Raw genomic sequence first — 55,020 nt, forward strand, 5'->3', positions numbered from 1 at the left:
CACTGCCGGCTGCTCGGCCGCCCCGGCCGCTTCCGCGCGCTGCAGCGCTTCCTCGACTACGTGCAGGGCCATGACAAGGTGTGGATCTGCCGCCGTGTCGACATCGCGCGGCACTGGGCACAGGTGCATCCGTTCCGCCCCGCGACGGCTGCCTCTGCGGTTGCCGGCGCGACGAGGGAGCCTGCCACGGCCTGAGGAGCGACGCCCTCGTCGCCATATTTGTGTACGATATAGCCGTATTTCGTCGCCACTTCCGGCGACATCCCGACTGTCCGTACCCCGATATGGCAACCACATCGAAGAAGGCGGCGCCCGGCGCGGCGGCGAAAGCGCCGCGCCGGCCCGCACCCAAAGCCGCACCGCCAGCCAGCAATCCGGAGGAACCTGCCGGCAACGAGTCCGCCGCCGGCGAGGCCTCCGCCACCGAGGCGATCTACCTTGGTTTGCTCACCGCGATCATGGAGCATCGCCTGCTCGCCGGCACCAAGCTGGTCGAAGAACGCCTGTGCGAAGTCACCGGCGCCAGCCGCGCCCGCATCCGGCAAGTGTTTGCCCGCCTCGCGCATGAAAAGCTGGTGACGCTGGTGCCCAACCGCGGCGCCTTCGTGTCGAGTCCCACGGTCGACGAGGCGCGCGAGGTCTTCCAGGCCCGCCGCGTGGTCGAGCCCGCGCTGGCCGCGGAACTGGCGCTGGGCGCCACGTCGGCCAAGGTCCGCAGCCTGCGCCGCCATGCCATGGAAGAAGACAACGCTCGCGCCCGCGGCGACCGCGCCGCGATGATCCGGCTGTCAGGCGAATTCCATATCCTGCTGGCCGAGATGGCCGGCAATGCGATCCTGGAAAAGCTGATCCGCGAGATGGTTTCGCTGACCTGCCTGATCATCACGCTGTACGATCGGCCCGGCGCGCCCGCGTGCGCCGAGCACGAGCACCGCCAGCTGATCGATGCCATCGAGCAGCGCGACGCCGCGCGCGCGAGCGCACTGATGGCCGAGCACCTCGAGCATATCGAAGGCTCGCTCGACCTGAGCATGCCAGACAGCGGCGCGCCGGACTTCTACAGCATCTTCAGCAAGGGCTGATTGAAGCACCGGCTGCGCCGGCCTGGTATTGCACTCGGCGCATGGCAGCCTAGACTGCCTGGATAACAACCCGCGCTTGCAATGCGCCGCAGGGGGTGCCATGGCCGCCACTGCCGAAACCTCCCGCCGAATCCGCTACGCCACCGGCCCCCGTGCCGCCGGTGGTGCCCAGCGGCTACCGCCAGGGCATCATCACCGCCATCACGGTGTTGCTGGGATTCTCGCTGGCGTTCTGGCGCTTCTGGGGCTTCGAAAGCCCGGGCCACTGGAACGTGCGCGCGGTGTTCGCCGCGATCTCGCTGCTGGCAGCGGTCTCGCTGCAGATCGTCGCGCTGTTCCGCGCGCTGCGCATCGAGGACGATGCGGTGGAGGAATACCGCAGGACAGTGCGGTGGTTTATCGCTTCCGCACTGGCGTTGCTGACCGGACTCGCCGTGGCAATGATCGACGCGGCGCTGTCACCCTGACTGCGCCGGCACATTCAATCTCCGATGCCGCCGATATCGATGCTGTCGACGCGATCCGGGTAGAAGGCCACGTGCGAGGCAATCGCGGCGACCGCATCGTAAGGCGTCTCGTAGCTCCACACCGCATTGCGCCCGCGCTCGCCGGCGGCCGGGATGGAGAAGTAGCTGCAGTCGCCCTTGTACGGGCAGTAGGTGGCGTGATCGCTGCGCGCGAGCTGCGCCATGTCGACATCGGCGCGCGGTATGTACTGCACCGGGGTGTAGCTGGCTTCCTGCAGCGTCAGCGCCGCGGTGCTGTCGGCGACAACGCGGCCCGCCGCCTTGACCACCACGCGTCCTTGTGTCGGCGTGATGGTGATGGGGTGGTCGGGGCCTGGGATCCTGACGGGCTTGCCTGACATCGTCGTGCTCCTGCATGGCGGGATGCAGGACATTCTAGGCGCTTGCCGGACAACCTGCCGGCGCGGCCCCCGGACGGGCCGTGGCGTTGGCTGCTCAGCCGACCTTCTCCAACGCCGTGCGGTAGTGCGCGGCGCGGCGTGCATAGTCCTCCGCGTTGGCGCGCAGGTTCTTCACTTCGTCATCGGTCAGCTCGCGCACCGCCTTGGCGGGCGAGCCCAGGATCAGCGAGCGCGGCGGGAACTGCTTGCCCTCGGTCACCAGCGCCCCGGCGGCAACCAGCGATTCGGCGCCGATCGTGGCGTTGTTCAGGATCACGGCCTGGATGCCGATCAGCGCGCCGTCGCCCACGGTGCAGCCGTGCAGCATGGCCTGGTGCCCCACGGTCACGCCGGCACCGAGCGCGAGCGGGCAGCCGGGATCGGTGTGCAGCACGGCGCCTTCCTGCACGTTGCTGCCGATGCCGATGGTGACCGGCTCGTTGTCGGCCCGGATCACGGCGCCGGGCCAGACCGACACGTGTTCGGCCAGTTCCGCGCGGCCGATGATGGTGGCTTCGGCCGCGACAAAGGCGCTGCCGGCGATGGCGGGCGCGAGCTCGCCAAGCTTGTAGAGAGTCATGATGGATCTGGTGAGGACAGAAGGCCACCATCGCGGCCGCCCCGGATAAGGCGCGGGCCACGCTGGCAGCAGGAAGCAGGAAGCAGGAAAATCCTTTGGCTTATTCGACCTTGACGTTGGCCTTCTTCACCAGCGCGGCGTAGCGCGCGGCTTCGCTGCGGAAGAACGCTGCGGCGGCCTCCGGCGTGCCGGGCTCGACCACCGTGCCCTGCTTCTTCATCGCTTCCAGCACTTCGGGCGACGTGAAGGCCCTGGCAAAGGCATCGTGCACGCGTTTGACTTCCGGCGCCGGCATGCCGGCCGGGCCGATGACAGCGAACCAGCCCGCGACGTTGTAGCGCGGCAAACCCTGTTCGGCGATGGTGGCAATGTCCGGCGCGGCGGCCGTGCGCTTGTCGCCGCACAGGCCGATCGCGCGCAGCGTGCCCGCCTTCAGGTGCGGCGCCACCGCATTGAGCGCGACCACGCCCATTTCCACCTGCCCGGCAAGCAGGTCGTTGACCATCGGACCGGTGCCCTTGTACGGCACATGGCGTGCCGTCACGCCCGCCTCGTCCAGGAACATCTCGCCGGCGAGGTGGATGATGGTTCCATTGCCCGACGACGCGTAGTTGTAGCCATCGGGCCTGGCCTTGAGCAGCGCCACCAGCTCTTTCACGTTCTTCGCCGGCACCTTGGGGTTGACCACCAGCACCAGCGGCGTGGTGCCGATCACGCTGATCGGCGTAATGTCCTTGATCGCGTCGAACGGCATCGCGCGGAATACGCTGGGGTTGATCACGTGGTTGTTCGATACCAGCCCCAGCGTGCTGCCGTCCGGCTGCGCCTTGACCACGGCGGCGGCGCCGGTGATGCCGCCGGCGCCAGGCAGGTTCTCGATCACCACCGGCTGGCCGAATGCCCTGCCCAGCGCGGGGCCCGCGGCACGGGCGATGGTGTCGACGCCGGAGCCGGCGCTGATCGGCAGGATCAGGCGCACGGGCTTGCCCGATCCGCCCTGTGCGAGCGCTTCGGAGCCGGGGGCGGCGAGTGCGGCGGCAAGCGTGGCGGAAAGTGCCAGCGCGGACTTGAGCAGGGTGCGACGTTGCATGCTTTGTCTCCGTTTCGTTATCGCTGGGCTTTGCTGGCGCCGCTGTAGCGCGGCTTGCCCGTCAGGCGCCTCAGCCGCGGCCTTTGCCGAGCTGCGCCAGGATCTCTTCGTTGTGCTCGCCGGCGCGGGGCAGCGGGCTGCGCACGCCGGGGCGGCGGCCGCCCATCAGCAGCGGCAGCAGCACCGTGGGCGTGGTCGAGCCGTCGTCCGCCTGCATCGGCACCAGTCCGCCGCTGGCGAGCAGGTGCGGATCGTCGAGCAGCTGGTCCGGGCGCACGATCGGCGCATAGGGAATGCCGGCCGCTTCGAGCTTTGGCGCGAGTTCCGCGGAATGATGGTGGCGCAGGATCGCGCCCAGCTCTTCCAGCAGTTGCGGCCGCACGGCGACGCGCGAGGTGTTGCTGGCGTACTCCGGCTTGTCGATCAGCTCCGGATGTTCCAGCACGTGGCACAGCGTGACGAACTGCTTGTCGCTGACCGCGCCGATAAAGAGCTGCTCGTCCTGCGCCAGCGTGAACACGTCATACACGCTCCACGCCGACACGCGCGACGGCATCGGCGGCGGGGGTTCGCCGGTCATCGCGTACTGCTGCATATGCTGCGACGCCAGGAACACGCAGTTCTCGAACAACGCGCTCTGGATTTCCTGCCCCTTGCCCGTGCGGTCGCGCTCGCGCAGCGCGGCCAGCACGCCGATCGCGCCGAACATGCCGCCCATGATGTCGTTGACCGAGGTGCCGGCACGCAGCGGCCGGCCGCTCGGGCCGGTCATGTAGGACAGGCCGCCCATCATCTGCACGACTTCATCCAGCGCCAGCCGGTTCTCGTACGGGCCGGGCAGGAAGCCCTTGTGCGACACGTAGATCAGGTGCGGGTAATCGCGCGACAGCGTGGCGTAGTCCAGCCCCAGCTTCTGCATCAGGCCGGGACGGAAGTTCTCCAGCAGGATGTCGCTCTGGCCCGCCAGTTCGGCCGCGGCGGCGCGGCCATCGTCGGTGGTGATGTCGAGCACCACGCTTTTCTTGTTGCGGTTGAAGGCGCGGAAGAAGCCGATGCCCAGGCCCGGCAGGTTGCGCGTCTTGTCGCCGCCGGGCGGCTCGACCTTGATCACCTCGGCGCCGAGGTCGGCCAGGATCATGCCGCAGGTGGGACCCATCACCATGTGCGTGAATTCCACCACGCGGACGCCGGCGAGCGGCAGGGAATTGCTGTTGCTGTCTTGGGGCATGTTCGTTCTCAGGCGGTAGCGGCGGCGGCGTTGGCGCGCTGGGCCGCGAAGGTCTTGGGCAGGCCGGCGCGCCATAGCGTGCCGTGCAGGGTTTCGTCGCGCAGCCAGCCGGCCACGTCTTCACGCAGCGCCAGCAGGCGGCCGATATCAATGCCGGTATCGATGCCCATGCTGCCGAGCAGGTAGGCAAGATCCTCGGTGGCAACGTTGCCGCTGGCGCCGGGCGCATGCGGGCAGCCGCCGATGCCGGCCAGGCAGGCGTCGAAGCGGGTCACGCCGGCTTCGAGCGCGGCATAGACATTGGCGAGGCCGAGTCCGCGCGTGTCGTGGAAATGGCCGCACCAGAAGCGCTCGCCGGCGATGGCGATGGCACGCGCAAACAGCTCGCGCACCATGGCCGGATCGGCATAGCCGACGGTATCGGCCAGGCTGACGCGGTCGGCGCCGGCATCGAGCAGCGCCTGCATCAGCCGCAGCACTTCATCGGCATCGACATGGCCCTGCAGCGTGCAGCCGAATGCCGTGCCGACGCCGCCTTCGATCAGCGTTTTCGCGCCGCTGGCATCGCGCGCGGCGCGGATGCGCGCCACGTCGGCAACGACTTCATCGGGCGTCTTGCGCAGGTTGGCGAGGCTGTGCGCGTGGCTGGCCGACAGCGGCACGATCATCAGGTCGGCGCCACACGCCAGCGCGTCCTGCGCGCCGCGCAGGTTGGGCACCAGCACCGACGTGAACATGCCGGGCAGCGTGCGCGCGAACGCGACCAGTTCGGCAGTGTCGGCCAGTTGTGGCAACAGGCGCGCGGGGACGAACGAACCGACTTCCAGTTCGCGCAGTCCGGCGGCATGCGCGCCGCGGATCCACGCCAGCTTGCTGGCGGTGGGCAGGATGGTGCGGATGCTTTGCAGGCCGTCGCGCAGACCGACTTCGCGGATCACGGCTTGGCTGGGGAAGGAGTGCGTCATGGTTCTCGGGGACTGGTGAGGCGTCCCGACGGGGGGCGATGGAAGAACTCTATGAGTTTCTGCGGGCAAGCTGAAGCGATGATTTACGCATCCAGACATGCCGAAACGGAAAGTCATAAGGTGCCTCGCGCTACGCTACGGGATTTCCCGGATGCGATGTCATGGATCTTTCAACGGGCGTAGCATTCCAATCCGGAAACATTGCCCCCCCGCCATGCGAGACCTCGACCTCACCACGCTGCGCCTGTTCGTCGCCGTCTGCGAAACCCGCAACATGGCGCGCGCGGGCGAACAGGAACACATCGTCGCTTCCGCCATCAGCAAGCGCCTGGCGCAACTGGAAGAGACCGTCGGCGCGACGCTGCTGGAACGACGCCGCCGCGGCGTCATTCCGACGCCTGCCGGGGAGATCGTGCTGGCTCATGCGCGCGCGATGCTCGCCGCGGCCGATCGCGTAACGCGCGACATGGCCGACTACGGCTCCGGCGTGCGCGGGCAGGTGCGCCTGCTCGCCACGGTGTCGACCATGGCGGAATCGCTGCCGGACGACATCGCCGCCTTCATGCAGATGCCGGCGCACCGCGACGTGCGCGTCACCATCGAAGAGAGCCTGAGCAGCGAAGTGGTGCGCGCGCTGCGCGACGGCACGGCTCCGCTGGGCATTTGCTGGGACGCGGCAGACCTGGAAGGCTTCCAGACCCGCCCCTACCGCACCGACCACCTCGCGGCCGTGGTGCATGCGGGGCATCCGCTGGCGCGGGCGGATACCTGCCTGTTCGAAGACACGCTGGACTACGATCAGATCGCCATGCCGGCGCAGACCGCGGTGCAGATCATGCTGGCGCGCTATGCCGCGATCCTGGGCCGCCGCATGGCGCATCGCGCGGTGGTGTCGACTTTCGACGCCGCGCTGCGCTGCGTGCGCGCCGAACTTGGCATCGTCATCATCCCGGCGGAGATCGCCACGCTCGTCGCCACGGCCTTTGGCCTGCGCGTCATCCCGCTGCGCAACGACTGGGCGCGGCGGCGCTTTGCGATCTGCTGCCGCGACTTCTCGCTGCTGTCGCCGGCAGCACAACTGCTGGTGCAGTTCCTGGAGGAAGCCGCGGCGAAGGAGACGACGGCCTCAGGCGCGGTGCCCGCGAAGACCCCGGCACGGCTGAAACGGTAAATCCCGCGGTAAGTGCGGCGCGCAACTTCCTGTGCGTTTCAAGGGTTACCCCGAGGTATTTTCGCAAGCTTATGTTGCGTGCCGTTGCGTAGACTGGCTTGCGTTTTTCGCTGTCGGCCACGATGGTAAAAAAGGAAAAAGGCCGGGCGAAGCCTGATCATGACAATGCGCGCCGCCATGGCGCAGGAGAGACGCAAATGAACTTCAACGGCAAGAACGTACTGGTCACCGGCGCACGCGGCAACCTGGGGCGCGCGGTCGCGCACGCCTTCGCACAGGCAGGCGCGCGCGTGGTGCTGCTGGACCGCCATGCCGCACCGCTGCCGGAAGCAGGCAGCGGCCACCTGGCGCTGCAGGCCGACCTGCTCGATGCGGACAGCCTCGGCAAGGCCATCGGCGAAGCCGTGCAAGCGTGCGGGCGCATCGACGTGGTATGCAACCTGGCCGGCGGCTTCGCCATGGGCACGGGCATCCACGAGACCAGCGCGGCCGACTGGAACCGCCTGTTCGACATGAACGTGGGCACGGTGCTGAACATGGCGCGCGCGGTGGTGCCGCACATGCTGTCCGCCGGCGGCGGCGCCATCGTCAACGTGGGCGCCAATTCGGCCGCGCGCGGGCTGGCGCAGATGGGCGCCTACTGCGCATCCAAGGACGCGCTGGCGCGTGTCACCGAATCGATGTCCGCCGAACTGCGCGACCAGGGCATCCGCGTCAATGCGGTGCTGCCCAGCATCCTCGACACGCCCGAGAACCGCCAGGCCATGCCGGATGCCGATCCCTCGCGCTGGGTGGGCCTGGATGCGCTGGCCGACGTGATCCTGTTCCTCGCTTCCGACGCCGCGCGCGCGGTGCAGGGCGCGCTGGTGCCGGTGGTCAATCGCGCCTGACCGCTGGCCGGGCCGGCTTGCGCGCAGCAGGCCTGCGCTGCGGCTGCGGCTGCGGCTGCGGCTGCAATGAGCCGGCCACTTCCTGGATCTGCTGGCGCAGCCAGCGCCGCAGCCGGTCGGCGTCGGTGCGCGCATGCCAGATCTGCATCATCTCCACCCTGGGCAAGGTGAACGGCACCGGCAGCAGCAGCAGGTCCGGGTCGCGCGTAACCGCCTCTTCCGCCACCGAGCGCAGGCAGGTGAGCAGCAGCGCCGTGCCGCGCACCAGCCGGCTCGGCGCCAGGAAGCTCGACAATCCCGCCACCACCTTGCGTTTTCGCCCCTGCGCGGCCAGCGCGCGGTCGACCACGCCGTTGAGGTCGCCGGTCAGCGTCGTCAGCAGGTGCTCGCAAGCAAGGAATGCGTCGAGATCGAGGCCGCGCGCGAGATGCGGGTTGGACTTTGACGCCAGCACGACGAAGTCTTCGCTGTACAGGCGCTGCTGGTGGAAGGTATCCGGCAGGTCTTCGTAGAAGCCCGCGATCGCCAGGTCACAGGTGCCCTTCTCCAGTTCTTCGCGCGGCAGCTCGCCGCGGGTGTTGTGCGTGACCACGACCAGCCCGGGTGCATCGCGCCGCAGCCGCGGCAGCAGCGCGGGCAGCAGCAGTTGCTCCATGTAGTCGGTGGTGTAGAGATGGACAGCCTCGCTGCGCGCGAGGAAATCCCGGCCATCGCAGGCGTCATAGAAGGCATCCAGTTCCGCGACCAGCCGCTGCACCTGTGGCGCCAGCTCATGCGCGCGCGGCGTCGGTGTCAGGCCGCGCGGCGCGCGCACGAACAGCGGGTCGCCCAGTTCGTCGCGCAGCCGGTTCAGCTTGTGGCTCAGCGCCGGCTGGCTCAGCGCCATGCGCGCCGCCGCGCGCGAGGCGTTGCCTTCCTGGTAGAGCACATGGAAGACGTAGAGCAGGTTCAGGTCCTTGCCGCCGATATTCATTTTTTGGATGGAAGAAATCGAATATTCGAAGTTTTCGAATCATAGCCAGCTGCGTAGGATGTTGCCAATGCCGGGGCTGCCCCGGCCGACCGTGGACGCAACCGGAGAACGAACATGAAAATCCTGATGGTGCTGACCTCGCACGACCAGCTTGGCAATACGGGCAAGAAGACCGGCTTCTGGCTGGAAGAATTTGCCGCCCCCTACTACGTCTTCAAGGACGCAGGCGCCGACATCACGCTGGCCTCGCCCAAGGGCGGCCAGCCGCCGATCGACCCCAAGAGCGACGATCCGGATGCGCAGACCGACGCGACCCGCCGCTTCCGCGCCGATGCCCCTGCGCAGCAGGTGCTGGCCAGCACGCTGACGCTGGACAAGGTGAAGGCCGAGGACTTCGACGCAGTGTTCTATCCCGGCGGCCATGGCCCGCTCTGGGACCTGGCGGAAGACAAGCGGTCGATCGCGCTGATCGAGCAGTTTGACCGGCTCGGCAAGCCCGTGGGCGCCGTGTGCCATGCGCCGGGGGTGCTGCGGCACGTCAAGGGTGCGGACGGGCAGCCGCTGGTGAAAGGCAAGGAAGTGACCGGCTTTACCAACAGCGAGGAAGCGGCGGTGCAGTTGACCGACGTGGTGCCGTTCCTGGTGGAGGATGTGCTCAAGGCCAGCGGCGGGCGGTTTACGCGTGGGGATGACTGGGCCAGCCATGTTGCGGTGGCCGGAAGGCTGGTGACGGGGCAGAATCCGGCGTCGTCGGAGGCTGGGGCCGAGGCGGTGTTGGGGTTGTTGAAGTAAGACCCTGCAAATTCACATCGCTGCCGGTTTGCTCCCCTCGCCCGCTTGCGGGAGAGGGGGCGTTTGCCAGTGGCGTCGGCTTGCGGCAGACGGCCAACTTTGCGATGCGCGGTCTTACTGCGGCACCAGCTCCAGCCTCTCCCTGCTCGCCTTCTCCACCGCCTTGCGCGAATAAACCAGCGGGAAATACTCTCCCCTGGCCCACAACGGCGCCAGGTCGCGGTAATGCGCGCTGGCCGGATTCCCCGACTGCCCCGGCGTGTTGATCACGCGCGAGCCATCCCAGTTGCCCACATCCAGCACCATGCGGAACGATGCCCCCGCGGTCAGCCGGAAATCGTTGTTGCGGTAGCTGGTATTCATCGGCGTAAAGGCCGAGCCGCCGATCGGGCCCGCGTTGACGTTGAACTGCTGCCGCTCGGCGTCGCTCAGGATCGGGTCCATCGGATGCGTGAACACCGCGGTGTGCAGCTTGCCCCATTGCCAGCCGCGCGGGTCCGGGCCGAGCTTGCCTTCCACCTCCGCCATCGCGGCCTTCAGCGATTCGAGCATCACCGCGTTGCGCTGCGCCACCGGCATCCACGGGTCGGGCTGCTCCAGCACCGCGACCACGCGAGCGGCATCGCCGGCGCCGACCAGCCGGGCGGCATCGGCGGGCAATGCCGCGCGCACCACCGCCGGGCGCAGGTGCTTGCTGAACCAGACTTCGAACAACGCAGCGGCGGCGCTGTCGGCGCGTTCGTTGCCGTCCCAGCCGCGCAGCAGATCCAGCCCGCGCGCCAGTTGCGCATCATCGCTGCGCACGTCGCGAAGCAGCGCCACCACGCGCTGCGCCGGCAGCGACACCGTGTCGTTCTGCCATGCCATCGAGTCCTGCACCGAGCTGCGCGGATTGGCGCCCACCACCGCCTTCAGGCGCCGCGCGCGCGAGCCGTCGCTCCATTCGTAGCCCACGCCCAGCTTCGCCGCCGGATGCTCGGGCGGGATGTTGTTCTCGTTGGCGGTGACGATATAGCCGGGCGCCGGGTTGTAGGCCCACGGCAGTTCATCCATGTTGCGGTAGCCGGCCCATTCATAGCGCCCATCGCCCGGCACCGGCGTCAGCCCGTCCCAGTTGGGACGCTTGACGGTCAGGCCGCCGGGGATCCAGCCGATATTGCCGCCGGTGTCGGCATAGACCTGGTTTTCGCCGGGCGCGCCCCAGCGGTTCATGGCGGCGCGGAACTGGTCCCAGTTGCGGGCGCGCATGTATTCCATCGAGCCGAAGTACGGCGCCATGCCGTAGTCGAGCCACGCGGCGCGCAGTACCCAGGCGCGCGCGGCGTCGGCGTGCAGCACGGGGCCGTGGCGGGTGAAATCGAGGGAAACCGTGCGCGGCGCCGACTCGCCCTTGACGACGATCTCCTCGGTGACGGTCTCCATCGGCTCCCAGCGGCCCTTGTACTTGTATTCGCGCGGGTTGGCCGGGTTGAGCTCGTAGCCGTAGAGGTCTTCCTGGTCCATGTAGAAGCGCGTCAGGCCGAACGCGATGGTGCCGTTGTGCCCGATCGAGATGCCCGGCAGGAACGGCTCGCCCGCGCCGATGACCGACATGCCGGGCGCGTTCAGGTGGCTGATGTAGCGCAGGCTGGGCGCGCCATGCGAGCGGTGCGGGTCGTTGGCGAGGATCGGCCGGCCGGTGGCGGTGCGCTTGCCGCCGATGACCCAGTTGTTGGAGCCGAGGCTGCGGCCGGTGTCGCTGTCGGGATCGACCAGTGCATAGAGCTGGTCGAGCGGGATGCTGGCGGACTGCGCGCCGCTCCATGCGTCCTTGGGGAAGCGCGCCGCGGCGGTAGCCAGTTCGTAGGCGCGGCGCAGTTCGGCGGCCGGGACCGTGCAGGGGTCGAGGCCGGCGCTGAGCTTAGGCTCGACCGGCGGGTCGAGCTCGCGCCGGATCCAGTCGGCCCGCACGGCATCGGCCCTGGCTTGGCAGAACAGTCGGGCGCGATCGATCTCGCCGGTGAAGTTCAGCGTCAGGCCGTGGTGGCGGATGCGCACGATATCCTCGGCCTGCCAGCGCGCGGGCTTGTAGTTGAGCTTGCGGAACTCGGGCGGCAGCAGTTCCGGCTTCTGCTCGGTCAGCGCCACGTAGGCGTTCACGCCGGCGACAAAGGCCTCGGCCACGCGCTTGGCGTCGGAGCCGTAGGCCAGCCATTCGCGGTACATGTCGCCGCGGAACAGCACCGCGCGTGCCATGTGGTCGCCGTCGGCATAGGCGGGGCCAAAGTCCCTGGCCATCTCGCCGAGGCCGCGCTTGCGCCACAGGTCGATCTGCCACAGGCGGTCGCGCGCGGCCATGAAACCCTGCACGTAGAAGGCGTCATAGAGCGTGCCGGCGTAGATGTGCGGCACGCCCCAGCGGTCGACCAGCACCGTCGCGGGCTTCTCCAGGCCGGGTACGGCCAGGCGGTCGGCGCGCGCGGGCGCCTCGGCCATGGCGGCCGGGATGGTGGTGGCGATGGCGGTGGCAACCAAAGCCAGCGCGGCGGCAAGGCGGCAGGGGGTGCGTCGCATCAGGTCTCCTCGGTTTTGTGTTTGCTGCAAATGCTTTGCAGTCCACACCGAAGATAGTGCATGCGCGGCCGGGGCGCGAGCCGCGCGGCCGATCTCCGCACGGCGCTTTGAGCGATTAGTAGACGTCGCGCCGGTAGCGGCCCTCGTCGGCAAGCTCGCGCAACGCGGATTCGCCAAGGATTTCCATGAGCGCCTCGTTGACGCCGCCAGCCATGCCCTGCAGGCTGCCACAGACATAGATCGCCGCGCCGTCGGCGACCCATTCGCGCAGCAGCGCCGCCTGCGCGCGCAGGGCGTCCTGCACGTAGCGCGCCGTGCCGCCGTGGCGCGACCAGGCATGGTCGACGCGCTGCAGCGTGCCGTCGGCCTGCCACGCGGCCAGTTCGTCGGCGAAGAAAGCGTCGTGCTGCGCCGAGCGCTCGCCGAACAGCAGCCAGTTGCGGCGCCGTCCCGCCGCGGCGCGCGCCTTCAGGTGCGCGCGCAGGCCAGCCAGGCCGGTGCCGTTGCCGTTGCCGACCAGGATCAGCGGCCGGTCGCCGGCGGGCGGATGGAAGCCGCGATTGGCGCGGATGCGCAGTGCGATATGCGCGCCCACGGCCGCATGCTCGGTCAGCCAACCGGAAGCCAGCCCCAGCCGGCCGTCGTCGCGGCGTGCCTGCCGCACCAGCAGTTCGAGGCGGCCGTCCTGCGGCAGCGATGCGATCGAATACTCGCGGTGCGGCAGCGGCGACAGCGCATCGATTAGCTGCTGCGCCGGCACGCCCTGCATCGCGGCAAAGTGGGCATCTGGGAGCGGCATGCGCGTGGCCAGGGCTTCGGCCAGCGTGAAGCCGCGGCCGTCGCAGCGCACCCGGGTGGCGCCGTCAAGCGCAAGCAGCGCCAGCAGCCGCTCCACCTCGGCGGGCGCATGGCATGGGCCGACTTCGGCGATGTCGCCGGGCTGCCAGTCGAGCGCCCCAAGCTCCTGCGGCTCCAGCACCAGATGGAACGCCGGCGCGCCGTGGCTGCCGGGATTCAGGTGGTGGCGCTGCGCCAGCACCCAGTCGCCGTAGCGCGGGCGCTCCCAGTCGGCGATCTCCGCGCCGCCGCTGAGCGCCGACAGGTGGTTCTGCCAGTGGCGCAGCGCGCCGGCGTCGCCATTGTCGACCTCGATCAGGTCGAACAGCGGCTGCGCGCGATGGCGCTGCAGCCAGTGGTCGAGCGCGTGGCCGAAGGCGCAGAAGCGCGCGTAGCTGCTGTCGCCGAGCGCCAGGATGCCATAGCGCAGCTCGCGCAGTCCGTCCGCGCCGCCGGCCAGCAGGCGGCGCGCAAACCCGGACGCGCTGTCGGGCGCATCGCCCTCGCCGGTAGTGCTGACCACGAACAGCGCCTGCCGGCACGCGGCCAGCCGGCCGGCATCGACCTCGGCCAGCGACAGCAATTGCACCGGCATGCCGGCGCCCTGCAGCGCAGTCGCGGTCTGCAGCGCCAGCTGCCCGGCAAACCCGGTCTGGCTGGCATAGGCGACCAGCGTGGCGCCGTCCGTGGTGTCCGTGGCATTGGCCAGCGCCGCCACGCGCGCGCGCCGCTGGCGGTGGTGCGCCAGCACCGTGCCGCAGAAGCCGGCATAGGCGGCCACCACGCCAGCGGCGATGGCGTCGCGCGACGGCCCCAGCACCGACAGCGCCACGCCGCCGGCCAGCGCCAGCCAGCTGGCGCCGGCGAGCGGTGAAACAAGGGGGGAAAGGATGGAGCGGCTCATGCCAGCATCGCGGCAAGAGCCGGGGAAAGATGTTCGTCGAAACCGCCCGGCGTGCGCACCAGGAAACGCGCGGCAATGCCGTGGCGGCGCGCGTGCGCCATGCCGGCTTGCGGACCGAGCACGGTCAGCGCGGTAGACAGCGCATCGGCCAGCATGCACTGCGCGTGGATCACCGTGACCGAAGCCAGCGCGTGGCTGGCCGGGTAGCCGGTGCGCGGGTCGATGGTATGCGCATAGCGCCGGCCGTCGCTGTCGAAGTAGCGGCGGTAGTCGCCGGAGGTGGCGACCGACAGGCCGTGCAGCGCCACCAGGCTCTGCCCGCCCTGTTTTTCCTGTACGTCGCTCCCAAGACCGGGCGGCGCTTCCAGCGCGACCCACCACGGCATGCCATCAGGCTTGACGCCATGGCCGCGCAGTTCGCCGCCGATCTCGGTGAGGTGGTGGGCCACGCCCTGCGCATCGAGGTAGCGCGCCACCGCGTCGACGGCAAAGCCCTTGGCGATGGCGCAAAAATCCAGCGACACGCCGCCGGGCTGGCGCGCGCGCCGCGCTTCGGCATCGAGTTCGATGCGCGCCCAGCCGCACCGGCCGCGTGCCGCCTCGACGGCATCGGGCGACGGCGGCGCGCTGCGCCGCGGTGCCGGGCCGAAGCCCCACAGGTCGACCAGCGGCCCGGCGCTCGGGTCATACGCGCCGCCGCTGGCGCGCGCCACCTGCAGCGCGCATTGCAGTACGGCAAAGCAATCGGCAGGCAGCTCGTGCCAGCCGCCGGACTCGGCGCGGTTGAAGCGGCTGATATCGGAATCCGGCTCCCAGTTGCTCATCTGCGCGATCACGCCGTCGAGCACGGCAACGATGCCGGCGCCGATGGCATCGGCATCCGCGGCGGGCGGCAGCATGGCCACGACCGACCAGGTCGTGCCCATGCTCTCGCCGCCCCAGCGGTGCTGCCGCGCATCGCGCGCGGGCGGCACCGGGGGCGCTTGCAGCGCGACCGGAACGAGGATGCGATTCAAGCCAGGAGGACGCTTACTGCGGCAGCACTTCCACCGTCACCGCGTAGGTGGCGCGGCGCGACTTGGCCTGCTTGAAGGTCGCCTTGTCGTCGCGCACTTCGGCTTCCATCCAGTACATGCCCGGCGCCGGCCACTTGACGCTGAACTTGCCGTCGGCGTCCGTAGTGGCGCTGAGCTCCTGCAGCTTGTCGCGATAGCGGATGCCGCCCGGCACCACCTCGACCTTCAGGTTGCTCGCGGGCTTGCCGTCGAGCAGCAGGCGGAAGCTGGCGGTGTCGCCGGCAACCAGGTCGTTGGGATGCGTGATCGGCGCCAGTTCCAGGCCGCGGCCGGTGATGCGCAGGCCCTTGTCGCTGGGCTTGCCGGCGGTGACGAAGGACTCGACCCGGCCTTCGGCCTGCGTGACCGTCAGGTCCTGCGCGTTGGCCGGGACTTCTTTGGCGAAGTTGTCCGCCGAGCCGCGCCAGCGCTTGGCCTGGCCATCGATCTTGTAGCTGGCGAACAGGCCCTGGTTGACCACCGCCACGCGGTAGGTGCCCGGCTGCGTCAGGCGCAGGTCGAAAGTGCTGCGGTATTTGCCGGTCGCGGCGTTCTCGGCCTTGACGGCGCTGCCGTCCGGCGCGGTCACCTGCAGGTTGTCGAGGCGCAGCGGCACGTGCTCGAAGTAGAACAGGTCGTTGGAGACGGCGGCGTCAACGGTCACCCACGGGTCATTGCCGGACAGTACGGTGGCCGACGGCAGCAGCCACTGGCGGTGCGCGTGCGCGGCCAGCGGCGCCAGCGCGGCGAGGGCGAGCACGGCCATGTTTGTGGCCATGCGGGTGGCCATGCGGGAACGGGTGGGGGACACGATGGCAGACAGGATCGCGGCAGGTTTCATCGTCAGGCTCCGGGAAGGATTACGGCTTCAGGTCGACGGTGACACCGCCGAGTTCGTGGTCGCCCCTGGCGCGGGCGGTCTGTGCGGATTGCGGCGGCCAGGTGAACGGCACGCGCACCAGTTCGCGCCCGCCGACTTCACGCGCGGCTTCGACCACCAGCTGGTAGTCGCCTGCCGGCAGCTTGCCCAGCGGGTTCTTGCCGTCGCGGAAGCTGACCGTGTGCTCGCCCGGCGCGCGGGTCGCGCCCGAGATGCCGTCGGCCGGCATGTTCAGGTCGCGGCCGGCCTTGCGCCACCACTGGCGCATGTCCTTGAGCCACTTGGTGCCCTCGCTTTCCTTGAGCTTGCCGTCGTACCAGACCGCCAGGGTGTGCACCGGGTTCTGGTCGGCGCGCTCGACCCACATCGCCACGTAAGGCTTGTGGTACTCGGCCACGTTGAGCCGCGGGATTTCCACCTTGACGTTCAGGTCGGCGGCCAGCGCGGGGCCCGCGAACGGGACCGTGGCCATGCCGGTCAGGGTGACGGAGAGCAGTCTGCGCATATTCGGAGAAACCTCGTCAGTGAGATACAGCAGGAAATCGTTCGGGATGCCGGCGGTCTGGTGAATGCCATGCTCAGTGAATGAACAACACCGCCAGCAGCAATGGCACCACCAGCCCCAGGCCGACCAGCGGCCAGGTCGCCAGGCGTCCGCCCGCGTGCAGCTTGAGCAGGAACAGGCCGGTGACGCTGAAGACCAGGCACGCGAGCGCGAACACATCCAGGAACAGGCTCCATGCCTGGCCGGTGTTGCGGCCCTTGTGCAGGTCGTTCAGGTAGGAGATCGCGCCGCGCGTGGTTTTCTCGTACTGGGCCTCGCCGCTGTCGAGTTCGAGGCTGACCCAGGCATCGCCACCCGGGCGCGGCAGCGCCACGTAGATCTCGTCGGCCGACCATTCGGCCTCGCGTCCGCCGGCATCGACATCGAGCGCCTGGGCCAGCCATGCGGCCAGCGCTTCAGGCACCGGGGCCTTGCGATCGCGGGATTTACCTGCGCCGGCAGGCTCCTGTGCGCGCAGCGTGTCGAGCAGCGCGGCCGGCGCGGTGGCGTGGCGCGTCTCGACCGCGGGCCTTGCCTCGATCTGCGATGCGTGATTGAGCGTGAAGCCCGTCACGGCAAACAGCATCATCCCGATCAGGCAGATCGCGGAACTGATCCAGTGCCACTGGTGAAGGTGCTTGAGCCAGAACGCGCGGCGCTGCTGGCCGGAAGCTGGCTGGGATTCGGTCATTGCGGTGGTAAGCGGCTGGCCCCGTTGGAGCCGGCGGCCGGCCCTGCTGGGAATCCTGGGAAGCTGGAGCGCCGCCTCGCACAAAAGACGCGGAGGTTGTGCCATTGTCATCACAATGACGGACGCCGAAGAGAAGAATAATCGTTCTCATTTCAATGCGCAAACGGTTCCGCGGCGCGTCAGATTACGGCGCATTACAAGGGTCAAGCTAGGTCTTGTGTTGCGTACGGTGCACGCCGTGCCGGGGTCTTCCGGCCACGCCACAGCGGCACCTGTACAGCGGCTTCTGCAGCGACGTTATAGCCACATTCCCGCGGCCCACCCCGCCACGCCGCTGGCCAGCACCACCAGCCAGGGCGGCAGCTTCCACACCATCAGCGCAACCAGCGCCAGCGCGACCAGCACGATATCGAGCGGCCCGCGCACCGCGCTGACCCACACCGGCTGCCACAGCGCCGCCAGCAGCAGCCCGACCACGGCCGCATTGACGCCGGCCAGCGCGGCCTGTGCCCGGCGGTTGCGGCGCAGGCTTTCCCAGTACGGCAGCGTGCCGACCACCAGCAGCGCGCCGGGCAGGAAGATCGCCACCGTGCACAGCAGGCCGCCGGCCCAGCCGCCCGGCGGCACCTGCGACGAGGCGCCCAGGAAGGCGGCAAACGTAAACAGCGGGCCGGGCATTGCCTGGGCCACGCCATAGCCGGCCAGGAAGGTTTCCTTGCCGACCCAGCCGGGCGCCACCACTTCGGCGTCCAGCAGCGGCAGCACCACATGGCCGCCACCAAAGACCAGCGCGCCGGCGCGGTAGAAGGCGTCGAACAGGCGCACGGCAGGGTCGGCGCCCAACTGCGCCAGCACCGGCAGACCGGCCAGCAGCAAGGCGAACGCCACCAGCAGCAGCGCGCCGGCACGATGGCCGACCGGCAGCCCGAGCGGCTCATGCGGGCCGGCCAGCGCCGGCCGCAGCAGCAAGGCGCCCGCCAGCGCCGCAACGGCCATCACCGCCACCTGCGTCCACGACCCCGGCAGCGCCAGCACCGCGCCTGTGGCGGCGACCATGATGGCGATGCGCACCGGGCCACGGCACAGCGTGCGCGCCATGCCCCACACCGCCTGGGCCACCACCGCCACCGCGACCAGCTTGAGCCCGTGCAGCACCCCGGGTGCCGCGGCCATGCCGTAGTGCGAGACGCCCAGCGCGAACAGGATCATCAGCAATGCCGACGGCAGCGTGAAACCCAGCCATGCGGCGAGCGCGCCGGCGTATCCCGCGCGCGACAGCCCCAGCGCGATCCCGGTCTGGCTGCTTGCTGGGCCAGGCAGGCACTGGCACAGCGCGACCACGTCGGCATAGGCGGCCTCGCTCAGCCACTGCCGGCGCCGCACCAGTTCCTCGCGGAAGAACGCCAGGTGCGCGACGGGCCCGCCGAACGACGTCAGCCCCAACCGCAGGAACAACAGGAATACGGCAAGCGGGCCGTCATGGCGGCGGCTGTTTTCGGAGGGACTTGGCAGGGTGACCATGGGTGCGGGCGGCAGGCGTAGGGAGAAGGGTTGCGTGGGTACAACGTGCCGAATTCTGCCGGACTTCAGGTGTCATCGCGTGACAAGAGATGCCGGAATCACGCCGCGCACGCTGCCGGCGAATAAAAGAGCCAATTACAGCACTTTCATGTCCCGTTTGTTAAAACCAATCAACCATATGCGCAGCATGGACGGTATTACCCCAATCAAGTTAGTTTCCCTCCCCGCCGTTAGCCCAGACGCACACGCGCGCCCCGACAGGCGTCAGCCATGAATGATGCCGCAGATGCGTGTCACCGATGAGCAATGCGCAATGCGCTGAAGGAGGAATGAAAAGCATGCTGGACAACCTGAGCCTGAAGAAAAAACTGCTGCTGCCGCTGGTGCTGAGCTGGGTCTGCCTGCTCGGCATCACGCTGTGGAACGCCTGGCATATACGCACGCTGCGCATGGATGAGCGCCGGCTCGACCTGGCCCACGTCACTGACACGGCAGTCTCGGTAGTGGCCGAGTACGAGGCGCTGGCGAAGGCGGGCAAGCTGCCCGCCGACGAGGCGAAGCAGCAGGCCATCGAGCGCGTGCGCGCGATGCGCTTCGGCGCCGATGGCTACTTCACGCTGATGCGTTCCGACACCGTGGTACTGATGCACCCGTTCAAGCCGGAGATGAACGGCAAGGCGATGGAGGGGACGAAGGACCCCAACGGCGTATACCTGTTCCGAGACATCGCCGCGATCGGCAAGGGCGCCGGCAAGGGCTTCGTCGAATACCTCTGGCCCAAGCCGGGCGCCGAGGCGCCGCAGCCGAAGCTGAGCTACGTGGCCAACTTCCGCCCCTGGGACTGGAACTTCATCGCCGGACTGTACCTGGATGACATCGAAGCAGCGTTCCGCACCGAGCTTTTGAAGGCGCTGGGCCTGCTGCTGGCGGTCGGCGCGCTGATGTCGCTGGTGATGGTGCGCGTCTCCGCCAGCCTGCACCGCCAGCTCGGCGGCGAGCCGGCCACCACCGCGCAGATCGCCGGCCGCATTGCCGAGGGCGACCTCGCCGGCCATGTCGAAGTGCGCCCCGGCGACGAGCACAGCGTGCTGTTCGCGATGCAGCGCATGCAGGCACGCCTGACCGGCGCGATCGGCAGTATTCGAGGCTCGGCCGATTCGATCGCCGGCGCGGCCAAGCAGATCGCCGCGGGCAATGCCGACCTGTCGCGCCGCAGCGAAGAGCAGGCCGCCTCGCTGCAGGAAACCGCCGCGAGCATGGAGCAGCTCACCAGCACTGTGCGGCAGAGCGCCGACAACGCGCGCCAGGCCAGCCGCCTCGCCGAGGGTGCATCGGACATCGCCGTGCGCGGCGGCACCATTGTCAACCAGGTGGTCGGCACCATGGGTGAGATCAAGCAGGCCTCAGGCAAGGTGGTCGACATCATCGGCGTGATCGAGGGCATCGCCTTCCAGACCAACATCCTGGCGCTGAACGCCGCGGTCGAAGCCGCGCGCGCCGGCGAGCAGGGCCGCGGCTTCGCCGTGGTGGCCGGCGAGGTGCGCACGCTGGCGCAGCGCAGTGCCACCGCCGCCAAGGAAATCAAGGCGCTGATCGGCGACTCGGCGCAACGCGTGGAAGACGGCGCGGTGCTGGTGGAAAGCGCCGGCAAGGCGATGGATGAGATCGTGGCAGCGGTCAAGCGCGTGACCGACCTGATGGGCGAGATGCGGGCCGCGACCGAGGAGCAGACCGGCGGCATCGAGCAGGTCAACCAGGCGGTGTCGCAGATGGACCAGATGGCGCAGCAGAACGCGGCATTGGTGGAAGAGGCGGCCGCCGCGGCGGCGTCGCTGGAGGACCAGGCCGACATGCTGCACCGGGCCGTCGGCCAGTTCCGGCTGGCGCGCGCCTGACCCCGGCGGCGCTGTCACGTCAGCGTCATACGCGGCCTCCGGCTGCGTGTATCATGAAGCGCAGGCGGCTGCACCGTGCAGCCGGCCCCCATCCCAGGCAGTCCACCACCGGAGCGCACCATGATGGCATTCATCGGCACCGTGTTCGTTGGCCTCATCGTCGGACTGATCGCACGGGCAGTGAAGCCCGGCGACGACAAGATGGGCTGGATCATGACCATCCTCCTCGGCGTGCTCGGCTCGGTGGTTGCTGGCTACGTTGGCCGCGCGATGGGCTGGTACCAGCCGGGCGAGCCGGCTGGCTGGGTCGCCTCGGTGATCGGCGCGATCGTGCTGCTGGTGATCTACGGCATGGTCCGCCGCAAGGGCTGACTGGCCTTGCGCACGGTGATGGCATCGTTGGCGTCGGCCAGGCTCGGCGCCTCGGGCTTGACTGGCGCAGGCGCCGCGGGCTGAGCCACCGCGTCCGCGCGGGGCGGCGCCTCCAGCCCTTGCGCCAGCGTGGCGCCCGGCACGGCTTCGGCCGGTGCTGCCATGGTCGGCATGCGCGGCGTGCGCAGGCCCGGCGCGGCATCGCGGCAGCGCAGCAGCGCGCGGTCGCCGCCGGGCGCCATCGCCGACACCTGCGGCGCGATCGCGCGCAGCACCCGCACCGCCAGCGCGCTGGTAAAGCTGTAGCGCACCGCGTACGGTTCGCGCACATTGACCACCACGGTGCCGAAGAAGCGCTCGCCCAGCATAAAGACGAAAGTCGCCGAGCGGTTCACCGAGCGCGACGAGATCAGCCGTCCGCCCGGCCCGTACACCTGGAAGCGCTGGTCGCCGGTGCCGGTCTTGCCCGCCACCGTCAGCGTCGCGCCGTTGCGGCCCGGCACCGTGAAGGCGCCGCGGATCGACTTGGCGGTGCCGCGTTCCACCACGTCCAGCATTGAACGCCGCGCCAGCTCGGCCACCTCGGCCGGCAGCACGCGCTTGCCCGATCCCGGCTGCAGCACGTAGCGCGTGGCGTACGGCGTGCCGTCGGCGAAGGCCAGGCTGCGTACCGCGGAACTCTGCGTGACCACGCCGCCGGCCAGCAGGATACCGGCCAGTTCGGCCAGCGCCGCCGGACGGTCGCCCGCCGCGCCGATCGCACTGGCGTACGACGGCGTCAGCGAATCGAACGGGTAGCCCACCCGCTGCCAGCGCCTGGCGATGCGGGCGAAGGCGTCCTGCTCCAGCAGCGTGCGGATGCGGTTGTCCTGGCCTGCCTTGCTGCGCGTCTTGAACAGCCACTTGTACACTTCCTGGCGCTCGGCCGTGCTGGCGCGCAGCAGTTCCGTCAATGTGGCGTCGGGGTGCTGGTCCAGGTACTCCACCATCCACAGTTCCAGCGGATGCACCCGTGACAGGTAGCCGCGGTCGTTCAGGTTGAACTTGTCCTTGCCATACTTGCGGTACAGCGCGGGCAGGTCTTCCTTGGCCAGCTGCTTGTCGCCCAGGCGCGCGCGCATGATGCGGATATAGCTGTCCTCATCCAGGTACGGGCGCGCGCTCAGCAGCGTCACCGACATGCGCACCGCATTGATGTGCGGGATGGTCATGCGCACGCGGCCCAGCAGCGTATCCAGCCGCTGCTCGGAAGTCTTGCCGCGGTAGCGCTGGTAGAAGTTGACCATGTAGGCGCTGCCTTCCTGGTCGGCGAAGCGCTCCAGATACTCGCGCCGGCCCGGTGCGTAGCGGTCCTCGAACAGGTCGCCGATGTCCGGGTTGGCGTGGAAGGTCTCGTAGCGCACGATGTCGCGCATCATGCGGATGAAGACCAGGTTGACCGAATGCTGGAACGCGATGCGCACGGTCATGTTGCGCTCGCCCGCCTCGCGCTCAAAGTTGGTGAAGCTCTGCAGCCCGCCGCCGGTGTAGAAGCCTTCCCCGGCGCTGCCGGAGTACTTGCGTTCCATCGCGGCCTCGAGCATCGCCATCAGTTCGCGCTCCTCGGGCTTCTTCGCCTTGGACAGGTAATCCACCGCCCAGTGGGCGAGCGTATCCTGCCGTGCCAGCCGCACCCCGGCCAGTTCGGCGCGGCCCATGCGGGCGTATTGCGCATGCAGCTCGCTGATGATTTCCAGGTAGGTCACCAGCGTGCGCAGCTTGGCGGTCGAACCGAGGTTCAGACGCGCGCCGCTGTTGATGTCGAACGGCTGGTCGATGTTGTCGGCCTGCACTCGCACCACGCTGGCGTTACCGACACGCTCGAACAGCGTGAAGCTGGTCATCAGCTTCGACGGATCATCGTTGTCGCGCAGCAGGTTGTGGCCGTACAGGCCCATGGCGCGCGCATCCGCCTTGTTGTTCACGCGCTGCAGCGTCTCGGTGACGATGCGCTGCGCCTCGCGGTTGATGGTGCTGTCGACCGTCAGGTCGAGCCGGTCCATGTCGTAGCGGCTTTCCACGCCGGTTAGCCGGGAAACGTCGGCGCGCACGCGGTTGACGGCCTTGCGCGTGACGAACGGCTCCTGCGGCCCGCGCTGCGGCGGTGCGGCCTTGTCCAGCGGCTGCGCCAGCGCCGCGTCGCGCAGCTCGGCGGTGATGACGCTGTTGGCGGCCAGCAGGCGCAGGTAGCTGGCCGTCAGCGCATCCAGGTTGGTGTCGTCGCGGCGCAAATGGTAAGACGGCCGGCGCTGCGAGATGATCAGCGACAGCGCACGCTTGAATACCTGCGCCTGGCGCGGCTCGGGCGCGCGCTGGTCCAGTTCCTTGAGCAGCCGGTTGACCTCGCCGAAGTCCTCTCCGTACCACACCCACAGCGCGTCGCCGATGCCGTTGATCTCGCCGAAGCCCTCGCGCGCCGACAGCGGCACGGTGTTGAGGTAGTCGACCACGATGCGCTCGCGCGCGCGCTGCGTATCGGGTCCGTCCAGATAGGCGCGCAGCGACGCCGACGCCATCTGCCGGAATTTCTCGGGGATCGACGCGGTGCGTCCCTCGGGGGAGTGCCGGTACTTCTCGATCTGCGTGGCCAGCGTGCTGCCGCCGGGCGCGTCATGCGAACGGTCGGCCAGCCGGATGAACTGGTCGAGCACCGCGCGCGACAGCCGGCGCCAGTCCAGCGCCGGATTCATGTTGGGGTATTCGGGGTTGAGCAGGCCCTGGTTCTCGACGTACAGCAGCGCACTGACCAGCAGCGGCGGCACCGTGGCGAAATCGGGATACTGGCGCTGCGGATAGCGCTCGAACGCCAGCGTCAGCCCGTTGCAGTCGCGCAGCAGGAGGCCGGCCTGGTTCTTCTCGCGGTAAGGCGCGAACAAGCCCTGATCCATCAGCCTGACCATGTCAGGCGACATGCGCGCCTGTTCGGCGGGAACGTAGCCGCGCTGCTGCAGCCGCTGCGCGAACTGCGGCAGCAGGCCGTAGCCCATGCGTGCATCATACGGACCGGAATGCGGGAAGCGGATGCTGTCGCTGGCGCCAGGCTGGATCTCGAAGGTCAGCCGCTGGCCGAGTTCGCCGATGAGCCGCGCCTGCCAGTGCGAATTGCGCACTTCGCTCGCCACAAAGCTATACACGACGTAGACGCCCCCGGTGAGGGCGACCGCCAAGCCAGCGAAAATCCAGCCACGACGCGACACGTTTGGGCTTCCCTGTTTGACCGGCGTTGCGCGCATCGGAATCCGCGCACCGGCTCGAAGCGCAATGTTCTCGCGGCACGCGCATTGCGCGTGCCGCCTGTCTTGATATTAGTAGGAGTCGGGCCGGCGTGCAGCAAGCATGCGTGTGGTCATCATGTCATTGACCGCGCCGCTCATCGCGCCGTCGTTAACGCGCGCCATTCGGAGACGCGTTTGCGCCACATGCCGGTGCGTGGTCCCGCACCACCGGCGTGCGTCGCAGTCATGCCTGCTGCGCGCGTGCCACCGGCCTTCCCCCGAACGGGTAGCCCGGGTCGTTGTAGCCGTGGGTCGACGCATGCCCCGGCACGACCAGCGCATCGATCATCGATTCTTCCTCGGGCGTGATCGCGACGCCGAGCGCACCGAAGTAGTCTTCGAACTGCGCCAGCGTGCGTGGCCCCGCGATGACCGACGAGACGATGGGGTTGGCCAGCACCCACGCCGTGGCGAACTGCCCCGGCGTCAGGCCGCGCGCCTCGGCATGCGCCTTGAGTTGTTGCGCGATCACCAGCGATTCCTCGCGGAACTCGGTTTCCATCATGCGGCGGTCGGCACGGCCGGCGCGCGTGCCCTGGTCAGGCGCCTGGCCGGGCGCATACTTGCCGGTCAGCACGCCGCGCGCCACCGGGCTGTAGGGCACCACGCCGAGGCCATAGTGCTCGCAAGCCGGCAGGATCTCCACCTCGGGCAGGCGATTCAGCAGGTTGTAGTACGGCTGGCAGGTCACCGGGCGCGGCACGCCCAGTTCGCCGCACAGCCGGGCGATCTCGGCGATGCGCCAGCCGCGGAAGTTCGACACCGCCCAGTAGCGGATCTTGCCGCTGCGCACCAGGTCGCCCATCGCGCGGACCGCCTCTTCCAGGTTTTCGCCGGGATAGTCACGGTGCAGGTAGAGGATGTCGATGTAGTCGGTCGTGAGCCGGTGCAGGCTGTCCTCGACCGCGCGCGCGATCCACACGCGCGAGTAGTGCGAGTGATTGGGTGCGGACTGCATGGCGTTGCCGAGCTTGGTCGCCAGCACCCAGTCGTGGCGGTTGGCGGCCAGCAGCCTGCCGACCATCTGCTCCGACGCGCCCTTGGTGTAGACGTCGGCGGTATCGATGAAATTCACGCCGTGGTCACGCGCGCTGGCAACGATGCGCGCCGCCTCGGCTTCGTCGGTCTGGTCGGCAAACATCATGGTGCCCAGGCACAGCGCCGAGACGCGGAGGTTGCTGGCGCCGAGGCGGCGGTAGGGCATGGTGGTGTCTGGCATGGGTTCTCCGGAAAGGTTGTGTGACCACGGTCCCACATTTTGCCGGGAGTTCGGCCAGCTTGCCGGCAAGCACCGGCAGGCGGCTGACAGCGAAATAAACGCGGCTGCCATGCTGCTTTTATTGCGTGCCTTGTCAGGCCTTTGCTGCACGCCTGATTCCGCGCGACAGCGGCCTGAAATGGTTTCAAGATGTTGCTGGCACGCCAACTGGCGGCGTTTTGCCGCCATATTCTTGCGTTTGCCGGCGCTCACCCCGCCGGCCTGACCAGGAACAAGGATCGGACACCAATGCAAACGGAAACCACGGATGTCGTCATCATCGGCGCAGGCCCTGCCGGCTCGGTCGCGGCGGGCTTGCTGCGCAAGCACGGAATCCCGGTACTGGTGATCGAGAAGGAAATCTTCCCGCGCTTTTCGATCGGCGAGAGCCTGCTGCCGCAGAGCATGGCCTATATCGAAAGCGCCGGCATGCTGCGCGCGGTGGTGGAAGCCGGCTTCCAGTACAAGAACGGCGCGGCGTTCTCACGCGCCGGCCAGCACACCGCCTTCGACTTCCGGGAAAAATTCTCTCCCGGCTGGGGCACGACCTATCAGGTACAGCGCTCCCGCTTCGACGATGTGCTGATCCGCGAGGCGGCACGCCAGGGCGCCGAAGTCCGCTTCGCGCATCTCGTCGAGAACGTCGATGTCAGCGGCGCGCAGCCGGAGGTGACGGTGCGCGCGCCGGATGGCAGCCAGTACCGGGTGCGCGCGAAATTCCTGCTCGATGCCTCGGGCTTCGGCCGCATCCTGCCGCGCCTGCTCAAGCTGGAGTCGCCGTCGGGCTTCCCGGTGCGCAGCGCGCTCTTCACCCATGTCGAAGACCGGATCGCGCCGGGAGCCTTTGACCGCAACAAGATCCTGATCAGCGTGCATCCGCGGCACCCGGACGTGTGGTACTGGACCATCCCGTTCTCGGACGGCCGCTGCTCGCTCGGCGTGGTCGCGGAGAAGGCATTCCTGGAAAACTACACCGGCACCGAGACCGAGCGGCTGCGCGCGCTGGTGGCCGAGGAGCCCGGACTGGCCAGCCTGCTTGCCGATGCCTGCTGGGACACCCCGGCGCGCCAGATCGCGGGCTATTCGGCCAACGTCAGTTCGCTGTGGGGCAATGGCTACGCGCTGCTGGGCAATGCCGGCGAATTCCTCGATCCGGTGTTTTCCTCCGGCGTCACCATCGCCTTCAAGTCGGCCAGCCTGGCCGCTGACTGCCTGGTGCGCCAGCTCGGCGGCGAAACGGTGGACTGGGAGAAAGATTTCGCGCAGCCGCTGCGCGCTGGCGTGGATTGCTTCCGCGTCTTTGTTGAAGCATGGTATGAAGGCCGCTTCCAGAAGCTGATCTTCCACCCCAATGCCACGCCTGAGATCCGCGGCATGATCAGCGCGGTGCTGGCCGGATATGCATGGGACCGCAACAACCCGTTCGTCGCCGATCCGCGCCGCCGCATGGCGGTACTCGAAGAATTCTGCAACGTCTGACGGCCGCCGCCGAGCCGGCACGGCCCAACTGCTAGGACAACAAGCATGACCAATCCGACCGTACTGGTCACCGGATCGTCGCGCGGCATCGGCCGCGCCATCGCGCTGCGCCTGGCGCGTGACGGCTATGACGTGGTGGTCCATTGCCGCGCCCGCCGCGACGAGGCCGAAGCCGTGGCCGACGCGGTGCGCGCCCATGGCAGCAGGTCGCGCGTGCTGTGCTTCGACGTCAGCCGCCGGGACGAGGCAGCGGCCGCGCTGCTGGCCGACATTGCCACGCACGGCTGCTACTACGGCGTGGTCTGCAACGCCGGGCTGGCCCGCGACGCGGCGTTCCCGGCCATGACCGGCGCCGAGTGGGACGAGGTGGTGCACACCAACCTCGACGCCTTCTACAACGTGCTCAACCCGGTGGTGATGCCGATGGTGCAGCGCCGCCAGCCTGGCCGCATCGTCACGCTGTCATCGGTCTCCGGACTGGTCGGCAACCGCGGGCAGGCCAACTACAGCGCCGCCAAGGCGGGCATCATCGGCGCGACCAAGGCGCTTGCCATCGAACTGGCCAAGCGCGCCATCACGGTCAACTGCGTCGCACCCGGCCTGATCGACACCGACATGGTCGAGCCGCACGTGCGCGAGGAAGCGCTGCGCCTGATCCCGGCGCGGCGCATGGGCACGCCGGACGAGGTTGCTGCCGCCGTCGCCTTCCTGATGTCGCCCGATGCCGGCTATATCACGCGGCAGGTGATTTCGGTCAACGGCGGGATGTTCGGGTAAGGCACCGTCATTCCGCCGTCCTTCCGCCGGCGCTGTCCCTGGCAGCGCCGGCAGCGACCCGCAAGGGGTGCAGCGTCCGGCGAGAGCAAGTGCTGGCTGACGCGGACGCTCGCTGCTCAGTCCCGGTCCGGAGCGCCCGGCGGAAAGAACGAGCGGTAGGGCCGCGCCTCGTCGACGGCCCGGCTGAAGGATGGCCGGGCCAGCAGCCGGGAGCGATACGCGCGCACATGGGGGCACGCCGCAGGAACGGGATGCACCCAGTCCGCATAGAACAGCGACGGTGCCGCCGCGCAATCGGCCAGCGTGAAAGCCGTCCCCGCAGCCCATTGGCGGCCGGCGAGCCTGGCGTCCAGCCAGGCGTAGGCGCTTTCCAGCAGCTTGTGCGCCTCGGCCACGCCACAGGCATCGCGGTGGTCAGCGGGACGGAGATAGTCGAGCACGATGCGCTGCATCGGCGTCATCACGTACTGGTCGAAGAAGCGGTCCAGCAGGCGGACTTCGAGCGCGTCATCGGGCGCCTCAGGCAGCCAGCGCACCGCGCCCCGGTGATGCTGGTCGAGGTATTCGATGATGATGCTGGACTCGAACACCGTGCGCGGACCGTCCACCAGCAGCGGCATCCGCTGCAATGGCCATAAGCGCGCATGTTCGGCTGCATGCTCGGGATGGTCGGGCGACAGCATGCGAAACTCGAACGGGATCGCGTTCTCGTACAGCGCGATCAGCACCTTCTGGCAGTAGGAGGAAAACGGGTGGGCATAAAGCTGCATCGTGGGCTGCATTGCGGTCTCCTGTCTCCTGTCTCCTGTCTCCTGTCTCCTGTCTCCTGTTGGCCCGGCCGGGCTACGCCGCGGCGAAGCGGTCGGTGGCGGCGATCAGCTGGTCCATGATCCCCGGTTCCGTCCACGCGTGGCCTGCCCCTTCGATCAGGTGAAAATCCGCCTTCGGCCACGCCTTGTGCAGGGCATGGGCATAGCGCACCGGGCACGGCATGTCATAGCGCCCATGCACGATAACGCCGGGGATATCGGCCAGCTTGCCTGCGTCGCGCAGCAGCTGCCCATCCTCCAGCCAGCAGCGGTGCGTGAAGTAATGGTTTTCCAGCCGCGCGAAAGCCAGCGCGAAGTGGCTGTCATCATGTTTGGCGCTGTTGCCGGCATCCGGCAGCAGCGTGATGGTCTCGCCCTCCCACACGCTCCAGGCACGCGCGGCTTCGACCTGCTTGTCCTTGTCGTCGCCGGTCAGCAGCTTGCGATAGGCCGCCATCATGTTGCCGCGCTCCGCCTCGGGCACCGGCGCCTGGAAGCGCTCCCATTTCTCGGGGAATATCTCGGACACGCCGTACTGGTAGTACCAGTCCAGCTCTGCCTGCGACACCGTGTAGATGCCGCGCAGCACCAGCTCGCTGACGCGTTGCGGATGCTTCTGCGCATAGGCCAGCGCGAGCGTCGAGCCCCAGGAACCGCCGAATACCAGCCAGCGCTCCACGCCGGCCAGTTCGCGCAGCCGCTCGATATCGTCGACCAGGTGCCACGTGGTGTTGTTCTCCAGCCCCGCATGCGGCGTCGATCGTCCGCAGCCGCGCTGGTCGAAGAGCAGCACGTCATAGCGCGCCGGGTCGAACAGCCGCCGATGGTCGGCCGAGACCCCGCCTCCAGGCCCGCCGTGCAGGAACACCGCCGGCTTGGCGCCCGGCGTGCCGACACGCTCGTAATAGAGGACGTGGCCGTCGCCGACATCGAGCGTACCGGTGTGGTAGGGCTCGATTTCGGGGTAGAGGCTGCGCAGGGAGGACATTGGGTGGTGGCTCCGGTGGTCTCGAGGCCACAGTGTACGCCGCCAGGAATGGCGTTCGCGTCAGCCGGCGATCAGCCCTGTTCCATCTCGTGCTGTGCCGCGAGCGCGAGAAATGCCGATCGGCTCATATGCCGGCTCTTGGCAGCATCATCGATTTGCTGGACCAAACGCTCTGGCAAGCTGATATTCACTCGTACGGCTCTCGTGTTCACGCGTGACAGGTCGATATCCACCAGCATCCAGATGCCGCCCTGATACTGAGGATGATGAAACCAGCGCTCCGGACTGGATGGTTCGGGAACAGGCTCTCCGTCGGCAAAGTGAGCTTCGACAGCCTCCTGCGCGTTGGCCGGAATGTCCGCCCAGTCATCGGCAGCGGAAAAGCATCCGGGGAAATCCGGGAACGAGATGCCGTGCGCGTGCTTCGCGTCGCCAGGCTCGATATGGACGGGATATAGCATAGGGCTGCTTTCTTCGGGTGAGGCACCGTTACCTTTCCTGCTTTGGTGGGGTGCCTGAACTGATGGTGCGATCCGACGATGTGCGTCAAATACCAGCCGTCGGACGTCAGTTGCCTGATCAGATCCGCGCTCTTCATTTGCGCAACTTTACACAACACACGATGCGCCATCCAGCCCGCGTTGCTTGGAGACGGCGTAAAAAAAACCGGCACTCACGGTGCCGGTTTTCTACAAGCAGGTCGCGCCAGCCAGCGCAAACCCCAATCAGTCTTCCAGCTTCGGCAGCGAAGCGCTCACCTGCGTCGACAACAGGCCCGTCTTCGCATACGTCTGCAGCTTCTCGCGCGTATCGACGATATCCAGCGTACGCATGGTCAGCTGGCCGATGCGGTCCAGCGGGGTGAACATCGACTCGCCCTTTTCCATGGTCAGCCGTTCCGGCTTGTAGGTCAGGTTGGGCGAGGTGGTGTTCAGGATCGAGTAGTCGTTGCCGCGGCGCAGTTCGATGGTGACTTCGCCGGTGATGGCGCCGGCCACCCAGCGCTGGGCGGTTTCGCGCAGCATGATGGCTTGCGGATCGAACCAGCGGCCCTGGTACAGCAAGCGGCCCAGGCGGCGGCCGTTGTCGCGGTACTGCTCGATGGTGTCTTCGTTGTGGATGCCGGTGGTCAGGCGCTCGTAGGCGATGAACAGCAGCGCCAGGCCCGGGGCTTCGTAGATGCCGCGGCTCTTGGCTTCGATGATGCGGTTCTCGATCTGGTCGCTCATGCCCAGGCCATGGCGGCCGCCGATGCGGTTGGCTTCCATGAACAGGTCGACGGCGTTGGCGAAGGTCTGGCCGTTCAGCGCGACCGGCTGGCCTTCCTCGAAACGCACGGTGACTTCCTCGCGCTTGACTTCGACGTCGTCGCGCCAGAACTGCACGCCCATGATCGGCTGGACGATGCGGATGCCCGAATCCAGGTGCTCCAGGTCCTTGGCCTCGTGAGTGGCGCCCAGCATGTTGGAGTCGGTCGAGTACGCCTTCTCTGCCGACATCTTGTAGTCGAAGCCGTTCTGGCGCATGAACTCGGACATCTCGGCGCGGCCGCCCAGTTCGTCGATGAACTGCTGGTCCAGCCACGGCTTGTAGATCTGCAGGCCGGGGTTGGTCAGGAGGCCGTAGCGGTAGAAGCGCTCGATGTCATTGCCCTTGAACGTGCTGCCATCGCCCCAGATATTGACGCCATCTTCCTTCATCGCGGCGACCAGCATAGTGCCGGTGACAGCGCGGCCGATCGGGGTGGTGTTGAAGTAGGTGATGCCGGCGGTGGAGATGTGGAACGCGCCGCACTGCAGGGCGGCGATGCCCTCGGCCACCAGTTGCGTGCGGCAGTCGACCAGGCGGGCTTCCTCGGCGCCGTAGGCCTTGGCGCGGCGCGGGATGTCGTCGTAGTCGGGCTCGTCGGGCTGGCCCAGGTTGGCGGTGTAGGCGTAGGGGACGGCGCCCTTCTGGCGCATCCAGAGGAGTGCCGCGCTGGTGTCAAGGCCGCCGGAGAAGGCGATACCGACGCGCTCGCCGGTAGGAATGTGCTGCAGGATGGTAGTCATCGCCAGAAATCTAAGTGAATTTGTCGGCTCTTGGGCGGGCTTCCGCCACGCTGCGCGAAAAGCGCCAGCGCGCGCGGAAGCACGGCGACGCGGCCGGCCGAGTCACGGGCCGAGTCAGTGCCAAACGCGAATTGTGACACGGCAGCGCCCACGCGCCAAACGGCCGCCGCCGCCGGGCCGTTGGCAGCACCCCGGTGCAGCGTTGAAAAGCCGCGAACGCACCCTTCAAAACTCTCGACTGGTTCGCCCCCGGAACCTCTCCCTATACTGCGCCGCATCGTCGTTTTGAGAGCGGAGTCGTCATGTTGCATCGCGCCTTGGAAGGGGTCCGGGTCCTGGACCTGTCGCGCATTCTCGCCGGTCCCTGGTGCACCCAGAACCTGGCCGACCTGGGCGCCGAGGTGACCAAGGTCGAGCACCCCCGGCACGGCGACGACACCCGCGGCTGGGGCCCGCCCTACCTCGACGCACCGGCCGGCACCGATGGCGATCCGCGCCTGTCGGGCTATTTCATCTGCTGCAACCGCGGCAAGCGCTCCGTGGCGATCGACTACAGCACGCCGGAAGGCGCCGCGCAGGTGCGTGAGCTGGCGCGCGAAGCGGACGTGCTGGTCGAGAACTACAAGGTCGGCACGCTGGGCCGCTATGGGCTCGACTACGAAACCCTCAAGGCGATCAATCCCCGCCTGGTCTACCTGTCGATCACCGGCTTCGGCCAGGACGGGCCGATGGCCGACAAGCCCGGCTACGACTATGTGTTCCAGGGCATGGGCGGCCTGATGAGCTATACCGGCCAGCCCGACGGCGCACCGGGCGCGGGACCGCTGCGCACCGGCGTGGCGGTGGTCGACCTGAGCACCGGCATGTATGCGACCTCGGCGGTGCTGGCCGCGCTCTACCAGCGGCACTCGACCGGAGCTGGCGCTCACCTCGACATCGCCCTGCTCGACGTGGCCGTGGCGATGAATGCCAACCAGGCTGCCAACTACCTGGTCTCTGGCCAGAACCCCCAGCGCAGCGGCAACGCGCATCCCAACTGCGCCCCGTATGAAGTGTTCCGTTGCGCCGACGGGCACCTGATTCTTGCGATCGGCAATGACGGCCAGTTCGCGCGCTTCTGCGCGGTGGCGGGCATGCCCGGGCTGGCGCAGGACCCGCGCTACGCTACCAACTCGGCGCGCATCGAGCACCTGCCGGCGCTGCGCGCGCTGCTGACTGAACTATTCCCGACCCGCACGCGCGCCGCCTGGACCGATGCGTTCGACGCCAACGGTGTGCCTTGGGGCCCGATCCACACCATGGATGAGGTCTTCGCCCATCCGCAGGTGCGGCACCGCGGCCTGATGCAGGTGGCGGAGCACCCCGTCATGGGCCGCGTGCCGATGGTGCGCAACCCGATGCTGGCGGGCCACGACGGCCCGCTCGTGCCGCCGCCGCTGCTGGGCGAGCACGGCGCCGCCAACTGATGTCCTGCCCAGACAAGACCGAAGACCGACAAACCCTGCTCCGGAGACACCCGATGAAACCAGTCCTTGCCACCGTTGCCCTGTTCGCCGCGCTCGCCGCTGCCGGCGCCGCGCAGGCCAGCGCCTACCCCGACCGCCCGATCAAGCTGGTCGTGCCCTACGCCGCGGGCGGCACCACCGACATCATCGCCCGCATCGTCGGCACCCACCTGGGCCCGGTGCTGGGCCAGCCGGTGGTGGTCGAGAACCGCCCGGGCGCCGGCGGCGCCGTGGGCAGCGCCTATGCCGCCAGGCAGCCTGCCGACGGCTACACGCTGGTGATGGAGGTGGAAAGCTCGCATGCGGTCAACCCCAACGTCTACGTCAAGACCGCGTATGACCCGGTGAAGGATTTCGCGCCGATCAGCAACCTCGCCGACGTGCCGAATGTGCTGGTGGTGAACCCGTCGTTCCCCGCGGCAGACCTGCAGTCCTTCATCAAGCTGCTGAAAGCCAATCCGGGCAAATATTCGTTCGGCTCGTCGGGCAATGGCGGCCTGAGCCACATGAACGGCGAACTGTTCATGAACACGACCGGCACGCGCATGCTGCACGTGCCCTACAAGGGCCTGGGCCCGGCGCTCAACGATGCGGTCGCGGGCCAGATCCAGGTCGTGTTCGACAACATCCCGTCGTCGTCCGCCCTGATCCAGGGTGGGCGGCTGAAGCCGCTGGCGGTCGCGGCGAAGCAGCGGCTGAAGGTGCTGCCCAATGTGCCGACCTATGCCGAAGCCGGCTTGCCGGCGATGAACAATCCGTCGTGGTTCGGACTGGCCGCGCCGGCCGGCACGCCCGCTCCCATCCTCGACAAGCTGAACCAGGCCGTGCGCAAGGTGCTGGCCGAGCCCGACGTGATCGCCGCGATCGAGAAGCAGGGCGCGATCCCGGCACCCACCTCGCGCCAGGCGTTTTCCGAACTGGTGCGCGGGCAGAATGCGCACTGGAAGCAGGTCGTCGACGATATCCACTTCACCAGGCTTCAGTAAGCGAGCCACCAGCAAGGACCGACATGAGCGAAACCATCCAGGAACAGCACGCCGGCGTCGATATCGACGCGCGCGGCATTGCCACCGTCACCATCCGCGACGCGGGTTCCCTCAACATCCTCGGCACGCCGGTGATCGCCTCGGCCACGCGCGCGCTCGAGGCGCTGGCCGCCAACGACGCCGTGCGCGTGGTGGTGCTGCGCGGCACCGGCGACAAGGGCTTTATCGGCGGCGCCGACATCAAGGAAATGGCCGCGCTGGACCGCGCCAGCGCGCAGGCCTTCATCAGCGGCCTGCGCCGCCTGTGCGATGCGGTGCGCCACTGCCCGGCGCCGGTGATCGCGCGCATGCCGGGCTGGTGCCTGGGCGGCGGGCTGGAGCTGGCGCTGGCGTGCGATATCCGCATCGCCGCCGACAATGCGCAGCTCGGCATGCCCGAGGTCAAGGTCGGCATCCCGTCGGTGATCCACGCCGCGCTGATGCCGCGCCTGATCGGCAATGCGCGCGCGTCATGGCTGCTGCTGACGGGCGAGATCGTCAACGCCGAAGACTCGCTGCAGTGGGGGCTGGTCAGCCGCGTGGTGCCGCTGGATGCGCTGGACCAGGAGGTCGAGCGCGTGGCCGCGCTGCTGGCGGGGTTCGGTCCCGTCGCCGTGCGCCAGCAGAAGCGTTTGCTGCGCGAGTGGGAGGACGCGCCGGTCGATGTGTCGATCAACAACAGCGTGGCGGAATTCGGCAGCGCGTTCGACACCGGCGAGCCGCAGCAGCATATGGCTACGTTCCTCAACCGCAAGCGCTGATTTGCGCTATGGCGCCGTGCTGGCCACGGCGCCGCCTTCGCGCGTGGCCACCACGCGCGGATCGTTAAGCAGGAACTGCGCGAACGCCTCGGCAAATGCCGGCAGCTTGCCGTCGGCGCGCACGATCAGGTTGAGTTCGCGCAGCGCCCACGGCTCGGCCAGCCTCACCCCCACCACGCGCGCTTCGCGCAGTGCCTGTGCGGCCACGCTGCGCGGCACCAGCGCCACGCCCACCCCCGCCTCGGCCAGCGACAGCACCGCATCGAAGCTGTGCGCATGCAGCCGCACGTTCGGGCTCTTGCCCGCGCGCTGCGCCATCTCGCGCAGGAACAGGAAGTTGCTGCTGGTGCGGCTCATGCAGACAAAGTCGAAGGCCAGCGCCGCGCCGAAGCGCACCTCCGGCTCGCGCGCCAGCGGATGCTCCGCCGCCACCGCCAGGATCAGCTCGTCGCGCGCATAGCGCACCGAGCGCACGCCGGTGGTCTCGAAATCGCCGGCGAGGATGCCGACGTCGGCCTCGTGTGCAGCCACCGCGGTCAGGATCGCCTGGCTGGCGCGTTCTTCGAGGTCGATGTTCACGTCCGGGTTGGCCAGCAGGAAGCGGCTCACGCTCGGGATGATGAAGCCGTTCAGCGAGCTGCTGTTGGCCAGCAGCCGGATATTGCCTTTCAGGCCCGCCGAGAAACGGCCCACCTCGCCGTGCATGCGCTCGACGCCGAGCAGCAGCTCGCGCACATGGACCAGCAGTGTTTCCCCAGCCGGCGTCAGCTCCATGCCGCGCGCAGTGCGCACGAACAGCGGCGTGCCCATCGCATGTTCCAGGTTCTTCAGCCTGTAGCTTGCCGCCGATGCGGTGATATGCGTGGCCGAAGCACCGCCGGAAAGACTTTGTGCATCGGCGATCGCCTGGAACAGGCGCAGGTCGGTCAGTTCGTAACGCAAGGCAGCCCCGGATGTCTAAAGTGGGTCAGGCGAGAACCGGATCGAGACGGTTCGCGGGCATTCTAGTGCAGCACGGCGCGCACGGTCTCGCCGACAACCGGCCTCGCATTGATGTGGACACCGGCCACTTTGTTTGCTAAGGTATTGTGGACGGCGTACACAATACCGTTGCGCCCGTTGCCGGATCCTCGCGACCATCCGTCCGTACGATGGCTACGTTCTTCCTGGCTGCCCGCCCGGGCAGCCTCCTTTACAGGAGTTGTCATGCAAGTCCAGCCCTATCTCTTTCTTGAAGGTCGTTGCGATGAAGCTGTCGAGTTCTACAAGAAGACCCTTGGCGCCAAGGTGAACATGCGGATGACGTTCAAGGAGAACCCCGAGCCGGAAAAGGCCGATCCCAGCTGCCAGGCTCCGCCGGGAACGGAAGACAAGGTCATGCATATGGAATTCCAGATCGGCGACAGCGTGATCATGGCGTCCGACGGCCGCTGCTCGAACCAGCCCAAGTTCGAGGGCTTCGGCCTGACCATCAGCTTTGCCGACAAGGCCGGGGTGGAAAAGGCCTTCAACGCCCTGAAGGAAGGCGGCCAGGTGGTGATGCCGCTGGACAAGACCTTCTTCGCCGAGCAGTTCGGCATGGTGAGCGACCGCTTCGGCATCATGTGGATGTTGATCACCGAGCAGAAATAAGCGCGGCGCGTGCGGTTTCGCCGGCGGTGGCGGCATACGGGATTACAATGCGCGCCGCCAGCCGGAGGAACCGGCGAACCCACGACAGCCACGCGCCATGGACGAACGCATCACGGAACTCGAAATCAAGCTCGCCTTCCAGGAAGACCTGCTCGAAACGCTCAACGCTACCGTGGCCCGGCAGCAGCAGCAGATCGACCTGTTGCAGGGGCAGTTTCGCGCCCTCTACCAGCAGTTGCGCAGCGCCACGTCGACGGCGGCGGAGTCCGATCCCCTGCAGGAAATCCCGCCGCACTACTGATGCCGCGCGCAGGGTACGCATCTGCCATGTGACGGAACGCCGTCCCGCGCGCGCGGTCTGACTGGCTGACACCCATCCATGGCGCGCCGGCGAGGCGCGCACGATCCGCCACATGCGCCTGCGCCCTTCCTTGTTCCTTGCCGCCGCGGCTGTCTGCGCCGCTGCCACGCCCGCCCTGGCCGGCTACAACGTCTGGACCGGCGAATACACGCTGACCCGCCAGGAACTGCAGGCCGCGCTGGAGCAGCGCTTTCCCGCCACGCTGCGCTACGCGGAAGTGGTGACCGTGCAGCTGAGCCACCCCCGTCTGGTACTCGACGAGGCCAGCAACCGGCTCACCACCCATGTCGACGCACGCCTGACCAACGCACTGCTGCCCTCGCCGCCGGTCGACGGCACGCTGGCGCTCAATAGCGGCGTGCGCTACGACCCCGGCCAGCGCGCCGTGCTGCTCGACAACCCCACTGTGCAGCAAGTGGAGGTCAACGGCATGGCCCAGTACCGCGAGCAGCTCAATGCCATCGGCGCGGTCGTCGCGCAGCAGTTGCTGAAGGACTATCCGGTCTACACCTTCAAACCCGAGGAATTGCGCTTCGGCGGCAAGGAGGTCGAGCCGGGGACGATCACGGTCGGCAAGGACGAAGTACGGGTCGAAGTGAAGAACCGCTAACGGCGCAACGTATCCCGCTTGCCGCGGAACACCAGCGACAGTCCCGCCAGCACCGCCGCCATCCCGGCAATCGCCAGCGGCGCCATCCGGTTGCCCAGCAGCAGGTAGTCCAGCACGGCGGTGCCGGCAGGGACCAGGTAGAACAGGCTGGTCACGTTGACCAGGTTGCCCGCGCGGATCAGCCGGTAGAACAGCAGTGTGGCGCCGATCGAGATGACCAGCGTCAGCCACAGCAGCGGCAGCGCGAACGCCAGCGATACCTCGAAAGCAAAGGGCTGGAACGGCAGGCACAGCAGGCATGCCGCGAGGCTGGCGCCGGTCTGCAGCGGCAGCACCTGCGCCGGCTCGCGCGTGATGCGCTTCTGCAGGATGGCGCCGACGGTCATGCAAGCCAGCGATGCCAGCCCGCACAACACGCCCGCCAGGGAAAGCCGTGCCAGCAGCAGGCTGTCCGCGACCACCAGCGCCAACCCGGCAAGCGCGAGCGCCAGGCCCGCCATGCGGGCGGTGTTGTAGCGTCGCTCGGTCAGCAATAGGGTCAGCATCGGTTGCGCGCCCAGCACGGTGGCAAGCACGCCGGGCGTCATGCCGTGGTCGAGTGCGAGGAAATAGAACACGGCGTAGCCGCCGATCAGCAGCAGGCCGGTCAGCGCCACATGCAGCCGTTCGCCCCGCGGGGGCAGCACATGGCCGCGCGCCAGGCCGATGGCGCCCAGCACGGCCAGCGTCAGGGCGAAGCGCAACGTCAGCAGCGCAAAAGGCGTGGCGTGGTCAAGCCCCAGGCGCGCCGCGATGGCGCCGCTGCTCCACAGCAGCACGAACAGGGGTGTGGCCCACGGCGCGGCGGATACCGCATGCCGGGCATCGGTCGCGGCGCCAAGTTGCGCCGCGCAGTCTTTTTCGGTGGTCATGGAATGTCATCTGTCGAAAGCATGGCAGACCCCGGCGCGCAGGCGCGCCCAACAACCCACGGCGGCCGGCAGCGGCGCACAGGCGCGCGGCTACCGTGCCGTCAGGCACGCGCAGGCGTGAAAACCGGGGACGAGAGTGCTGCGATTCGGGGCGCGATGCGCGCCCGTCAGCCGCGTGGCGGCGGGGGCGGATGCGCGCCGCCGGAGAACGGCGGCGGTGCGACAGAGACGAACGCAGGCTGACGACGCACGCACGGCAACGCGTCGCACGGCGGTGCGGCGTTGACGGGGCGATGGCGGTCTGCGGTCATGACGAAATCGGGAATTTGATGCGAAGTCTGCCGATGCTATGCCTGTGCGGCGGCCGCGTCAACGGCGGCATCCATGATCTGGCCACCGCTCAATCTGCGGCGCCTGCATCGAGCTGCGCCACCAGCGCCTGCAGCGCCGGCGCGCAGCCGGCTTCGACCTTCAGCGCCAGCATGCCGTCCGCGCGCGTGGTGCCGAGGTTGAGCGCCGCCACCGGCTTGCCCATCTGTCCGGCCCAGACGCAGAAGCGGTAGCCCGAGTAGACCATCAGCGACGAGCCCACCACCAGCATCGCGTCGGCGGCCTCCAGCGCCGCACGCGCGGCATCGACGCGCGCGCGCGGCACCGACTCGCCGAAGAAGACCACGTCCGGCTTGAGGATGCCGCCGCAGCGTCCGCACTCGGGCACGCGGAACTGCGCGAACAGCGGCGATTCGAAATGCACGTCGCCATCGGCGGCCGGCTCGGCGATCACGTCGCGCAACGCGGCGTTCCGGTCCAGCAGCCAGTCCTGCAGGCCGGCGCGGTCATGGCGCGCGCCGCAGTCCAGACAGATGGCGCTGCCCAGGCTGCCGTGCAGCTCGATCACGTCGCGGCTGCCGGCGCGCTGGTGCAGGCCGTCGACATTCTGCGTGACCAGCGCTCCCAGGCGGCCCTGCTCGCCCAGCCGGACCAGCGCCTGATGGGCGCCGTTGGGCCGCGCCTGCCACGCCACCGGCCAGCCCAGCATGCTGCGCGCCCAATAGCGCTGGCGCCCGGCGTGCGAGCCGAGAAAGGCCTGCAGCGTGATCGGCTGCGAACGCTGCCACTGGCCGCGCGCGTCGCGATAGCCGGGGATCCCGGAATCCGTGCTGATGCCGGCGCCGGTCAGCACGAACAGGCGCGGATGGCGCCGAACGAAGTCGAGCAACGCGTTCAATTGGCCGGATCCTCCGCGCTGGCCGGATCCTCCGCGTGCCGCGCGGCCTGGCGCGCTTCCCACGCGCGCAGTTCCTCGCGGTAGCGGTCCAGTTCCTGGTAGTAGTAATCGAAGATGCAGGGATCGCAGCCGGAGCCGCAGCATTCGTCGTCGCCGGGCCGCTCGGGTGGTACGGGGCGCGGGTCATCGACGGGGTTGACGGCAGGGTTGACGGGAGACGCTTGGGGCACGGACTGCACGCCGCTGCGGGCGGATTTGGCGGATCAGCCGCCAGTATATGCCGCCGGCGCCAACCACGCCGCCGCCCCGCCGCCGCGGCAGCGCCGCAGCAGTGGCCCTCAGTGGCTCAGCAGCACGTTGCCGACCGGGATCACCAGCGCCGTGCCGGACAGGCAGGCCATATCGTCATCGGCAAGCCAGCGCGCCACCAGGTCGGCCAGCCGCGCACCGATGCGGGCCAGCTCGGGCGGATCGGCCAGGTAGACGGCATCGATCACGTCCTGGTCGAACGCGAGCGACGCACTGACGCGGCAGCGGCCCGGCGAGCCGGGCGGCTCTGCCTGCCAGCTCACCTGCACCTCGCTACCCCCGGCGCGATGGTATTCGGCCGACATCGGGAACAGCCGGCAGGTATGTTCGCGGGTCCACTCCACCAGTACGGTCATGGCGATTCCCCCTTCTTCGCGGTCCGTGCGGTCCGTGCGGTTCCATGCCGCCCGCCGGGTGCGCCGCTGGCGGCTTCAGCGGCTCAGTACATGGTAGAGCCAGTCGTGCGCGCGTGGCGGCACGCCCAGCGCGATCGCGTCGATACGCCGGCCCTGCACGCAGATCGCGCCGTCGTGCAGGGCATCCACCGCTGCCTGGGCACTCGGGTACCGTCCCATCACGCCATTGCCCAGCATCAGCATCCAGTCCTTCTGGCGGGGAATCAGCGTCAGTTGCCCCGCCGCGGTCTGGCAAAAGAAATAACCGTACATGCATTCCCCACCCGCCTTGGCCTGCGTTCATCTTAGTCATTGCAGGCAGCTTGCGCAGCGCGCTGCCGGCCGCAGATGCCGATCTGCACGCTTCCGAGCGGCATGATGAATTGTTTTGCGGCACGGGCGCCGGGCGGCCCGCGCGCCGCGTTTTTGCCCGAAGATAAGCCGACGCCCATCCCGGCCGCGCACAGACCGGGCAACCGGCGCCGCATTGCGGCTGCCTGCTGAACGGACGACGACATGAAGGCAGCCACACCCCACGGGTTGCGGATCCTGCGGCTGGCAGCGCTTGCGCTGGCGGCGTGCCTTGCCGTGGGCGCCCGGGCCGCGCCGGACGCAGCGACCGCATCGAGCGCGCCGGACATGCCGGCGCCAGCGATCTCCCCCCTGGCCCCTGCGGCGCCGGCCGTGATCGGCACGCCGGCCGCCACCGCCGCGCCAGCGCGCGGCACACGCCCGCGCATCTGCCTGGTGTTGTCCGGCGGCGGGGCGCGCGGCGCCGCGCATATCGGCGTGCTCAAGGTGCTGGAGGAACTGCGCGTGCCGGTGGACTGCATCGCAGGCACCAGCATGGGCTCGCTGGTCGGCGGCGCCTATGCCACCGGCATGTCGCCCGCCGAGATGGAGCGGCTGGTCGGCGGCCTGAGCACCGACAAGCTGTTCAAGGAACGTCCGCCGCGCCAGGACCTGACCATCCGCCGAAAGCAGGACGACTTCACCAACCTGTTCACGCCGGAGATCGGCGTGCAGTCGAGCGGGCTGATGCTGCCCAAGGGCGCGGTCTCGGGGGTGCAGCTGGAAACGGTGCTGCGCCAGCTGGCGCGCACGCCCGGCTACCGCGACTTCGACAAGCTGCCGATCCCCTACCGCGCCGTCGCCACCGACCTGGTCTCCGGCACGCCGGTGGTGTTCAACGCCGGCGAGCTGGCCAACGTGATGCGCGCCAGCATGTCGGTGCCGGGCGCGGTGGCGCCGGCGGAATACCAGGGCCGGCTACTGGTCGACGGCGGACTCACCGACAACCTGCCGGTCGGCGTGGCGCGCGCGATGGGCGCCGATGTCATCATCGCCGTCAACCTCGGCACGCCGCTGATGAAGCGCGAGGAGCTGACCTCCATCATCGGCGTGACGGGCCAGATGCTCAACATCCTGACCGAGCAGAACGTGCGCGCCTCGCTGGCCTCGCTGGCTCCCGCCGACGTGCTGATCGAGCCGGCGCTGGGCGATTTTTCCGCGACCGACTTCGACCACCTGACCGCCACCATCCCCATTGGCGAAGCCGCGACGCGCAAGGTGGCCGAACGCCTCGCGCCGCTGGCTCTGCCGCCGGCGCAGTACGCGCAGCTGCGCGCCGTGCAGCAGGCAGTGCCGCCGCCGGACACGCGCCCGGTCGATGCGATCGAGCTGGCGCCGCTGCACCGCGTCAACCCCGAGGTAGCCACGGCCGTGATGGAGACCAAGCCGGGCGAGCCGCTCGGCCAGGCCACGCTCGACCAGGACATGCGGCGGCTGTTCGGCACCGGCGACTTCGAGCACGTCAACTACGGCATCATGGAAGAGCCGGGCAAGCGCATCCTGGTGGTCAATGCGGTCGAGAAATCGTACGGGCCCGACTACCTGCGCTTCGGCCTCGGGCTCAGTTCGGACTTCCGCGGCGATGCCTTCTTCAACCTGGTCGGCAGCTACCGGCGCACCTGGCTGAACTCGCTTGGCGCCGAGTGGCGTACCGATGCGCAGGTGGGCCAGACCACGTCGCTGATGAGCGAGTTCTACCAGCCACTGAACACGCGCCAGTATTTCTTCATCGCCCCGCGCATCGAGCTGGAGCGGCGGCCGGTCAACGTGTTCCAGGGCAGCACCCGCCTGGCCACCTATGACCTGCGCCGCTTCGACGTCGCGCTGGACGTGGGCAGCCAGTTCACCAAGTACGGCGAGCTGCGTCTGGGCGTGCAGACCGGCACGCTGGACGCCACGCTGAGCACCGGCCCGGAGGCGCTGTCGCCGGGCCCCGGCAGGATCAAGCGCGGCGCCATTACCGGCCGGCTCTTCTTCGACCAGCTCGACAGCGTCGACTTCCCGCGCTTCGGCTATGCGGCCTCGCTGCGCGTCTATGCCTCGCAACCGGGGCTCGGTGCCGACGATTCCTATGTCAAGGCGCAGGCCGAAGGAACCTATGCGCATTCGTTCGGCAACCATACCGTCTCGCTCGGGTTCAAGGCCGGCACCAATGTCGGCAACCCACTGCCGCGCTATGACCTGTTCCAGTGGGGCGGCTTCCTGCAGCAATCCGGCTATGCGACCGGCCAGCTGCTGGGCGGCAACCTGCAGTTTGCGCGGCTGGTCTACTACAACAAGCTGGCGCGGCAGACGCTGCTGCAGGGGATCTACGCCGGCTTCTCGCTGGAGGCGGGACGCATGGGCGCGCCGCTCGTGCCGGGCAGCCCGACCGGGCTGCTCAAGTCAGGGTCGCTGTTCCTGGCGCTGGACAGCCCGCTGGGGCCGCTCTATTTCGCGTATGGCAGAGCCGCGGCGGGGACATACAGCTTCTACCTCTACCTCGGCAAGCCGTTCTGAGGCGGGAGGCGACAAGTGATGCGTGAGTACCCCACCAAAGTTGTATGTAATGTCTTAATTCAAATGTCTATACTTTTCCTGTCAGCAAGACCCCCTCTTGATTGACAGACCCTTCCCCGGTCGCCGCTACCCCAGCGGCGACTTTTTTATGTGCGGTCGCCGCGCGCCGGATAACGACCGCGAGTGCGTGATACCCCGCCCACCCTCCTATCATCCCCCGCCTCGGGCCGCGCTGCCGGCCGCTTCGCAGAAGTCTCCATGCAGATCGATTTCCGTGCTGGGTAGCGCCGCGTTCGGCGTGGGCTGGGGGCTGGCCCGCATGGCGTTGTTCAAGGTGGCGGAGCGGGTACGCAGGCGGCAAGGAGTCCGCGATCCAGGGTACGGCCTCGATCACAAAGCGAGCATCGTGCCCACCGGGACACACGTGGATGCACGCAATGCTGGCCCGTTGCGCCAAGCCGGTTTAAGATTGCGCGATTATCGAACAACGAACCCCGGACAAGCACAGCCCAATGGAAGTCCTCCGCCCCATCGGTCTCGGTCATGCACAGGCCGACACCGTCCGCGTCGCCCGGCCGCACGCCGATTTGCTGAGCAGCTTTGCCGGCGATCCCAATTTCATGCTGTCGCTGGCGCGCGGGCTGACCGTGCTGGAGGCCTTCTCGGAACGCAAGCGCCCGCTGACCATCTCGCAGGTGGCGCAGCGCACGCAGCTGTCGCGCGCCTCGGTGCGGCGCTGCCTCTATACGCTGGAACAGCTCGGCTATGTCAGCCAGCAGGACGGCCAGTTCGCGCTGCGCCCGCGCGTGCTGCACCTCGGGCATGCGTATTTTTCCTCGACCTCGCTGGTGTCGCTGGCGCAGCCGATCCTGGACAACCTGAGCGCGCGCATCCACGAGACCTGCGCGCTCGCCATCCTCGACGGCACCGACATCCTGTATCTCGTCCGTTCCGAAGTGCAGCGCGTGCTGAACTACTCGCTGGGCATGGGCAGCCGCCTGCCGGCCTACTGCACCTCCAACGGCCGGCTGCTGCTGGCGCACCAGCCGGCCACGGTGCTCGACGGCTTCTTCGAGCATGCCGAGCTGCGTCCGCGCACGCTGCAGACCAAGGTGTCGCGGCAGGAGCTGGAGGCATGCTTCGCGCGGGCCCGCGAAGTCGACTACGTGATCGTTGATGAGGAGCTGGAGCCGGGCCTGCGCGCGATGTCCGTGCCGGTGCGCTCGGCCTCGGGCATCGTGCTGGCCGGCCTGAGCGTGAGCGTGCGCGCCGCGCGCGTGTCGGAAAGCGATATGGTCACGCGGCTGCTGCCGCCCATGCGCGAAGCCGCCGCGGCCATCGGCCGGCTGATCGGCTCCTAGGCGCGCGGCGGCGCCGGGCTGAGCATGGCCCGGGCACCGGCCGCGCCCGGGCCGGGACGCTTCAGCCCCGGTGTGCCAGCTCCAGCGCGAACACCAGCCGTTGCAGGAAATTCTCCATGCGGCCATCCGGACTGACAAAGGCGCAGCCGAAGTGGTGGATGGCGTTATCGTCGTGGCCGACCAGCCAGTGGCCGACCACCTGCAGGTCGAGCTCGACCTTGCCCAGTTCACGGAAATCGAGGCAGCACTTGGCCACGGTGGTGCCGACCGGCAACTGCTCCTCATTGACGCTCCTGGAGCGCAGCCCGACACCGGACAGTGACAGGTCGGCAATGTCCAGGCACAGCAGCGCATTGTCGGCGCGGCGGATCTCGCAGCGGTAGCCCTTGGTCACCAGCGTGCGCGCGCGGAAATGGCGGCGGCGCTGGAAGTGATAGAGCTTTTCCGGAAATTCGACGACAAAGGCCGGGCCTTCCTCGAAGCGGGTCGCGGCCGGCTGTCCGACCATGAAGTTCACCGGCACGCCGCGCAGCAAACCCGAGAACGCATTCTCTTCCGAAGTCATCAGCGACTGCCTCTCGGCGTCGGCATTGCACCAGTCGAACACGAAGGTCCGGTTGACCGGATCGACATGCAGCACCGAGGTGACAAACTGGTGGCCGGTGCGGGTGCGCACGCTCAGCATGCACTTCTGCCACGACAGGTCGCGCAGCACGGTGCCGATCTGGGAGTTGTGCGTGAGGCGGTAGCGCTCGTCCGCCGGCGTGGCTGCGGCGGCGTCGATATCGGTTCCGGTGCCGGCCCCGGTGGCTTCGTGCTGATTCATGGATTCACGCAACGTCTGGTATAGCGGGATGCCGCCGGGTCGTGGGGTAGTGGGGGGCGCGGCAGCCAGTCGGCCTGCCGGCCGCGCGCCGCATGTTAAGCGCGTGCCCCCGCGTCCGGCAAGGCTCATGGCGACACCTTCGGCAAAACTGTGGCAGAACTTGAGCACAGACTTACGGGGGGTAGCGCCCGCGCCGCTTTCAGGCTCCCTTCGGCTCCCACAGCGGGGCCGCGGGCGGTGCGGGCGGGGCCGCCAGGGTAGCCAGCGCCTCTTCGCGCAGCCACGCCAGCAGCAGCAGCCGGCGCGTGTCGTGCTCGAACGGCGCCGGCGACAACAGATGGTAGGCCGATCCGTCCGGCGTGAAGCCGAACGGGGCAGCCAGGCGTCCGTCGGCGATCTCGTCGGCGGCCATCAGGCGCGAAGCCATGGCCCAGCCTAGACCCGCCGCGGCGGCCTGCAGGCTCAGGTAGAAATGCTCGTACCAGGCATCGCCCTCGAAGCTGGAGGCTTGCGCCGCCGGGCCGGCCGCCGCCAGCCAGCGTTGCCACGCATCGGGCCGGGTGCGCGTATGCAGCCGCGCCGGGACGGCGGCGGCGCCCTGCGCCAGCAGCGGGCGGCACACCGGCCCGACCCATTCCTGCGCCACCTCGCGCGCGTGCCAGCGCGGCTCAAAGGCAAAGTCATTGCGCCGCAGCGCCAGGTCGGCGCCGCTGCGCGCGAAATCGATCGGCCCGCCCGCCGCCATCAGGTGCAGCGGGATGTCGGGGTGGCGCGCGGCAAAGCGCGGCAGGCGCGGGATCAGCCAGCGCATCGCCACGGTCGACTCGCACGACAGTACCAGCGCGCGGCCGGGCGGCTGGGTGCGGATGCGCGCGGCGGCGCCGGCCAGCATCTCCATTGACTGGGAGGCGGCGGCGAACAGCGTGCGCCCCGGCTCGGTCAGGAAGACGCCGCGGTTGCGCCGCTCGAACAGCGCGACGCCGAGCGTGTCCTCCAGCTGCCGAATCTGCCGGCTGACCGCGCCGTGGGTCAGGTGCAGCTCTTCGGCCGCGCGCACGAAGCTCTCGTGGCGTGCGGCAGCCTCGAAAAAGCGGATCCAGCCCAGCCAGTGCATCGGAATTTCAGTCAGTTTTTCTCACGGATTTGCGCAAGTATATATCGGTTGTGAAGGCCGTTTCTGGCACGCAGAATTGGGTACGCTTTGCCTCGCCAGCCCAGGCTGGAGGCGGCAATCCGCTCTCAACCACAAGGTAATTTCACACAAAATGATTCCAGTCGCCGAATCGTTGGCGGTCGCCGCCGTGACCGTCCTCGCCGTGGTCAGCCCCGGGCCGGACTTCGCCATGGTGACCCGCAACAGCTACCTGCATGGCCGCCGCGCCGGGCTGCTCAGCGCCCTTGGCATCGCGCTGGGGGTGCAGGTCCATGTGCTGTACACGATGTTCGGGGTGGCACTGCTGATGGCGCATGCGCACAGCGTCCTGACGGTGGTGAAGGCGCTGGGCGCGGCCTACCTGGTGTGGATCGGCCTGCAGACGCTGCGCCGGCGCGCGCCGCTGGCGGTCGACCTGCACGGCGCGCCTGCACTGCGGCCGGCCGCGGCCTTGCGCATGGGCTTCCTGACCAATGCGCTGAACCCGAAATGCACGCTTTTTGTCGTCAGCACCTATACGCAGGTGGTCGATGCGCGCACGCCGGTGCCGGTGCAGTTCGGCTATGGCGCGTTCATGTCGCTGGCGCACCTGGCGTGGTTCGGCCTGGTGGCCTGCGTGTTCACCGCGCCGGCGTTGCGTGCGGCGATGCTGCACCGGCAGCGGCTGCTGGACGGCGCCATCGGGTCGGCGCTATGCGGGCTCGGGGTCGCGCTGGGGCTCAGCAACCTGGGGTAGCAGCGGGCCGGACCAGGGGCCACGCCTGCAGCACGAGATGCTCGGCGCCCTGCGGTCCCAGCCGGCTCTCGAACAGCACCAGCCGCTGCACCGGCCAGGGGTCGCTGGCGAGCATGCGCTGCGTGTCGAGCCAGGCGCGCAGCATCGCCTCGGGTACCGTCGGGCGGCAGCGTGCCAGGGTCAGGTGTGGGTGGTAGCGGCGGCGCTCCGGCTCGATGCCGGCGGCATGCGCCAGCGCCTGCCCCACCGCGGCGTGCAGCGCGCGCAGCGCGTCAAGCCCGGGACCCGGCGCGAGGCCGGCCCACAGCACCGACCCCGGGCCGCTGCGGAAGCGGCCCGTGCCTGCAGCCTGCAGGGTGAAGGCGGGCGCCGCGAGTCCTTCGAGCGCGGCGTTCAGCTGCGCCTCGGGCACGCCACATTCGCCGAGGAAATGCAGGGTGAGATGAAGCTGGGTGGCCGGCACCGGGCGCAGGCCGCTGGCCACCGGAAGGGTGGACAGCAACCGCTCCGCCTGCGCGGGCGGGACTTCCACGGCGAAAAACAGGCGCGGCATGGCGCCGGCTCAGGCGCCCGCCGGGCCGATGCCCTCGCGCCGCAGCAGTGCGCGCTTGCGCTCGATGCCGCCGGCGTAGCCGGTCAGTGCGCCGGCGCTGCCGAGCACGCGATGGCAGGGCACGATCACCGACAGCGGGTTGCGCCCCACCGCGCCGCCGACCGCGCGCGCGTGCGTCGGCGGCAGGCCGAGGGCGCCGGCCAGTTCGCCGTAGGACGCCGTTGCGCCGCATGGAATGTCCCGCAGCGCCTGCCAGACGCGCTGCTGGAACGGGCTGCCCGCGAAGCGCACCGGCACGGTGAAGGCGTCGCGCTTGCCGGCGAAGTATTCGGCCAGTTCCTGCGCGGCGCGTTCGAGCACGGCCGCTTCCTGCGGCGATGCCTCGCCGCAGCTCCCCGCCACGTTGGCGGGATAGTACTTCTGCCCCGCGAAGAAGACGCCGGTCAGGCACGTCCCTTCCGCGCGCAGCAGCATGGTGCCCAGCGGGCTGTCGATCTGGCGATGGCTGCTCATGTCATGGTCTCCGGTTCGGACACGGCGGTCGCGTCCTTCATGGTCTCATAGCGATGCCACAGGTGGACCGCCGCATAGGCGCGCCATGGCGCCCATTGCGCGGCGCGCGCGTGCATCGCGCGAACGGTGTCGACGCCCAGCACCTTGCGCAGCGCGTAGTCGGTGCCCGGGAAGGCATCGGGCCAGCCGAGCGCGCGCATGGCGACATACTGCGCGGTCCAATCGCCGATGCCATCGATGGCGCGCAGCGCCGCCACGGTCGCTTCGGGCGGCGCGTGCGCGTCGAGCGCGATCGTGCCGTCGGCCACGCGCTGCGCCAGTGCCTGCAACGTGTGCGCCTTGCCCGCCGGCACGCCGGCATCGCGCAGGTCCTGCAGCGGCATGGCGGCGATGGTGGCGGCGCTCGGGAACAGGTGGCAAAGGCTGCCGGGCATTGCATCGGGCAGCGTTCCCGGCGCAGCCGCGCGCTGCGCCAATGCGGCCAGGATGCGGCGCGCATGCGTCACCGAAATGACCTGCCCCACCACCGCACGCACGGCAATCTCGAACCCGTCGACGCTGCCCGGCAAGCGCATGCCCGGCACGGCCTGCGCAAGCTCGCCGAGATGGCGGTCGACCACATCGGGGCGGCAACCCAGGTCGCACAGCCGCCGCACCTTGCCCAGCGTCTGCGGGATCGTGCGCGCCAGCGACGCAGACAAGGTCACGCGCAGCACCATGCGGCGCGGCACATGCTCGATGCGGACCCAGCCGGCATGCACGGTGCCGCCCGCTTCCACACGCAGCGTGCGCGCATAGGCGCCGTCGCGGATCTCTTCGATGCCATCCACCGCGCGCGTGGCCAGGAAGCGCAGCAGCGCCTCCCACGCCAGCGGCGGCCGGTAGCCAAGTTCGAACACGAGGCGGTCGGCCACGCCGTCGGTAGCGCGCCGGCGCAGCGCGAGCGGGGTCAGACCGTAGCGCGTCTTCAGCACATCGTTGAAGCGGCGCACGCTGCCGAAGCCCGCCGCCAGCGCCACCTCGGTCACCGGCAGCGCGGTGTCCGCCAGCAGGCGCTTGGCCAGCAGCAAACGCTGTGTCTGCGCGTATTCGAGCACCGAGACACCGAACTGCGCGTCGAACAGGCGCCGCAAATGCCGCTCGGTCACGCCGATGCGCGCGGCCAGCGTGGCGACGCTGCCTTCGGCCATGAAGCCTTCGTCGATCAGCGTGGCGGCGGCCTGCGCGAGCCGGCCCGAGATATCGGCCAGGCCGTGGCCCGGCGCCAGTTCGGGGCGGCAGCGCAGGCAGGGGCGGAAGCCGTGCTTCTCGGCGGCGGCGGCACTTTCGTAGAAGGTGCAGTTCTCGCGCCTGGGGGTACGCACTGCGCACACCGGCCGGCAATACACGCCGGTCGAGGATACGCCTACGAAGAAGCGCCCGTCGAAGCGGCGGTCATGTGATGCCACGGCCTTGTAGCAGGTATCGGGATCGAGGTTCATGCCGGCATGCTACCGCTTCGGCAACCTGCGCACCGGCTGGATTCGGACATTTTCCTCTGGCATGCAGACGTGGGCTGCGGCACAGTTCCAGGTACGGGCGGCGGCTAGAATTGCGCTTTACGCCACCACCCGGCCTAGCCAAATCCCGGAGACGCCATGCGCCGTTTTGCCCTGCACCTGTCGATGCTTGCCGCGCTGGCCCCACTGCCCGCGCCGGCGCAACCCGTGCAGCCGGCGCCGGCGGCATCGCCTGCGCTGGCGCGGCAGGTCACCACCGTGGAGGGCATCACCGAGTACCGCCTGCCCAACGGCCTGCGCATCGTCCTGGCGCCGGACGCGGCCAAGCCCACCACCACGGTCAACATCACCTACCTCGTGGGCAGCCGCCACGAGAACTACGGCGAGACCGGCATGGCCCACCTGCTCGAGCACCTGCTGTTCAAGGGCACGCCATCGCTGCCGGGCAAGGCCATCCCTGCCGAGTTCGCGCGGCGCGGCATGAGCATCAACGGCACCACCGCGCAGGACCGTACCAACTACTTCGGCACCTTTGCCGCCAGCGACGAAAACCTCGACTGGGCGCTGCGCATGGAAGCGGACCGCATGGTCAACAGCGTGCTGTCCAAGGCCGACCTCGACAGTGAAATGACCGTGGTGCGCAACGAGATGGAAATGGGCGAGAACAGTCCATCGCGCATGCTGATGCAGCAGACCATGTCCGCCGCATACCGCTGGCACAACTACGGCAAGGCCCCGATCGGCGCGCGCAGCGATGTCGAGAACGTCAGCATCGACAGCCTGCGCGCGTTCTACCGGCGCTACTACCAGCCCGACAACGCCGTGCTGGTAGTGGCGGGCAGGTTCGACCCCGCCGCCACGCTGGCCCGCATCGAGCGCTACTTTGGCCCCATCCCGCGCCCCACGCGCGTGCTGCCGCCCGAGCATACGGTCGAGCCGGCGCAGGAAGGCGCGCGCGAACTGGTGGTCATGCGGCCCGGCGACAACAGCCTGGTGGCCGCGCAGTACCACGTCAGCCCCGGCGCGCATCCCGACACCACGGCACTGTCGCTGCTGACGATCATCCTCGGCGACACGCCCGGCGGACGCCTGTACAAGGCGCTGGTCGAGCGCGGCCAGGCCGCTTCGATCGGCAGCGCTTTCTATTCGATGAAGGATCCCGGCACGCTGCTGTTCATGGCGGAGACGTCCAGGGACCAGTCGCTCGCAGCCGCGCGCGCAGGCCTGATCACGCAGGTCGAAGGCTTTGCCGAGGCCCCCGTGACCGAAGCCGAGCTGGAACGCGCGCGCGTGCGCATGCGCAATGCCTACGACCACTACATGAGCGACCCGGGCGCGCTTGGTATCGCCCTGTCCGAAGCCATTGCCAAGGGCGACTGGCGGCTGTTCTTCCTGAACCGCGACCGCATCGAGACGACCACGCTGGCAGACGTGCAGCGCGTGGCACAGAACTACCTGCAGTCGTCGAACCGCACCGTGGGCCTGTTCGTGCCGTCCGCGCAGCCAGCCCGCGCGCAGGTGCCCGCTACGCCGGATGTCGCCGCGATGGTCAGTGGCTACCAGGGCAAGCCGGCGCTGGCCGCGGTCGCGCCGTTCGACCCCAGCCCAGCCAATATCGAAGCACATACCACGCGCCAGACGCTGGCCAACGGCATGCAGCTGGCCCTGCTGCCCAAACCCGCGCGCGGCGAGGTGGTGCACGGCGTGCTGGTGCTGCGCATGGGAGACGCGCAGAGCCTGCAAGGGCTGACCACGGTGGGGGCGATGACCGCGACGATGCTTCGGCGCGGCGCCGGCGGCATGAGCCGCGAGCAGATCGCCGACCGCATCGAGGCGCTGCGCGCGCGCGTCGGCATCGGCGGCAATTCCGAGCGCGTGACCGTCAGCTTCGAGACGCGCCGGGCCCAGCTGCCCGAGCTGCTGGCACTGCTGCGCGAGATCCTGCGCGCGCCTGACTTCCCCGAAGCGGAATTCGAGACGCTGCGCAAGACCAGCATCGCCGATATCGAAAGCATCCAGAGCCAGCCGGGCGTGATGGCATCGAATGCACTCGGCCGTCACGGTGACCCCTATCCCGTGGGCGACCCGCGCCACGCGCGCAGTTTCGCCGAGAACATCGCCGACCTGCGCGCGGCCACGCTGGCGCAGGTGCGGGATTTCCATGCGCGTTTCTACGGCGCGGGCAATGCGCAACTGAGCCTGGTCGGGGACTTCGACGCGCCGGCCGCGGCGGCGCAGGCCGCGCAGCTGTTCGGCGACTGGACCGCAGCGCAGCCGTATGCGCGCGTCGACCGGCCCTTCGTGCCGATTCCGCCGGCAGAACTCACGCTCCCCGCGCCGGGCAAGGCGAATGCCGTCTACGTGGCCGCGGCGCCGATCGACCTGACCAGCGACTCGCCGGACTATGCGCTGATGATGATCGCGAACCGCGTGCTGGGGGGTGCCAGCCTGCGCAGCCGGCTGGCCGACCGCCTGCGCCAGCAGGAGGGGTTGAGCTACGGCGCCAGCAGCTGGGTACAGGTGGGCGCGCTCGACCGCGCCGGCCGCTTCGGCGTGCAGGCGCAGTATGCGCCGCAGAACCTCGCGCGCTTGCAGCGCGCGGTCGCCGACGAACTCGAGCGCTTCACGCGCGACGGCATCACCGCACCGGAACTGGCGGAAGCGGTCAGCGGCCTGCTGCAGCAGGGCACGGTCAGCCGCAGCAATGACGCAGCGCTGGCGGGTACGCTTGCCTACCAGCTCTACCTGGGCCGCACCATGGCCTTCACCGCGGAACTCGAGACACGCCTGCGCGCGGCCACGACGGAATCGGTCAACGCCGCGATCCGGCGATATATACAGGCGGGGGGAATGTCCCGCGTCTATGCGGGCGACTTCAGCGGGGCGCTCGCGGCGCAACCGACTCACGCACGCGATGCGGCCAGCGGCAGCCAGCCAGGCGGCGGGGCGAGCACCGAAGCCGCCGGCACCACGCCGGCCGCGCAGCCCTGACATACCGGGGAAACAAAATTCGGCTGCACTGGCGGGCGGCCAGGCTAAGTGCCGGGTAAGGACCGGGTAAAGGCCGGGTAAGCACCGGGTAAGGGCCGGGTAAGGGCCGGGCGCGCAGGACAGGCGGGCAGGCACCGCGATGCAGGCTCTTGCCGCGACCCCGGGTTGACTGTATATTCGTACAGTATAAGTCGATACAAGAGGTGTGGATGTCAATCGTGCGAGCTGGCAGCAAGGCAGAAGCGCTCCGGCTTCTGGCCTCGGAAGACGTGCTGGCCCTGGAGCTGGACTATGAGACGGGCTGGCAGGATGCGGTCGAACTCGGCAGGCTCGGAGAAAAGCGCGGTATCAAGGTGCAGTATCGCGGACAGGAAAGCATTGCCGTCCGCTCCCGCGAAGCCCTGATCGAAGGGCTCGCCAAACCCAAGGGCACGTTCCGCCAACGCAATCTCTATTGCCAGTTCGACCTCGGCACGCTGGCGGACCATGAACTGCTCGAACTCGAAGCCAAGGCCACGCGGCTCGGGGACTATATTCTCGCCGGCCACCTGCTGCGCGATGTCGATGGCGTGTGGCCGCAGCAATAGCCGCAGCAATAGCCGCAGCAATAAGCGCAGCAACCAAGAATAAAGGCCGCCATGCCGGCGGCCCTCGACCTTCTCATCGCACCCGGCGCGATCAGTGCCAGACCCGCGTCGCGTTGGCCCATCGCGCCGCGCACGATTGCGTGGCGACAGCAGCGATCGCCCTGGCCGCCTCATCGGCTTCGGCGAGCTGTCCGGCATTGGCCGACGACACCTGCGCGGCGCTGTCCAGTGCCGTGCGCCACATGACTGCCGACACCAGCGTCTTGCATTGGCGGCGTTCGCCATGCGCCAGCGCCAGCAGGCGCTCGTAGCCCTCCATCACGATCAGGCGGTCGCCGCGGCACGGCTGCAGTTGCAGCGTGTACAGGTGATCGCATTCGCAATGCAGGCTACCGCCGCTTATCGCCAGCACGATCGCGCCAGGCAGCGCGATGCCGCTGGCCTGCACCTCGCGGCGCAAGCGCGCCAGATGCGCCTGCGCGCGCGGGTCGCTGACCTGGGCGATGTTGGCCGGCACCGCGCCCAGCGCCATCAGCTCCGCGGGCGATACCGCCAGCGTGTACGCCTGCAGCGCACTGCGATAGGACGCCACCACCGCGCGCAGGCGGTGCGGCGTGTCAACGTCATGGCCTGCCGGCCCGCGATCCTGCCAATCGTTCATGTCGACTCCTGCCGCGCCGGGCGGTTGCATGGTCAGTCGCGCAGCAGCTGCTTGGCGATGATCAACTGCTGGATCTGCGTGGTGCCTTCATACAGGCGCAGCAGGCGCACGTCGCGGTAGAAGCGCTCGGCCTTGTACTCGGCGATATAGCCGGCGCCGCCGTGGATCTGCACGGCGCGGTCGGCCACGCGGCCCACCATCTCGGTACAGAACATCTTGGTGCAGGAGGCCAGCATGCTGACTTCCGGATCGCTCTTGCCTGCGGGCTTGGCGTCATAGCGCTGCGCGCAGTCGCGCACCATCGACAGGCCGGCATAGAGCTCTGCCTGGCTGTCGGCCAGCATGGCCTGGATCAGCTGGAAGTCGCCAATGGGCTTGCCGAACTGCTTGCGCTCCTTGGCATACGCCACCGCGTCGGTGATCAGGCGATGCGCCATGCCGCAGGCCAGCGCCGAGAGATGCAGGCGGCCGCGGTCGAGCACCTTCATGGCGGTCTTGAAGCCCACGCCCGGCACGCCGCCGATGATATTGGCGGCGGGCACGCGCGCGTTCTCCAGCACCACGTCGCAGGTCTTGGTGCCGCGCTGGCCCATCTTCTTGTCCGGCTTGCCCAGCGAGATGCCCGGGGTGTCGGCCGGCACGATAAAGGACGAAATGCCCGAGGCACCCGGACCGCCAGTGCGCGCCATCAGCGTGAAGGCGCCGGCGCGGGGTGCGTTGGTGATAAAACGCTTGGTGCCGTTGATGACGTAGTGGTCGCCGTCCAGCTCGGCCCTGGTCTGCAGCGAGGCGGCGTCGGAGCCGGCATTCGGCTCGGTCAGCGCAAACGAGATGATCAGGTCGCCGCTGGCGATACGCGGCAGGTAAGACTGCTTCTGCGCTTCAGTGCCATCCATCAGGATGCCCTGCGAGCCGATGCCGACGTTGGTGCCGAACACCGAGCGGAA

The 55,020-nt window shown here is 68.7% G+C and carries 53 protein-coding genes and 2 pseudogenes (1 of these 55 only partly in view); 21 read left to right on the top strand and 34 right to left on the bottom strand.

The window, feature by feature from the left end:
* From J8I34_RS09620 to J8I34_RS09630, 3 genes and pseudogenes are all read left to right on the top strand, one after another.
* Positions 1–195 (top strand): annotated as a pseudogene (locus J8I34_RS09620) (allantoinase); the annotation flags it as partial.
* A gap of 89 nt (positions 196–284) precedes the next feature.
* Positions 285–1,082, top strand: a complete 798-nt coding sequence (locus tag J8I34_RS09625) for a GntR family transcriptional regulator (RefSeq protein WP_029045209.1) — start codon at positions 285–287, stop codon at positions 1,080–1,082.
* A 95-nt stretch (positions 1,083–1,177) separates the two neighbouring features.
* Positions 1,178–1,549, top strand: coding sequence for a hypothetical protein (locus tag J8I34_RS09630; protein WP_371748056.1), 372 nt, complete (start codon positions 1,178–1,180; stop codon positions 1,547–1,549).
* A 14-nt stretch (positions 1,550–1,563) separates the two neighbouring features.
* Here J8I34_RS09630 and J8I34_RS09635 read toward each other — a convergent pair whose 3' ends face one another.
* From J8I34_RS09635 to J8I34_RS09655, 5 genes are all read right to left on the bottom strand, one after another.
* Positions 1,564–1,950 carry a DUF427 domain-containing protein gene (locus J8I34_RS09635; protein ID WP_209805918.1) on the bottom strand — a complete coding sequence of 129 codons (387 nt, stop codon included), beginning with the start codon at positions 1,948–1,950 and terminating at the stop codon, positions 1,564–1,566.
* A 94-nt stretch (positions 1,951–2,044) separates the two neighbouring features.
* Entirely contained in the window at positions 2,045–2,569 is a 525-nt protein-coding gene (locus tag J8I34_RS09640) for a gamma carbonic anhydrase family protein (RefSeq protein ID WP_209805919.1), read from the bottom strand.
* A gap of 100 nt (positions 2,570–2,669) precedes the next feature.
* Complete coding sequence (locus tag J8I34_RS09645) at positions 2,670–3,659, bottom strand: tripartite tricarboxylate transporter substrate binding protein (RefSeq protein WP_209805920.1); 990 nt, start codon at positions 3,657–3,659, stop codon at positions 2,670–2,672.
* Between the two features lie 70 nt (positions 3,660–3,729).
* Positions 3,730–4,887, bottom strand: coding sequence for a CaiB/BaiF CoA transferase family protein (locus J8I34_RS09650; protein ID WP_209805921.1), 1,158 nt, complete (start codon positions 4,885–4,887; stop codon positions 3,730–3,732).
* 8 nt (positions 4,888–4,895) lie between these two features.
* Positions 4,896–5,852 (bottom strand): hydroxymethylglutaryl-CoA lyase, encoded by a 957-nt coding sequence (locus J8I34_RS09655; protein ID WP_209805922.1) that lies wholly within the window; start codon positions 5,850–5,852, stop codon positions 4,896–4,898.
* 214 nt (positions 5,853–6,066) lie between these two features.
* Between J8I34_RS09655 and J8I34_RS09660 the strand changes: the two genes are divergently transcribed.
* Both J8I34_RS09660 and J8I34_RS09665 read left to right on the top strand, forming a co-directional pair.
* A complete protein-coding gene (locus J8I34_RS09660) occupies positions 6,067–7,023 on the top strand; it encodes a LysR family transcriptional regulator (RefSeq protein WP_209772994.1) in 957 nt (318 codons plus the stop codon).
* Positions 7,024–7,220: 197 nt separating this feature from the next.
* Positions 7,221–7,913 (top strand): SDR family NAD(P)-dependent oxidoreductase, encoded by a 693-nt coding sequence (locus tag J8I34_RS09665; protein WP_029045200.1) that lies wholly within the window; start codon positions 7,221–7,223, stop codon positions 7,911–7,913.
* Here J8I34_RS09665 and J8I34_RS09670 read toward each other — a convergent pair.
* Positions 7,900–8,886, bottom strand: a complete 987-nt coding sequence (locus J8I34_RS09670; protein ID WP_245175867.1) for a LysR family transcriptional regulator — start codon at positions 8,884–8,886, stop codon at positions 7,900–7,902. The two genes, J8I34_RS09665 and J8I34_RS09670, sit on opposite strands and share 14 nt — an antisense overlap.
* Positions 8,887–9,000: 114 nt before the next feature.
* Between J8I34_RS09670 and J8I34_RS09675 the strand changes: the two genes are divergently transcribed.
* Positions 9,001–9,678 (top strand): type 1 glutamine amidotransferase domain-containing protein, encoded by a 678-nt coding sequence (locus J8I34_RS09675; protein WP_209805923.1) that lies wholly within the window; start codon positions 9,001–9,003, stop codon positions 9,676–9,678.
* Positions 9,679–9,792: 114 nt separating this feature from the next.
* Here the strand turns inward: J8I34_RS09675 and J8I34_RS09680 are convergent, their stop codons facing one another.
* The 7 genes from J8I34_RS09680 to chrA all read right to left on the bottom strand — a co-directional run bounded on the left by J8I34_RS09680 (position 9,793) and on the right by chrA (position 18,663).
* A complete protein-coding gene (locus tag J8I34_RS09680; RefSeq protein ID WP_209772981.1) occupies positions 9,793–12,231 on the bottom strand; it encodes a penicillin acylase family protein in 2,439 nt (812 codons plus the stop codon).
* Between the two features lie 115 nt (positions 12,232–12,346).
* Positions 12,347–13,972 (bottom strand): sulfite reductase subunit alpha, encoded by a 1,626-nt coding sequence (locus tag J8I34_RS09685; protein ID WP_209805924.1) that lies wholly within the window; start codon positions 13,970–13,972, stop codon positions 12,347–12,349.
* A complete protein-coding gene (locus tag J8I34_RS09690; protein ID WP_209805925.1) occupies positions 13,969–14,988 on the bottom strand; it encodes an FAD:protein FMN transferase in 1,020 nt (339 codons plus the stop codon). Before J8I34_RS09690 ends, J8I34_RS09685 begins: the two co-directional genes overlap by 4 nt.
* Before the next feature lie 13 nt (positions 14,989–15,001).
* Positions 15,002–15,868, bottom strand: a complete 867-nt coding sequence (locus J8I34_RS09695) for a DUF4198 domain-containing protein (RefSeq protein ID WP_371748057.1) — start codon at positions 15,866–15,868, stop codon at positions 15,002–15,004.
* A gap of 19 nt (positions 15,869–15,887) precedes the next feature.
* Positions 15,888–16,412 carry a DUF2271 domain-containing protein gene (locus J8I34_RS09700; RefSeq protein WP_209805926.1) on the bottom strand — a complete coding sequence of 175 codons (525 nt, stop codon included), beginning with the start codon at positions 16,410–16,412 and terminating at the stop codon, positions 15,888–15,890.
* A gap of 73 nt (positions 16,413–16,485) precedes the next feature.
* Positions 16,486–17,142, bottom strand: a complete 657-nt coding sequence (locus J8I34_RS09705; RefSeq protein WP_029045192.1) for a PepSY-associated TM helix domain-containing protein — start codon at positions 17,140–17,142, stop codon at positions 16,486–16,488.
* 297 nt (positions 17,143–17,439) lie between these two features.
* Complete coding sequence (gene chrA, locus J8I34_RS09710; RefSeq protein ID WP_209805927.1) at positions 17,440–18,663, bottom strand: chromate efflux transporter; 1,224 nt, start codon at positions 18,661–18,663, stop codon at positions 17,440–17,442.
* A 338-nt stretch (positions 18,664–19,001) separates the two neighbouring features.
* Here chrA and J8I34_RS09715 point away from each other — a divergent pair, with 338 nt between their 5' ends.
* Both J8I34_RS09715 and J8I34_RS09720 read left to right on the top strand, forming a co-directional pair.
* Positions 19,002–20,558 (top strand): methyl-accepting chemotaxis protein, encoded by a 1,557-nt coding sequence (locus J8I34_RS09715; RefSeq protein ID WP_209805928.1) that lies wholly within the window; start codon positions 19,002–19,004, stop codon positions 20,556–20,558.
* A 120-nt stretch (positions 20,559–20,678) separates the two neighbouring features.
* Positions 20,679–20,930 (top strand): GlsB/YeaQ/YmgE family stress response membrane protein, encoded by a 252-nt coding sequence (locus J8I34_RS09720; protein WP_029045189.1) that lies wholly within the window; start codon positions 20,679–20,681, stop codon positions 20,928–20,930.
* Here the strand turns inward: J8I34_RS09720 and J8I34_RS09725 are convergent.
* Together J8I34_RS09725 and J8I34_RS09730 are read right to left on the bottom strand one after the other, a co-directional pair.
* A complete protein-coding gene (locus J8I34_RS09725; protein WP_209772931.1) occupies positions 20,903–24,166 on the bottom strand; it encodes a transglycosylase domain-containing protein in 3,264 nt (1,087 codons plus the stop codon). The two genes, J8I34_RS09720 and J8I34_RS09725, sit on opposite strands and share 28 nt — an antisense overlap.
* Before the next feature lie 262 nt (positions 24,167–24,428).
* Entirely contained in the window at positions 24,429–25,463 is a 1,035-nt protein-coding gene (locus J8I34_RS09730; RefSeq protein WP_209805929.1) for an aldo/keto reductase, read from the bottom strand.
* A 288-nt stretch (positions 25,464–25,751) separates the two neighbouring features.
* On the opposite strand from J8I34_RS09730, the gene J8I34_RS09735 reads away from it, so the two are divergent.
* The gene (locus J8I34_RS09735) at positions 25,752–26,981 is read left to right on the top strand and encodes an NAD(P)/FAD-dependent oxidoreductase (protein ID WP_209805930.1); all 1,230 of its coding nucleotides are present in this window, start codon (positions 25,752–25,754) and stop codon (positions 26,979–26,981) included.
* 45 nt (positions 26,982–27,026) lie between these two features.
* Positions 27,027–27,758 carry a 3-oxoacyl-ACP reductase FabG gene (gene fabG / locus J8I34_RS09740; RefSeq protein WP_029045185.1) on the top strand — a complete coding sequence of 244 codons (732 nt, stop codon included), beginning with the start codon at positions 27,027–27,029 and terminating at the stop codon, positions 27,756–27,758.
* 116 nt (positions 27,759–27,874) lie between these two features.
* Here the strand turns inward: fabG and J8I34_RS09745 are convergent, their stop codons facing one another.
* The 5 genes and pseudogenes from J8I34_RS09745 to argG form a co-directional block, all read right to left on the bottom strand.
* The gene (locus J8I34_RS09745) at positions 27,875–28,528 is read right to left on the bottom strand and encodes a glutathione S-transferase family protein (RefSeq protein ID WP_029045184.1); all 654 of its coding nucleotides are present in this window, start codon (positions 28,526–28,528) and stop codon (positions 27,875–27,877) included.
* 73 nt (positions 28,529–28,601) lie between these two features.
* Positions 28,602–29,555 (bottom strand): prolyl aminopeptidase, encoded by a 954-nt coding sequence (gene pip, locus J8I34_RS09750; RefSeq protein WP_209805931.1) that lies wholly within the window; start codon positions 29,553–29,555, stop codon positions 28,602–28,604.
* A gap of 71 nt (positions 29,556–29,626) precedes the next feature.
* Complete coding sequence (locus J8I34_RS34705) at positions 29,627–30,016, bottom strand: type II toxin-antitoxin system HicB family antitoxin (protein ID WP_245175869.1); 390 nt, start codon at positions 30,014–30,016, stop codon at positions 29,627–29,629.
* A gap of 20 nt (positions 30,017–30,036) precedes the next feature.
* A pseudogene (locus J8I34_RS34710) lies at positions 30,037–30,186 on the bottom strand (type II toxin-antitoxin system HicA family toxin); the annotation flags it as partial.
* A gap of 94 nt (positions 30,187–30,280) precedes the next feature.
* On the bottom strand, positions 30,281–31,606 hold the full coding sequence (gene argG, locus J8I34_RS09765) for an argininosuccinate synthase (RefSeq protein ID WP_209805932.1): 1,326 nt from the start codon (positions 31,604–31,606) through the stop codon (positions 30,281–30,283).
* A 302-nt stretch (positions 31,607–31,908) separates the two neighbouring features.
* Between argG and J8I34_RS09770 the strand changes: the two genes are divergently transcribed.
* The 3 genes from J8I34_RS09770 to J8I34_RS09780 are packed head-to-tail and all read left to right on the top strand — an operon-like array spanning position 31,909 to position 34,897.
* Entirely contained in the window at positions 31,909–33,072 is a 1,164-nt protein-coding gene (locus tag J8I34_RS09770; RefSeq protein ID WP_209805933.1) for a CaiB/BaiF CoA transferase family protein, read from the top strand.
* A 53-nt stretch (positions 33,073–33,125) separates the two neighbouring features.
* A complete protein-coding gene (locus tag J8I34_RS09775) occupies positions 33,126–34,097 on the top strand; it encodes a tripartite tricarboxylate transporter substrate binding protein (protein WP_209772897.1) in 972 nt (323 codons plus the stop codon).
* A 23-nt stretch (positions 34,098–34,120) separates the two neighbouring features.
* The gene (locus J8I34_RS09780) at positions 34,121–34,897 is read left to right on the top strand and encodes an enoyl-CoA hydratase (protein ID WP_029045179.1); all 777 of its coding nucleotides are present in this window, start codon (positions 34,121–34,123) and stop codon (positions 34,895–34,897) included.
* A gap of 6 nt (positions 34,898–34,903) precedes the next feature.
* Here J8I34_RS09780 and J8I34_RS09785 read toward each other — a convergent pair whose 3' ends face one another.
* Positions 34,904–35,839, bottom strand: coding sequence for a LysR family transcriptional regulator (locus J8I34_RS09785; protein WP_029045178.1), 936 nt, complete (start codon positions 35,837–35,839; stop codon positions 34,904–34,906).
* A 264-nt stretch (positions 35,840–36,103) separates the two neighbouring features.
* Between J8I34_RS09785 and J8I34_RS09790 the strand changes: the two genes are divergently transcribed.
* The 3 genes from J8I34_RS09790 (at position 36,104) to J8I34_RS09800 (ending at position 37,500) form a co-directional block, all read left to right on the top strand.
* Positions 36,104–36,529, top strand: coding sequence for a VOC family protein (locus J8I34_RS09790; protein WP_029045177.1), 426 nt, complete (start codon positions 36,104–36,106; stop codon positions 36,527–36,529).
* Between the two features lie 97 nt (positions 36,530–36,626).
* On the top strand, positions 36,627–36,830 hold the full coding sequence (locus J8I34_RS09795; protein WP_029045176.1) for a SlyX family protein: 204 nt from the start codon (positions 36,627–36,629) through the stop codon (positions 36,828–36,830).
* A 112-nt stretch (positions 36,831–36,942) separates the two neighbouring features.
* A complete protein-coding gene (locus J8I34_RS09800) occupies positions 36,943–37,500 on the top strand; it encodes a DUF1439 domain-containing protein (protein ID WP_029045175.1) in 558 nt (185 codons plus the stop codon).
* Here J8I34_RS09800 and J8I34_RS09805 read toward each other — a convergent pair.
* The 6 genes from J8I34_RS09805 to J8I34_RS09830 all read right to left on the bottom strand — a co-directional run bounded on the left by J8I34_RS09805 (position 37,497) and on the right by J8I34_RS09830 (position 40,861).
* Complete coding sequence (locus J8I34_RS09805) at positions 37,497–38,411, bottom strand: DMT family transporter (protein WP_209805934.1); 915 nt, start codon at positions 38,409–38,411, stop codon at positions 37,497–37,499. The two genes, J8I34_RS09800 and J8I34_RS09805, sit on opposite strands and share 4 nt — an antisense overlap.
* A gap of 400 nt (positions 38,412–38,811) precedes the next feature.
* Positions 38,812–39,702 carry an NAD-dependent protein deacetylase gene (locus tag J8I34_RS09810; protein WP_371748058.1) on the bottom strand — a complete coding sequence of 297 codons (891 nt, stop codon included), beginning with the start codon at positions 39,700–39,702 and terminating at the stop codon, positions 38,812–38,814.
* On the bottom strand, positions 39,636–39,869 hold the full coding sequence (locus J8I34_RS09815; protein ID WP_209805935.1) for an oxidoreductase-like domain-containing protein: 234 nt from the start codon (positions 39,867–39,869) through the stop codon (positions 39,636–39,638). Before J8I34_RS09815 ends, J8I34_RS09810 begins: the two co-directional genes overlap by 67 nt.
* Before the next feature lie 108 nt (positions 39,870–39,977).
* Complete coding sequence (locus tag J8I34_RS09820; protein ID WP_029045172.1) at positions 39,978–40,304, bottom strand: hypothetical protein; 327 nt, start codon at positions 40,302–40,304, stop codon at positions 39,978–39,980.
* Positions 40,305–40,379: 75 nt separating this feature from the next.
* On the bottom strand, positions 40,380–40,616 hold the full coding sequence (locus J8I34_RS09825; protein WP_029045171.1) for a hypothetical protein: 237 nt from the start codon (positions 40,614–40,616) through the stop codon (positions 40,380–40,382).
* A 32-nt stretch (positions 40,617–40,648) separates the two neighbouring features.
* Positions 40,649–40,861: a hypothetical protein gene (locus J8I34_RS09830; RefSeq protein WP_209772885.1), complete on the bottom strand. Its 213-nt coding sequence runs from the start codon at positions 40,859–40,861 to the stop codon at positions 40,649–40,651.
* Here J8I34_RS09830 and J8I34_RS09835 point away from each other — a divergent pair.
* The gene (locus J8I34_RS09835) at positions 40,860–43,193 is read left to right on the top strand and encodes a patatin-like phospholipase family protein (RefSeq protein WP_209805936.1); all 2,334 of its coding nucleotides are present in this window, start codon (positions 40,860–40,862) and stop codon (positions 43,191–43,193) included. The genes J8I34_RS09830 and J8I34_RS09835 overlap by 2 nt on opposite strands.
* Positions 43,194–43,705: 512 nt before the next feature.
* Entirely contained in the window at positions 43,706–44,554 is an 849-nt protein-coding gene (locus tag J8I34_RS09840; protein ID WP_029045169.1) for an IclR family transcriptional regulator domain-containing protein, read from the top strand.
* Between the two features lie 61 nt (positions 44,555–44,615).
* On the opposite strand, the gene J8I34_RS09845 is transcribed toward J8I34_RS09840, so the two are convergent.
* Positions 44,616–45,380, bottom strand: a complete 765-nt coding sequence (locus J8I34_RS09845; protein ID WP_029045168.1) for a flagellar brake protein — start codon at positions 45,378–45,380, stop codon at positions 44,616–44,618.
* 199 nt (positions 45,381–45,579) lie between these two features.
* Positions 45,580–46,494, bottom strand: coding sequence for a LysR substrate-binding domain-containing protein (locus tag J8I34_RS09850; RefSeq protein ID WP_209805938.1), 915 nt, complete (start codon positions 46,492–46,494; stop codon positions 45,580–45,582).
* Positions 46,495–46,645: 151 nt separating this feature from the next.
* On the opposite strand from J8I34_RS09850, the gene J8I34_RS09855 reads away from it, so the two are divergent.
* Entirely contained in the window at positions 46,646–47,269 is a 624-nt protein-coding gene (locus J8I34_RS09855) for a LysE family transporter (RefSeq protein WP_209772879.1), read from the top strand.
* Here the strand turns inward: J8I34_RS09855 and thpR are convergent.
* The 3 genes from thpR to J8I34_RS09870 are packed head-to-tail and all read right to left on the bottom strand — an operon-like array spanning position 47,253 to position 49,816.
* On the bottom strand, positions 47,253–47,822 hold the full coding sequence (gene thpR / locus J8I34_RS09860; protein ID WP_209805939.1) for an RNA 2',3'-cyclic phosphodiesterase: 570 nt from the start codon (positions 47,820–47,822) through the stop codon (positions 47,253–47,255). The genes J8I34_RS09855 and thpR overlap by 17 nt on opposite strands.
* 9 nt (positions 47,823–47,831) lie before the next feature.
* On the bottom strand, positions 47,832–48,335 hold the full coding sequence (locus J8I34_RS09865; RefSeq protein WP_029045165.1) for a methylated-DNA--[protein]-cysteine S-methyltransferase: 504 nt from the start codon (positions 48,333–48,335) through the stop codon (positions 47,832–47,834).
* The gene (locus tag J8I34_RS09870; RefSeq protein ID WP_209805940.1) at positions 48,332–49,816 is read right to left on the bottom strand and encodes a DNA-3-methyladenine glycosylase 2 family protein; all 1,485 of its coding nucleotides are present in this window, start codon (positions 49,814–49,816) and stop codon (positions 48,332–48,334) included. Before J8I34_RS09870 ends, J8I34_RS09865 begins: the two co-directional genes overlap by 4 nt.
* Before the next feature lie 156 nt (positions 49,817–49,972).
* Here J8I34_RS09870 and J8I34_RS09875 point away from each other — a divergent pair, with 156 nt between their 5' ends.
* Positions 49,973–52,825, top strand: a complete 2,853-nt coding sequence (locus J8I34_RS09875) for a M16 family metallopeptidase (RefSeq protein WP_209805941.1) — start codon at positions 49,973–49,975, stop codon at positions 52,823–52,825.
* Between the two features lie 209 nt (positions 52,826–53,034).
* Complete coding sequence (locus tag J8I34_RS09880) at positions 53,035–53,412, top strand: hypothetical protein (RefSeq protein WP_029045162.1); 378 nt, start codon at positions 53,035–53,037, stop codon at positions 53,410–53,412.
* A 91-nt stretch (positions 53,413–53,503) separates the two neighbouring features.
* Here J8I34_RS09880 and J8I34_RS09885 read toward each other — a convergent pair whose 3' ends face one another.
* Together J8I34_RS09885 and J8I34_RS09890 are read right to left on the bottom strand one after the other, a co-directional pair.
* Positions 53,504–54,073: a hypothetical protein gene (locus tag J8I34_RS09885; RefSeq protein WP_029045161.1), complete on the bottom strand. Its 570-nt coding sequence runs from the start codon at positions 54,071–54,073 to the stop codon at positions 53,504–53,506.
* 32 nt (positions 54,074–54,105) lie between these two features.
* A protein-coding gene (locus tag J8I34_RS09890; RefSeq protein ID WP_029045160.1) for an acyl-CoA dehydrogenase family protein crosses the window boundary here: on the bottom strand, positions 54,106–55,020 show its 3' portion. The gene runs 243 nt beyond the window's last position; 915 of the gene's 1,158 nt are visible here — the last part of the coding sequence; the start codon falls outside the window, past its right edge; its stop codon occupies positions 54,106–54,108.

Origin of the sequence: Cupriavidus phytohabitans (assembly GCF_017815025.1) — a bacterium.
Lineage (GTDB): Bacteria > Pseudomonadota > Gammaproteobacteria > Burkholderiales > Burkholderiaceae > Cupriavidus.

What these genes read in the sequence shown, in the direction of transcription:
- J8I34_RS09840 (WP_029045169.1), top strand. Translation starts at nt 43,706, where the DNA reads ATGGAAGTCCTCCGCCCCATCGGTCTCGGTCATGCACAGGCCGACACC.
- J8I34_RS09820 (WP_029045172.1), bottom strand. Translation starts at nt 40,304, where the DNA reads ATGACCGTACTGGTGGAGTGGACCCGCGAACATACCTGCCGGCTGTTC.
- J8I34_RS09700 (WP_209805926.1), bottom strand. Translation starts at nt 16,412, where the DNA reads ATGCGCAGACTGCTCTCCGTCACCCTGACCGGCATGGCCACGGTCCCG.
- J8I34_RS09775 (WP_209772897.1), top strand. Translation starts at nt 33,126, where the DNA reads ATGAAACCAGTCCTTGCCACCGTTGCCCTGTTCGCCGCGCTCGCCGCT.
- J8I34_RS09715 (WP_209805928.1), top strand. Translation starts at nt 19,002, where the DNA reads ATGCTGGACAACCTGAGCCTGAAGAAAAAACTGCTGCTGCCGCTGGTG.
- J8I34_RS09850 (WP_209805938.1), bottom strand. Translation starts at nt 46,494, where the DNA reads ATGCACTGGCTGGGCTGGATCCGCTTTTTCGAGGCTGCCGCACGCCAC.
- J8I34_RS09855 (WP_209772879.1), top strand. Translation starts at nt 46,646, where the DNA reads ATGATTCCAGTCGCCGAATCGTTGGCGGTCGCCGCCGTGACCGTCCTC.
- J8I34_RS09705 (WP_029045192.1), bottom strand. Translation starts at nt 17,142, where the DNA reads ATGACCGAATCCCAGCCAGCTTCCGGCCAGCAGCGCCGCGCGTTCTGG.
- chrA (WP_209805927.1), bottom strand. Translation starts at nt 18,663, where the DNA reads ATGGTCACCCTGCCAAGTCCCTCCGAAAACAGCCGCCGCCATGACGGC.
- J8I34_RS09865 (WP_029045165.1), bottom strand. Translation starts at nt 48,335, where the DNA reads ATGAGCAGCCATCGCCAGATCGACAGCCCGCTGGGCACCATGCTGCTG.
- J8I34_RS09830 (WP_209772885.1), bottom strand. Translation starts at nt 40,861, where the DNA reads ATGTCGTCGTCCGTTCAGCAGGCAGCCGCAATGCGGCGCCGGTTGCCC.
- thpR (WP_209805939.1), bottom strand. Translation starts at nt 47,822, where the DNA reads ATGCCGCGCCTGTTTTTCGCCGTGGAAGTCCCGCCCGCGCAGGCGGAG.
- argG (WP_209805932.1), bottom strand. Translation starts at nt 31,606, where the DNA reads ATGACTACCATCCTGCAGCACATTCCTACCGGCGAGCGCGTCGGTATC.
- J8I34_RS34705 (WP_245175869.1), bottom strand. Translation starts at nt 30,016, where the DNA reads ATGCTATATCCCGTCCATATCGAGCCTGGCGACGCGAAGCACGCGCAC.
- J8I34_RS09795 (WP_029045176.1), top strand. Translation starts at nt 36,627, where the DNA reads ATGGACGAACGCATCACGGAACTCGAAATCAAGCTCGCCTTCCAGGAA.
- J8I34_RS09650 (WP_209805921.1), bottom strand. Translation starts at nt 4,887, where the DNA reads ATGCCCCAAGACAGCAACAGCAATTCCCTGCCGCTCGCCGGCGTCCGC.
- J8I34_RS09875 (WP_209805941.1), top strand. Translation starts at nt 49,973, where the DNA reads ATGCGCCGTTTTGCCCTGCACCTGTCGATGCTTGCCGCGCTGGCCCCA.
- J8I34_RS09885 (WP_029045161.1), bottom strand. Translation starts at nt 54,073, where the DNA reads ATGAACGATTGGCAGGATCGCGGGCCGGCAGGCCATGACGTTGACACG.
- J8I34_RS09845 (WP_029045168.1), bottom strand. Translation starts at nt 45,380, where the DNA reads ATGAATCAGCACGAAGCCACCGGGGCCGGCACCGGAACCGATATCGAC.
- J8I34_RS09800 (WP_029045175.1), top strand. Translation starts at nt 36,943, where the DNA reads ATGCGCCTGCGCCCTTCCTTGTTCCTTGCCGCCGCGGCTGTCTGCGCC.
- J8I34_RS09670 (WP_245175867.1), bottom strand. Translation starts at nt 8,886, where the DNA reads ATGAATATCGGCGGCAAGGACCTGAACCTGCTCTACGTCTTCCATGTG.
- J8I34_RS09870 (WP_209805940.1), bottom strand. Translation starts at nt 49,816, where the DNA reads ATGAACCTCGATCCCGATACCTGCTACAAGGCCGTGGCATCACATGAC.
- J8I34_RS09880 (WP_029045162.1), top strand. Translation starts at nt 53,035, where the DNA reads ATGTCAATCGTGCGAGCTGGCAGCAAGGCAGAAGCGCTCCGGCTTCTG.
- J8I34_RS09770 (WP_209805933.1), top strand. Translation starts at nt 31,909, where the DNA reads ATGTTGCATCGCGCCTTGGAAGGGGTCCGGGTCCTGGACCTGTCGCGC.
- J8I34_RS09720 (WP_029045189.1), top strand. Translation starts at nt 20,679, where the DNA reads ATGATGGCATTCATCGGCACCGTGTTCGTTGGCCTCATCGTCGGACTG.
- J8I34_RS09640 (WP_209805919.1), bottom strand. Translation starts at nt 2,569, where the DNA reads ATGACTCTCTACAAGCTTGGCGAGCTCGCGCCCGCCATCGCCGGCAGC.
- J8I34_RS09730 (WP_209805929.1), bottom strand. Translation starts at nt 25,463, where the DNA reads ATGCCAGACACCACCATGCCCTACCGCCGCCTCGGCGCCAGCAACCTC.
- J8I34_RS09685 (WP_209805924.1), bottom strand. Translation starts at nt 13,972, where the DNA reads ATGAGCCGCTCCATCCTTTCCCCCCTTGTTTCACCGCTCGCCGGCGCC.
- J8I34_RS09780 (WP_029045179.1), top strand. Translation starts at nt 34,121, where the DNA reads ATGAGCGAAACCATCCAGGAACAGCACGCCGGCGTCGATATCGACGCG.
- J8I34_RS09645 (WP_209805920.1), bottom strand. Translation starts at nt 3,659, where the DNA reads ATGCAACGTCGCACCCTGCTCAAGTCCGCGCTGGCACTTTCCGCCACG.
- J8I34_RS09675 (WP_209805923.1), top strand. Translation starts at nt 9,001, where the DNA reads ATGAAAATCCTGATGGTGCTGACCTCGCACGACCAGCTTGGCAATACG.
- J8I34_RS09635 (WP_209805918.1), bottom strand. Translation starts at nt 1,950, where the DNA reads ATGTCAGGCAAGCCCGTCAGGATCCCAGGCCCCGACCACCCCATCACC.
- J8I34_RS09695 (WP_371748057.1), bottom strand. Translation starts at nt 15,868, where the DNA reads ATGAAACCTGCCGCGATCCTGTCTGCCATCGTGTCCCCCACCCGTTCC.
- J8I34_RS09625 (WP_029045209.1), top strand. Translation starts at nt 285, where the DNA reads ATGGCAACCACATCGAAGAAGGCGGCGCCCGGCGCGGCGGCGAAAGCG.
- J8I34_RS09805 (WP_209805934.1), bottom strand. Translation starts at nt 38,411, where the DNA reads ATGACCACCGAAAAAGACTGCGCGGCGCAACTTGGCGCCGCGACCGAT.
- J8I34_RS09655 (WP_209805922.1), bottom strand. Translation starts at nt 5,852, where the DNA reads ATGACGCACTCCTTCCCCAGCCAAGCCGTGATCCGCGAAGTCGGTCTG.
- pip (WP_209805931.1), bottom strand. Translation starts at nt 29,555, where the DNA reads ATGTCCTCCCTGCGCAGCCTCTACCCCGAAATCGAGCCCTACCACACC.
- J8I34_RS09745 (WP_029045184.1), bottom strand. Translation starts at nt 28,528, where the DNA reads ATGCAGCTTTATGCCCACCCGTTTTCCTCCTACTGCCAGAAGGTGCTG.
- J8I34_RS09680 (WP_209772981.1), bottom strand. Translation starts at nt 12,231, where the DNA reads ATGCGACGCACCCCCTGCCGCCTTGCCGCCGCGCTGGCTTTGGTTGCC.
- J8I34_RS09825 (WP_029045171.1), bottom strand. Translation starts at nt 40,616, where the DNA reads ATGTACGGTTATTTCTTTTGCCAGACCGCGGCGGGGCAACTGACGCTG.
- J8I34_RS09790 (WP_029045177.1), top strand. Translation starts at nt 36,104, where the DNA reads ATGCAAGTCCAGCCCTATCTCTTTCTTGAAGGTCGTTGCGATGAAGCT.
- J8I34_RS09665 (WP_029045200.1), top strand. Translation starts at nt 7,221, where the DNA reads ATGAACTTCAACGGCAAGAACGTACTGGTCACCGGCGCACGCGGCAAC.
- fabG (WP_029045185.1), top strand. Translation starts at nt 27,027, where the DNA reads ATGACCAATCCGACCGTACTGGTCACCGGATCGTCGCGCGGCATCGGC.
- J8I34_RS09735 (WP_209805930.1), top strand. Translation starts at nt 25,752, where the DNA reads ATGCAAACGGAAACCACGGATGTCGTCATCATCGGCGCAGGCCCTGCC.
- J8I34_RS09660 (WP_209772994.1), top strand. Translation starts at nt 6,067, where the DNA reads ATGCGAGACCTCGACCTCACCACGCTGCGCCTGTTCGTCGCCGTCTGC.
- J8I34_RS09835 (WP_209805936.1), top strand. Translation starts at nt 40,860, where the DNA reads ATGAAGGCAGCCACACCCCACGGGTTGCGGATCCTGCGGCTGGCAGCG.